Genomic DNA, 53,073 nt, shown 5'->3' with positions numbered 1-53,073 from the left:
GAAAGCGCACCGGCTCAGCAACCGCTTGCCGCTTGATCATGCTCTGCCCCCGCATACACCAGAATTGACATTAACTCCTGGACGATGCGTCAAAGTTCTTGCGACAGGCCTACGTCCGCGCCAAAGTTGTACCATTTCTTCTCATGCGATCGACCGTATCCGACCCATATGAGACATTCGACATACCTTCCGGGAAGTTAGTCATCGGCCGTCAACCAAATATGGAATTTATACTGAAAACATCCAACCCGTACACGTGGGTAGAAGCTGCCTATTATTGACGTTCGCCTATGAACGGGGCCGTAGGAAAGTCCCCCGGGCCCTCGTTGCCCCAGTAAAAAAAACTTCCAGCCATGACGCTACCGGAGTTTGAAACATAGCCTTCATACATCTGAAAAGGCGTTAATTCTCCCTGCTTGTACCGGCCGATATAAATTCGCAGGTCGGAAGGACAGTAAAGTCCGACGACGTTGCTGTAATCACCTGCATCCATTATCCCAGTGAGTCGCTTGCAACGCTGCGGGCTTGGCTCCTGCCGTAACGTCAGCGTACCGGGGGTATTATTGGAGATGAACCGCCAAGTGCCAGAAATGTTCCAGTGGATATTTGCCTCGGAAGGGCTACCCGGGCGCTCTGCAATGCCTTCACCTGCCGCCGCCGGTATTATGGTTTGGATCGCGGTGATCGAAATCACGACTATTACGCTCGATGCAAGCTTTCCCATAATTGTGTCTCCCTGGCCTCTGTTTTCAATATAGAAAAACGTGTCCGCTGACTGTCTTTGTCTGTCTTTGTTAGTCGCAAAAATGCGGTCTCGGTAGGGATAGTGCTTGACTAAGTCAAAATATATTTTGATGCATGTCAAAATACAGGGTTTCTCGGCTAGCGTCTCGCATCCCGATATGGATAGAAGTTGGCTGAGAGCAAGAGATCGAGACGGCGAACTGTCAGTGGCAGGTTGTGGCCGAACCCAGAACTTTCTGCAGCCGGACATGCTCTTCCAGAGAGCCAGATAAATGAACTGCCCTTCGAGAACTTCCTTTGACGTTGATTGCAGTGTCGTAACAGCTCGCTGACAATGATGCAGGCGCGCTATTACGCAGACGTCTCAAGGCGCGGATCACGTTGCGGCCCACAGGTCGGGCTTGCGGTCGTCAACCGACACATCGCGACTGCGGGGCCGTTCACGATGGGCGCGCGCTCCATGGATCGACCGGCAAACTCCGCCTGCGCAATGCCTTGCCGAAGGCCGCCACAAACGCTCCCCGATGCCTCATTGATGCAGAATCGGCGCTAAGGCCACAACGACACGACCTGAATACGATGGACGACCCAGAATCGCTTTCCCTGGCACTGCCCGACGGCACTAAGGTCTCCGCGCTCCTGCGGGTGCCGGAGGACGCGCGAGCCCTGTATGTCTTCGCGCACGGTGCCGGGGCGGGCATGCAGCACGTCGGCATGTCGTCATTGGCCGACGCGCTTGCGGCGACCAATGTCGCCACACTGCGCTACCAGTTTCCGTACATGGAGCGGGGCTCCAAGCGGGTGGACTCGCCGGCCGTGGCACATGCTGCCGTGCGGGCAGCCGTCGCAGAGGCCCGCCGGCGGCTGCCAGCCCTGCCGCTCTTCGCCGGCGGCAGGTCGTTCGGCGGCCGCATGACTTCCCAAGCCCAAGCTATCTCCCCGCTCGACGGCGTGCGTGGCCTCGCTTTCGTCGCGTTCCCGCTGCACCCGGCGGGCGAGCCCGGCGTCGAGCGGGCACGGCACCTGGCGGACGTGACGGTGCCGATTCTCTTCCTGCAGGGCACGCGCGACAAGCTGGCCGAGCTTCACCTGCTGAGGTCTCTCGTCGAGACGCTGGGGCCACGCGCCACGCTGCATGTGGTGGACGACGCAGATCATTCGTTCCACGTGCGCGCGTCCTCCGGCCGGACCGACGCGGAGGTCGTGCTCGAATTGGCACGGACGATGTCGGCGTGGTTCTTCGCCGCAGGAGAGTTCGTGCCTGTTACCTGAGCAAGCGCAGAAATGCTTGTAGCAGAGTCGGGACGGCGAGCCGGCGAATTCGCCGTGCTGCACTCGCCCGCTCAATCCCTTCGCTATTCGCAGATGGTCTGTCGCATAGCCACGATAAGCGACGCCTGTCGCGTCAGCGACGTTTTCCCAGTGCCGGGTGAGTGATTTTGTCAGATCCGCTTGCGGTGATCCGCCTCCGGAAATCGCGGAGGGCATCGGCTTTGATTTGGCCGGCGTCGATCCGTGAGTGACCGCTTAGGGATGCGGGCGGAACCAGACTGGCGGAGCGTCGAACGACCCGCATTGGCCGGTCACTGCCCGACACGGTCGCCCGAAACCGACCCACTCCGGTCAGACAACTTGCTCCAAACCGGTCAGTCAGCCAATTTCAAGTTTGCGAACTGGAATGCCAGTAAGCGGCCGTTGGCGACCTCACCCAATCGGCCACGAAGCGCCGTTCGCATCAAACGTCGCTCAGACGTTCAGGCGTCGGTTCCAGTCAGGAACCGGCCACTCGATTCCCAACAGTGAAGTGTTCCTTGTCGGCCATAGGAGACGCTCGGAGATAGAATCGGTGCGGCGACTCCAGGTTGGCTTGCTGCCATTCGCGACCCGGCGTCGGCGAATGGCACCTCTCACGTCAATGAACGGGTCTTCCCGTCGACCCAGTTCGGTCGTTCAACTTTCTAAAAGCCGCCCATTCAATTGCCGCGAAGAGCGCCATTGAATAAAGCGCGCTCCAGACGGAACCAGAAGACAGTGTCCCGTGCAATTTTCCGCCGGAGATCTCGTTGCAGAGATCATGCGCCGATAGGTGGTGGTATCCGAGCGTCCACGCCGTGCCGGGATAGAAGGCCTACCGCTGCACCAAGGCTAGTTTGACCCCTACCCCGACGAACGCAGCAGCAAAGCTCCGGCGCATCCACTTGAGAACTTCGGGGCGCGACAGAATGCGGTCACGGACCCTCGCCGCGAAGACGCCGTACGCCACGAACACGACGAACGTCATCGCCATGAAGACGAGCGATAGTTCCAGCATGCCAAGCGCAGGCTGATTTTCGCCGCGATCGATGAATTGCGGCAGGAACGCGAAGAAGAAGATCGAGAGTTTGGGGTTGAGAATATTCACGAGGATCGCGTGCAAGATCACATCCCGGTCGGTCTGGGCGGGGCTGTCGAACGTGATCTTCAACGGTCCTTTTTCCTCAAGGGTTTTCCAGGCAATGAAGAGCAGGTAGGCGACGCCCGCATATTTGATCGCCGAGAACGCGACAGCGCTTGCATGCAGAAGCGCTGCCAGACCGGTGATCGCCGCCGCCATGTGCGGCAGGATGCCGAGCGTGCAGCCCAATGCTGCGACGATTGCTGCACGCGCCCCACGCGACAAACCAGCGCCGACTGTGACGAGTGCGCCGGTTCCGGGTGAAGCTACGACGATCAGCGACGTGACCAGAAATTCGATGCTCATGGCCTCTGCGTCCTGGATGCGCAAAACCGGAGCATGCGTGTGACGCGCGTTGAAATGTCGCGATGAACACACGGTAAAAAGAACGATAGCAAGATCGTGCCTCCCGCCGGGGAAAGAGATTGAGCCTCGATTCTCGGCGTCGGCGGTCCGACGGTCTTGAACAAAATTGCAGGCGTCGGCGGTCAGCCGACTCCCCTGGCATACGCACCCGGTGTCATGCCAAAACTACGGACGAACAGCCGCGTCATATGGCTCTGATCGGAGAAACCGCTCTGCGCGGCAGCTTCGGCGAGCCGCGCGCCATGACGGATCAACTGGCGTGCGTGATGAATGCGGCGCTGCAGGAGGTAGGCGTGGGGCGTGAGGCCGGTCGCTTTCGCGAAACCGCGCAGGAACTGATAGCGGCTCAGTCCGGCTTCGCCTGCGAGCGCCGTGAGCGTCACCATCCCCGGGGGATCGTCATCGATCAGGGCTCGGGCCAAAGCGATTCCGGCTGGAATGCACCGGTGTGTGGCCGGTGCAGGCTGGAGCAAGCCAGCTAGCACGAGCAGCAAGGTCTCGTCTGCCCTGAGTCCGTTTGGGTCTGCAATCTTGCCAGTCATTGCCCGAAAAAGCTGACCGAATTGCGCCGCGATTCGTCGGTCACTGACTTTCGGTTGGCTGAACTCGCAAGTCGCTCCTTTGCGGCCTTCCGTAATGTCCGTGGCCAGTTCGGCAACGATCGCGGGGTCGAGATACAGCATTCGCCATGAGCGCCCGCCGTCGCCGATCGGTGCCCCGTCATGCACTTCACCAGGATTGACAGTGATTACGTCACCCGCACTGGCTTCGACGAGACCACGGCCGCTCGCCGATTTCTGTGCGCCGCGCTCGATCAGACCTACACCAAACTGCTCATGGGTGTGGCGGCCAAAGACGAGCGTGGTGTCCGCTTCCACAGCTTCGATGCCGCTTCTTTGGCAGGTCAACAGCCTGAAGCTCGTGCGTTGCATTTCCCTAATCACCTCCGGGTCTCGTCGCACTCACTCACATTGCCTGTGCGAGTCATTTCAGATGATGCATCCAATTGCCTGGACTGGGACCACGTCCATGTTTCGAATTTCGGGATTGTCAGCGATCCAGGCGCTGGAGTCGAATGTTTGTTCATGGCTGCACCGGGACCTTGGCGCCGCTGCGCGGCTCGACAACCCGCTTAGCCGGTCCTGCCCTTGCAATGCGCCATGTGAGTCACGCAATGTCGAACATGTAAAGTCTTGCAGGCGTGTCTGCCAGGACAACCCTGCGCTCCTCTTCAACCGGGAGCAGCGCGCGCAGAAGTCCGAGCGCGTGAGCAAATTCCTCGTCCGCTTCAAACTGCGTATGCGGCCAGTCGCTGCCCCACATAAGGCGATGCACGCCAAAGGCCGCTTTCAGAAAATGAAATGCGTCGTGCGCATCGTGGTCATCCAGGCGAAGCTGCCGTCGATTCCGGTACGCGGCCGATATCTTCACCCACACACGCTGCGTGTCAGCCAGTTGAAGAAGACGGCGAAAGCCTACGTCTTTTACACCGATATTCGGATCGGGCCTGCCGAAGTGATCGACGACGACATTCATGCCAGCGTCCAGAAGCGGCTCGACGACGCCCTGCAGCCGCGCAGCTTCGGCATGCACTTCGACATGCCATTTCAGATCGCGGACATGGGCGAGCGTTTGCGCGCTCACCCATCTGTCGAGCGGCTGATCGGCATGTCCGATCAGGTTCAGCCGAATCCCTGCAATGCCCGCATTGGCCATCTCCGCCAGCGTGTCGATCCGACAATCACGCTCGATCACCGCGACACCGCGTAGCCGCTGCGGCGCGCGGCGCAACGCATCGAGCAAATAGCTGCAATCGGTGCCGAGAAAGCTGGGCTGCACAAGCACGCCGTGCGATACCCCGTGCGTGTCCAGTTGGGCAAGGTATGCGTCGAGCGTGGCGTCATAGTTGGGCGCGTAGCGACGCTTTTGGGCGAGCGGCAGGCCGCGCTCGAATACATGAGCATGAGTATCGACAGATGCAATGTGGGCTGGACGATACACAGCCTCCCAGTGGCTCGCCGCTATCCCCGACTTCTCCATCATGGACGTTCCTTCATCACCAGTCTTGCGCGGTTACGGCGAGTGCCTCGCGCGTCAATGCCTTTGCGCGTGAGAAAGCGCGCCTGTGTGTTCGGGCTCGAGCGTGGCTTCGTCCAGCGTGCGGCCGCGTGTCTCGGGCAGCATCAGCACGGACAGCACGACAATTGAGTACGCGAGTCCCGCATCTATGCCGATCGCCGTTCCAAGCGACATGGTCGCGGACATATGCCCGACGAGCACCGGAAATCCCGCCGACACGACGCGACCGAAGTTGTAGCAAAACCCGACGCCCGTGCCACGCATCCCGCGCGGATACAGCTCGTTGAACAGCGCGCCCATGCTTGCCGGAATGCCTGCTGCAAAAAAGCCTAGCGGAAAACCGAAGAACAGCATCGCGGTATTGCCGAGCGGCAGAAACAGATAGGCGATCACCGTTATCACGCAACAGATCGCAAACGTGAGTATGGTCTTGCGGCGTCCGATTCGATCCAGCAGCTGCGCACTCACGAGGCACCCGCAAAAGAACGCGACGATCACGACGGCGAGGTAGCCGCCCGTACTCAAGACCGACAGATGGCGCTCGCTTTTCAGAAACGTCGGCAGCCAGGTCATCAGCGCGTAGTAGCCGCCATGCGCACCAACGCCGAGCAGTGCGCCGATCACCGTCATGCGCAGCACTTGCGGAGAAAAGATGCCGACGACAAGGCCAGGCGTCGGCTGCGGACGCGCCCGCGCATCGCGCGTTGCACGGGCCGGCGCGGCAGGCTCCTGCACGCTGCGTCGAACGTACAGAATCAGAAGCGCCGGAACGACGCCAATCCCGAACATCACACGCCACGCAGTATCCGCAGGCAGCAGCGAGAACATCAACGCATACAGCAGCACCGCTGCGCCCCAGCCGACCGCCCATGCGCTCTGCACGCTGCCCATCGCCTTGCCGCGATGCTCGTTGCGAATCGTCTCGGCCATCAGCACGGCGCCCGCCGCCCATTCTCCGCCGAAGCCAAATCCCTGTAGCGTCTTCAGCACGAGGAACTGTGGATAGTTCTGCGCGAACGCGCACAGGAACGTGAACACGGAAAAAAACGCGACGGTCCATTGCAGCGTCTTTACGCGCCCCAGCCGGTCCGACATCATGCCCGCGATCCAGCCACCCAGCGCCGACGCCACCAGCGTGACGCCGCTGACGAGCCCCGCTTGCGTGCGGCTGATCGACCACTCGGCGATGATCGCCGGAATCACGAGGCTGAACATCTGCACATCGAGCGAATCAAGCGCCCATCCGCCGAAGCACGCCCAGAACGTCCGGCGTTCATTGCCTGAAATCTGGCTGAACCACTTGAACATTGCTGTCTCCAAGGTCGTCGTTCCTGCGTGGGAACAACCTGTTTGTGAGGGCGCGCGATCGCTAGCGGATCTCGGCCTGATAGATGAATTCGCTGGCAGGCCCGCGTGAGCGGCGCCATTCGAGCGGCTGTCTGTCGTAGCCGTATGCAAGACGCTCGATGACGACGGCGGGCGTACCCGGCTCGATGCGTAACAGCCTTGCATGCAACGGGCCGATGGCTTCGACGGTCAGTGTTTCCGTGGCGGACGCCACGACCTGATTGCATTGCGTCTCGTACACCGGGTACAGCAGGTCACCGACTTCATTCAGGTCCATCTGCGCAAACGCCGCAAAACGGACGTAGGGCAGCCAGATTTCTTCAGCGAGCATCGGCACGTCGTCGATCAGCCGCAGGCGAGTCATCTGGATCACGCGCGCGCTACTCGAAATCTGCAAGGTCGCGGCGACGGCCGACGGCGCATCGACGACCTCGCGTCGCAAGATGCGGCTTTCTGGAATGCGTCGTTCGCCTTGCCGTGTCTGGAAGCGGAAGAAACGAAACAGGGAGCTGTCGAAGCTCGCGCGGCGCACGAACGTCCCTCTGCCCTGAAAGCGTTCCAGCAGGCCTTCCGCGACGAGCAGATCGACGGCCTTGCGGACCGTCCCGACCGCCACGTCGTAGCTTTGGGCGAGCGCCTGCTCGGTAGGGATCGCTTCACCCGGCCGCCAATGGCGGGCCGCGATCAGAGCGACCATTTCGTCGCGCAAACGCTGGTAACGGGGCAACCGGTCATCGGCAGGCATCGTAGTCTCCGTTCAATTCATATACATGATTCCATGATCATGGCCAACAGCGGATCAGTGATAACCCGAATGGCGCCTTTGGATATTGGCCTAACGGGTTTGTACCCATTGCCGAGAAAGCAGATTCACATAAACATATATATGAATTGTTAACCGGAGATTGACTGTGAGCCAAACCATGATTGCCGAGCAGGCTGTCGTGAAAAAGGTCGCCTGGCGGCTCATGCCGCTGTTGATCGTGATGTTCCTGATCGCCTTTATCGACCGGCAGAACGTCGGCTTTGCCAAGCTGCAGATGGTGCATGCGCTGGGAATGTCGGAAGCGTCATATGGTCTGGGCGCGTCGCTTTTCTTTATCGGATACCTGCTGTTCGAGGTGCCGAGCACGCTTGCGCTGCATCGTTTCGGCGCTCGCCTTTGGCTCGCACGCATCATGGCGACCTGGGGCGCTATTACCGTGGCGATGGCATTCACACATTCAACGGGACTCTTCTATGCGTTCCGGTTCGCACTGGGTGTCGCCGAAGCCGGCTTTTATCCGGGCGTGATCTTCTATTTGACGCTCTGGTTTCCGCAGAGTCATCGCACACGCATGCTCGGCTTCTTCACGCTCGGCAGCGCGCTCGCCAATATGCTCGGCTCGCTCGCGGGTGGCTTGCTGTTGTCGCTGGACGGCAATCTGGGTCTCGCCGGCTGGCAATGGGTATTCGTGGCAACCGGGATACCTGCTGTCCTCGTCGCACTCGTTGCGTTGCGCTTTCTGCCCGAGTCCGTCGAACGCGCGTCATTCCTGTCGAACGAAGAGAAAACGCTGATGCTCGCGGCGCTCCGACGCGAGGCGCCGGCGCAAGCGGCCGCCGGGCATCCGTGGCGGGCGCTCGTCGACAAACGTGTGCTGATGTTCGCGTGCGGCTACATGCTGATGTCCACGTCGCTCTACGGCGTGACGTACTGGCTGCCCACGCTGCTGAAAAGCGGCGGCGTCTCGCATTCGTCGCTCAATGGCCTGCTCAACATGATTCCGTGGATGCTCTCCGCGCTGCTCCTGCTGTGGCTGCCCGCGAAGCTGAAACGCGAGGGTGTGGTGCTCAGGGCGATGGCGATGGTTGCGGGCGTCGGCGTGATCGGCTTCGCGCTCAGTCTCGTGCTGCCGGGTCTGCCGCTGCAATTTGCCGCGCTCGTGCTGGGCGGCGCATGCATTCCCCTGCTCTATCCATGCTTCTGGTCGCTGCCCCCGCGATACTTCACGGGCGCCCGCGCTGCAGCCAGCATCGCGGCGATCAATTCCATTGGCAATCTCGGAGGCTTCTTCGCGCAGAACCTGATGCCTTACATAGGAAAGGTCGCGGGCAACGCAAGCGCTCCAATGCTGGTGCCCGTCGTCTGCCTGACGTTGCTCGGCCTGGGCATGTCGATCGCGTCGGCGCGAACCAAAGCCGGTGAGCGCGTGCGGATAGCGGCGCGGCAGTAACCATCTTGCGACGAACGTGCTGGAGATGGTGGCATGGGCGTGCGTCGCTCACAGGTCGACGGTCGGGTCAGCAACACGATAGAAAATTCCCAAAAAGGCCGAGAGGTGGCCACAGACAGTCATCCGCGAGCCTCCAGCGAACGACTGTGGTGAGTGTGACAAACCGTCACTCGATATAGCGGCGTTCGACGGTTTGTCGCGCGAACCGGCTCGAGGTTCGAATGCATGCAGCGGCTCCCCTTCGCATGCGGACACGCGGCAAACGCACGACTGAGATACTGCGGCATCATCCAGATGCGTGTCACGTCGACGCTTCGCTAAACTCGTCCAGCAAGAAATTGATGAAGGCGCGGGCCGCCGTCCGGGTCGCGCGGCCGAGGGGGAAATAGGCATGCACCTTGGTGCCGACCATCGACCAGTCGGTGAGGATCGGCACAAGCGTTCCGTCCTCGAGCTCCGAGCGACAGGCCCAGTATCCTATCGAAGTTATACCCAGACCAGCCTTCGCAGCTGCTACCGCGCCCTCGTTGTCGCTGAACGATATATTGGGTTCTATCGGCACATTGCTGGTTATCCCCTTGTGCGTGAACGTCCAGGCTGTACTGACAGTGGCCGCGGGTCCATAGACGATCCGGTGACCGATGAGCGCGTCCGGTGACATGGGTGTGCCGCATCGGGCGAGATATGCAGGCGAGGCGACGATCAGCCGTGCGTAGCTGGTGAGCAGACGCGCCGTCGCATTAGAGTCCGGCAGGGTTCCGATGCGGATGGCGACATCGACCGCGTCCCGGACAAGGTCCTGGCGACGGTCGTCGAGCACAACCTCGATGCGTAGCAGCGGATGACGGTCAGCAAAACGGGGAAGTCGGGGAATGATCTCCCGCACGCCGGCACTTGTCGGCATCCCAACGCGAAGCGTTCCACGAAGCTCGTCTTGCCGAACGCTTTGTTCGGCATCATCGAGCTGATCGAGCACGGCTTCGACACGGATCAGATATTCGGCGCCTGCCTCGGTCGGAATGACCGCGCGCGTCGTCCTCGCCAGTAGAAGCGTGCCCAACTCGGCCTCGATGTCAGCGACAGCGCGCGAGGCCTGCGATTGCGAGATTGAAAGTTCCCGCGCGGCGGCGGAAAAACTTTGCAGTCGAGCGATACGGCAGAAAATCCGCAACGCGTTGATGTCCATCATCTTCCTCCAGACGCCCTACGTTCGATCTATGCACATTGTGGATAAATCATAACCTCGTTTGATGGCTAGTGCATGGCGTGGTTGCCCTCTATATTGACACCATTGCAGCACGAAACCATCAATTCCGACAGACCGTCATCGTCCTGACTAGCGCGTCGGAGCATAGAGGATTGAACCATGAACAGCATCAATCACGATACAGCACCGAACCAGTTCGTCGAGGCCAACGGCATCCGCTTCGCCTACCGCCGGTTCGGCAAACAGGGTGGCGTGCCGCTTGTCTTCAATCAGCACTACACCGGCACCCTGGACCACTGGGATCCGGCAGTGACCGATGGTTTTGCAAAGGACCGCGAAGTGATCCTGTTCAACAACGCCGGCGTCAGCAGTTCTTCGGGCGAGACCCCGACGAGTTTCCAGGAGATGGGTGCCAATGCGATCGCCTTCATTCGCGCGCTGGGTCTGACCCAGGTTGACGTACTCGGCATTTCGATTGGCGGCTTCGTTGCGCAGGAGATCGCGCTGCAGGGCGGTGACCTTGTCCGCAAGATCATCCTCGTCGGCACCGGGCATCGTTCGCAGGACATGTCGGAAAGCCGCTCTGCGGAAATCTTCGCCGGCTCCTATGACCCGCCCGAACATCTGTGGCTTTCGGTCCATTTCGGACCGTCCGAAGCCAGCCAGAAGGCCGGCCTTGCCTTTCTCGAGCGCAAGCTGCGTCGTCAGGATCGCGATCCGCAAGTGAGCGAGCAAACCCTTGCCGCTCAAGGCGAGGCAATCGGCAAGTGGCATGTGCCGAACGATAGCGCGTTGGAGTATCTGAAATCGATCCGGCAGCCCGTGCTGGTCGTCCAAGGCAGCAACGACGTCATTATTCCGACGAGGCATTCGTTCACGCTCCAGCAGCATCTGCCGAATGCGCAGTTGATCGTCTATCCGGACTCCAATCACGGGTCGATCTATCAGTATCCGGAGACATTCGTCGCCAATGCGACGACCTTCCTGGACGCCTGAAACCAGCCGCCGACTCGTCAATCAGGCCAGCGGTACTCGACGCGACGGAGCGACAGATGGCTAAACCTCGCCAACTCCACCTCGGTGCATTCATGCGGCCAGCGGCCGTCCACACGGGCGCGTGGCGCTATCCGGGCGCTGACCCGCATGCGAATTTCAGCCTCGACCAGATGCGTCGCTCGATCCGGCGACTGGAAGAGGCGAAGTTCGATGCCTTCTTCATGGCCGACCACCTGGCGTTATTGAACATGCCAGTCGCGGCTCTCATGAGGAGCCACACGGTGACGTCATTCGAACCTTTCACGCTGCTCTCGGCACTGTCGGCAGTGACTGCGCGGATCGGGCTGATCGCGACAGCCTCGACAACGTTCGATGCGCCTTACCACATTGCCAGGCGATTCGCGTCGCTGGACCACATCAGCGGTGGTCGGGCTGGCTGGAATGTAGTGACGACGGCGAACCCCGACGCGGCCCTCAACTTCGGCTACGAATCCCAAATGGGCCATGACGATCGATACGAGCGAGCACGCGAATTTGTCGATGTCGTCACCGGCCTTTGGGACAGCTTCGCCGATGACGCCTTCGTAAGAGATACCGAAAGCGGGGTCTTCGTCGATCCCGCACGGATTCATGCGATCAGTCACAAGGGTCCTTCACTGAAAGTGCGCGGCCCGCTCAACATCGCTCGGCCTCCGCACCGTGGTCGCCTTCGTCGCCAGCCCTGCAGCGAGCTTCATTACGGGTGCAATTATTCCTGTCGACGGTGGCTATAGCGCGTAACGCAACACGAGCCACGCGAAGAAATTTCGCGGTTCGTGGCTCGGATAACTTTGAATCTTTATAACCGGTTACCAAAGGAGTCGGAAAATGAATGATTCGCCCGTAGTACTTGTGACGGGAGCGCTTTCTGGAATTGGTCGCGCAACAGCGATTGCGTTCGCTAAAGAGAAGGCTCGGCTCGTCATCTCGGGCCGTCGACTCGAAGAAGGCGGGAAGCTCGCAGAGCAACTGCGTTCGTCTGGTGCCGAAGTGGAATTTGTGCAGGCAGACGTGCGTTTCGAGGACCAGGTCCAGGGCCTGGTCGACCGCGTCACTTCGCGTTTTGGCCGCCTGGATATCGCGGTGAACAGCGCCGGTTTCGAGGGCGACCCGGCACCGATAGTTGAACAGAACGTCGATCAATACGCTTTCGTTTTCGATACCAATGTTCTCGGCACGTGGCTGGCGCTCAAGCACGAAATCCGCGCCATGGCCGCCCAGGGCGGCGGAAGCATTGTCAATGTATCGTCAACGATGGGTATTCGCGGCGCCCCCAGGAACGCACTTTATGTCGCCAGCAAACATGCAGTCGAGGGGTTGACGAAATCCGCTGCGCTCGAGACGGCCGCGTTCAATATTCGAGTCAACGCAGTTGCTCCCGGGCCCATTCAGACAGAAATGCTTGACCGTATAACAGGTTCCGAATCGGGCAAGGCCGCGATGCTCGCCACCGTTCCACTTAAACGCGCGGGAACGCCTGAAGAGATTGCGGACGCAATCATTTTTGTTGCGTCGGAAAAAGCGAGTTTTATGACGGGAGAAGTTCTTCGAGTCAACGGAGGGCGAACTGCTGCATGAGACTTAGGCACAGCCAACACGTGATTGCATGGCCTTGCGCCTCGTCTGCAGGCTAAATGTTTAAGATCGATTCAGGGGCAGAAAGTGGGTCCCCTGATCAGTCGCAACAGACAGCGCACGCTTCACGGCCTGATCTCCGCGGCCGCCGTCATGCAATGGCCGCTTTCGAGTGTCGTTCTGACATTCCGACATACTAGCCGAAGGACCGTAGTGGGTCGTAAGTACGCGTTCGCCGATGTGAGAGTCGCGTCTCTGGAGCCGGCTCGGGCGAACGACACGGTTAGCACCGTGCAGCCGCCCGATGAGGGTCGGTAGCTCAGCGTCCGCAGTGGCCGAAGTGCGGCAGCGGCCCGAGCGAAGCGGATGTCCGAAGCAATTCGGAAGCCGCCATATAGGTCTCGCCAGTCCGAAGGGCTGATGTGGGTCGGGCTGCGTCAGCCCGCTCTTCAATTTCATCGCCGGAAAGCGGCCAGTGGAATCTCGCGGCCCGGGAGCGGACAGTGGTCAGCGCGTATTTCCGACCCAATCCAGCCGGTCGCGCTATCAGCGGCTCAAGGGCAGGTAACGGGGCTACCCCGGTCATCCAATGGGCCTGTTCCGGAGATACCTGGGTCCCTTCCATGAACGACATATTCATGGCGGCTGCGCGGGAAACTGGAAGACGTGGCCGCGCGTCAGCTACTGCTTGAACCTGTTCTCTCACCGGCCGGGCTCACCTTTTCGAGGGTATATTCGCCGCGATGTGAGACAGGAGCCCACTCGCTTCATACATGCCCAGCCAAATGAAAGCGTGAGGCGGGATGCCATAGCCGAACCGCTGTCGCGACCGCCTCACCGACCCATGTGCGCCGCCACACCATGAGGCAGGGCTCACCAATGTCCATCTCCAGTTGCCGGCGGATCTGCGCGTCGGGTTTTTGCGCATAGATGCGAAATTCCGCGCGCTGGATCGGTGCCAGCCGCACCATGTAACGATTGGGCGTTTCCAACGAGAAATCCCGCTCCAGATAGTGCGGGAACACCTTTGGATTGACGTAGCGGTCTTCATACTGGATCGGCTCCCCGTCCTCCAGATGCACGATGGTGGAGTGGAACACCGGACCGCTGGCGAGATCGAGTTCGCTGATCGCCGTCTGCAGGTTGCTCGTCTCGAGTCCGATCACGCGCGCGGCGTGTCGATGGCCCCGCGACGCAATCTCATCGGCGATATTACGGATTTCGAGCACCGTGGACTCGTACTCGCGCGGCGCCACAAAGGTGCCCAAGCCCTGCACGCGCGTCAGGACGCGCTCGGTGGTCAATTCGCGCAAGGCGCGGGAGACTGTCATGCGAGCCACCCCGAATTCCTTGACGAGCATGGTCTCCGAAGGAATCGCGTCCCCCGGCTTCCACGTGCCATCCGCGATGCGCTCTATCACATAGCGCTTGATCTGCTCATATGCGGGCGCAAGCTTGCGCTGCGTCCGCGTCCGTCCTGCTTCTTCCACTGCCTGCACTGTAGAGTTCATGCGCGTCATCTTCCCAACATGATCTATTTCTTGCTGGCGCTGTGCCACACCTCGCTCGAGCCCACTCGAGTGCCTCAACTGCTCACTGCGCCAGGCATGGCGTCGTTGGCGGGCTGCGCGGTACTGCGCGCGGCGGGCTCCATCGCCGTGGCCGTCCACAGGACAGGCGCCGACCTCGCGGGCAACGGGTCGGGCACCGGCGGCGGATCGCGATCGGCGATCATGCGGAAGGCCAGCGTCATATCGTCGGCAAGCGGGCGGTCATCGCGATAGGTCGGCACAATGGCGCGAATTTGTGCGTGCAGCCCCTCGGTGTATGGCGCGCGCTCGGCCTTGACCGGCTGCAGGTCGTATGCCTGCACCGCCGCGAGCAGCTCAATGCCGAGGATGCGGCTGCTGTTTTCGAGCACCGCGAGCGCCTTGAGCGCAGCCGGCGTCGCGTGGCAGAGATGATCCTCCTGCAGCCCCGAGGTCACGCCTCCGTCGAGGCTTGCCGGCGCGGCCTCGCGCCGGTTCTGGGCAACCAGTGAGGCTGCCGTGTACTGCGCAATCATGAAGCCCGAGCGCGTGCCGCTTGCTTGCGCGAGGAAGGCGGGCAAGCCGCTCACCAGTGGATTCACGAGCCGGTCGAGACGGCGTTCGGCCATCGCGGCGACCTGAGCCAGCGCGGCGGCGAGACTGTCCATGGCGAGCGCGATCGAAGCGCCCACTGCATGTGCCTGCGAATACACCTGAGGCTCTTGCGGTGTACCCGCGACGATCGGATTGTCGGTCGTCGAGGCCAGCTCGCGATTCACCACTTCCGCCGTGGCGGCCAGTACGTCGCGCGCCGCGCCGTGAACGTGCGGAATCGTGCGCATGCTGAGCGGATCCTGCGTGCGACGTCCGATCGACGCCCCCAACAAGCCGCTACCGGCAAGCGCCGCCCGCATGCGCGCGCCCACCTGGGCAAGCCCGGGCGATACGCGAAACGCCAGCGATCCCGCGTCGAAGGCCGCCATCTGTCCGCCAAGATTTTCGAAGCTCATCGCGGACACCACGTCGGCCCAGTCTAGCAGCCGCTGCGCGCGCCGGAGTGCAAGTGCCGCGAGGCCGGTCACGCAGGGCGTGCCGTTCACGAGGCTCAAACCCTCTTTCGCTTCGAGCGACAGTGGTTCGAGTCCGAGCCGCCGCAGCGCCTCGGCGCCGCTCATGCGTTCGCCGCGCCACTTCACGTGCCCCGCACCCACGCAGACCAGCGCGATGTGCGCCATGTGGCTCAGGTAGCCGACGGAGCCAAAGGCGGGCACCTCGGGCAGGCAGTCCACTTCGAGCAGCGCGAGCAGACGCTCGACGACTTCAATACGCACGCCCGAGTGTCCATGCGCGTAGTTGTTGATGGCGGCCGCCATGATCGCGCGCGTCTCCTCGGCGCCGAGCGGCGCGCCAACGCCCACCGCGTGGCTCATCAGGATGTTGTGCGACAGATCGTGCTGCTCGGCTGGCGATACCACCACATCGCACAGCGCGCCCACGCCCGTATTCACGCCATAAGCGCGAATACCGCGCGCAACGATCTGATCGATGAGTTCGCGAGCGGCACGGATCCGTGCACGCGCGTGCGCGGAAAGCTCCAGCGTGGCGCCCGCCGCGACTGCGCAAACGTCGCGCCAGTCGAGAGGCTGCTCGGAACGGGTAACTGACATAGCGCGGCCTGCCGGTGGATTATTGGGTGTTGCGGTCTTCATGGCTCGACACGAATTGGCGGAAACGCTGCGATTTCAGATCGCCGAAGACCTCCTCGGGCGTGCCGTCCGAGTCCACCTGGCCCTGATGCAGAAACATCACGCGATTGGACACGTGCCTGGCGAATCCCATTTCGTGTGTCACCACGAGCATCGTGCGACCTTCGTCGGCCAGCGCGCGCATCACGCGCAGCACTTCGCCGACCAGTTCCGGGTCGAGCGCCGAGGTCGGCTCGTCGAACAACATTACCTTCGGATGCATGGCGAGCGCTCGTGCTATCGCCACGCGCTGCTGCTGGCCGCCCGAAAGGTGCGCCGGGTAGTGGCCGCGCTTGTCCGCGAGCCCTACCTTGGTGAGCAGCGCCTCGGCCTCCTCGACGGCCTCTGCGCGGCTGCGCTTTTGCACCCGCATCGGACCTTCGATCAGGTTCTCGATCACGGTCATGTGAGACCACAGGTTGAAGTTCTGGAACACCATACCGAGCTGCGAACGCACGCGGTCCACCTGGCGGCGGTCGTCCGGTTGCAGCTTGCCGTCGCGGCGGCGCTTCATTTTGAGCTCCTCGCCGCCGAGCGCGACCGAGCCATCGTCCGGAATCTCGAGCAGGTTCAGGCAGCGCAGGAAGGTGCTCTTGCCCGAGCCGCTCGCGCCGAGAATGGAAATCACATCGCCTTCGTGAGCGTCGAGCGAAATGCCCTTGAGGACATGATGGTCGCCGAAGGACTTGTGGATGTTTCTCACGGAAAGGGCGACCGGTGCAGCTGCATTCATAAGTTTCTCCGGATGGGGCGGCGGCTCACGAGGCTGCGCGATGGGTTTCGAGTTTCGCTGCGGGGCGGCGGACGACCGACGGCGCGGGGCGCAGATGGTGCGAGAGGCGGCGTTCGAGGAGTCCGAGGATCCGCACAACGAGGAAATTGAGGAACAGGTAGATCAGCGCGGCGCAGGTGAAGACCTCGGTCGTGCGATAGGTCTGCTGGATGATCTGCTGCGCGACGCCTGTCACTTCCCACACGGTGACGAGGCTCGCCAGCGCCGTCGACTTCACGAGCAACACGGCCTCCGTCGAATAGGCGGGCAGGCACTGGCGCAGCGCGATCGGCCCGATCACCCGACGCAGCAGCGCGAAGCCCGACAGACCGATCGCATAGCCCGCCTCGATCTGCCCCACTGGTACGGCCATCAGCCCGCCGCGGATGATTTCGGCGGTATAGCCCGCCGTGCACAGTGCCAGCGACAGCACGGCGCAGATGTATGGCTCGCGCAGCACCGGCCACAGGAAACTCTCGCGGATCACACCGAACTGGCCGAGTCCGTAGTACACGAGAAACATCTGGATCAGCAGCGGCGAGCCGCGAAACACCAGAATGTAGGCACGCGCGAAGCGGTTGGGCAGCCAGTGCGGCGACACGCGCATCGTCACGATCACGAGCGAGAGCAGGCCGCCCAGCACCAGCGATGCGAAGAACAGGCCCAGCGTGATCGGGACAGCCGCGATCAACTGGCGCATCGTGTCGAGAAGGAAGTCGAAATCGATATGCATGATGGGGCGCCGTGGGTCAGTTACGTGCGAAATTGCGCTTGAAGGACCGTGCGACGATCGCTTCCGCGCGGCCGAAAACGCGGTTCGACATGCCCGTCATCACGAGATAGAGAGCCCCGCCCACCACGAAGAAGAGGAAGTACTGGTGTGTGGAACCGGCGGCCACCTGGCTTGCGCGCAGCAGTTCGACCAGTCCGGTGACGGAAATCAGCGCGGAATCCTTGAGGCTCAGCTGCCAGACGTTTCCGATGCCAGGGAGCGCGAATCGCAGTACCTGGGGAATCAGGATGCGGCGCGCCATGGTGAGCGTAGGCATGCCGATCGCCCGCGCCGCTTCCAGTTCGCCGCGCGAGACGGCCAATACCGCAGCGCGATACACCTCGGCCTGGTAAGCGCCGGAAATCATCCCTACCGCGAACGCACCGATTGCAAAAGGCGGCACGCCGATGAAGCCGTCCGCGCCGAACCACTGGCCGATCGACGAAACCAGCGTCGAGCCGCCGAAGTAGAACAGATAGATGACGAGCAACTCAGGCACGCCGCGAAAGACGGTGGTGTAGCAGTCGCCGAACACGCGCGCCGTGCGATAGCGCGAGAGCTTCGCGGCGGCGATGAGCGCGCCGAATACGGCACCGATCGCGAGCGCAGCGAGCGTCAGCACAACAGTCATGAGCGCACCGAGCAATAGCACGCCGGCCCAGCCATCAGGACCAAATCCAAGCATTTCGAACAGAGACATTTTCCTACCCCACGCAAGGCTTGCGAACGGGGCCGCGCGCCCTCAACCAGGTGCTGCGCGGCGCGCGGCCAGTCGGTTGGCGCCGCTCAGGGCGTCACGTCGGTCTTGAACCACTTCTGCGAGAGCTTCTTCACCGTGCCGTCGGCGAGCGCGGCAGCAATCGCCGTGTCGAATTTCGCCTTGAGGTCGGCGTCCTGCTTGCGGAAAGCGAGCCCTTCGCCCGGCCCCCAGATCGGGCCGCCGATCTTCGGGCCGACCGTCACTGTGGAGGACGCTTCCTTCTTGTCGGCATTGGCGGCGTAGTAGGTCACGTCGTCAAACGAGGCGTCGATGCGGCCGTTGGCCAGATCGAGATCGCGCTCCGGCGAAGTCTTGTACACGCGAATCGACGCGACATCCTTGAAGTTCTCGTTGATGAAGCGTGTATAGACCGTGCCGGACTGGATGCCGATCGTCTTGCCCTTGAAGGCGGTGCGCAGCGCGTCCACAGCGGGGGCTTGGGACCGCGCGTCGTTTTCTAGCTTCAACGGGGGGGCGCTGGCGGCCGTCTTCGGCACGATTTTCGTGTCGGTCACAGCGAAGGTCGCCGGCGTCGCCGCATAGGGCTTCGAGAATGCAATGATCTTCTCGCGTTCGGGCGTGATCGAGATCGCGTCCATCAGCACATCGAACTTGCCGGCCTGAAGGCCCGGAATCATGCCGTCCCAGTCCTGCGCCACGAGATTGCACTGCAGCTGCGCGCGAGCACACAGGTTCGCGACCAGCTCAGGCTCGAAACCGCCCAGCTTGCCGCCCGGCAGCGTCAGGTTCCAGGGCGCGTAGCCGCCTTCGAGCGCGATCGTCACCGTCTTCCATTCCTTTGCTTGCGCGGCACTGCCGCAGAGCACGGCGGCACCGACTGCAGCACCGATCAATCCCTTCGCCAACCTGCTGTACTTCGCGTGCATCTCGACTCTCCTGTGATTGCGGAACCTCTGGAATGAGCGCGCGACTCTCTTCGCATCGCATCTTGTCTAGTCAGGATGCTGAAAAAAAACCTGGATGCAAGCTGAATTCCAAAAAACCCGATCTTACCTGGGGTATGCCCCGAGTCGACAATCAGGCACACCGATCGCGCTGACAGATGGATCTGCGGAGCCATTGATGACCTCAGTGCTCCATGGCACGGGTCTTGTCGCGCATCGGTGACCCTCTGAAGTTGGAGCTTCCGGAACATCTTTGCTTCCGGGACACTCCGCTTCCTGCAAAGTGGGACGCGCCAGGTTTAGTAATGAACAAGGAATGGTTCGCGGTCACATTGCCTAGACAACATCGTTTGTTCAATGGCCGCCACTTCGACCGCGAGGACACCGTCCTATGCGTTCGCGTACGTGCACCGGTGGCTTCACACTGACACGTGGACAGACAGTTCTTTCCAAGGACCTAAACCGGGGTAAGGCCAACTACATCGAAAGAAATAGTGTCCGCTGCTGCTGCGGCATTGCGCTCAGCCGTTCAGATCGCGCATTGCTCCGCTGTGTTGTTGCCTGCTCATGATTTGATGCACAAGGTTCAAATTTTCACGAAAAACGGTCAGGGCGCGCGGGAGCCCCTGACTTGGCGTCCGCGCTGGAAAGCCACGTACACGATGGCAGGAAGCGCGGGTATTCACGAAATTAGTTGAAGCTAATAACAATTTTGGTTGTGTGCCGTGAACCAGCTTTCCCAGATATGTGAGACCTAATCAAGTTGGATAATCTTTCTGATTTACTGCCTTTCATCCGTGCCCCGGTGGCCGAAGCAGGTTGCCGGGGAAGAGACTCGACTCTCATCCCGCGATAGTTCCGCTTATCACCGCGATTCGCCGGCCCAGGCCCGCCCCACGCGGCCCCGGCTGATCGCCTCGCCCGCCGGAAAAGCAAGTGCGCCCCACTGCCGCCCGTCGCGCCGTCCGGCCTTCCGGGGCAGCTAAGGAGCAGTGCGGACATCCTGACCGGCGTCTCAAAGAAGGTAGTTCTTTGGATTTGTCCAACGCCTGCCCGCATGCGCTGACGGGTGCTTGCGAGCCCGCGGACATGGGCAGGGGTCGAACAAACCTTAAGACAAGCGCGCGTCGCGCATCGGGCGGGTTTCGAAGTGGACCGGCCGTTCGAATGACCGCTGTACGGCTCAGGCGAGCGGCAGAAAGTGGCCGCCTTGAGGCACTTCCACTGTCAATTTGCTCGCCGGAAACCGGCCACTGAGCGGGGGGCGGACGAGACCTCGGCCATACAAACTGGAAAGACGCCTCGACCGGCGGCTCCTGGCCGGCGGGCGCCAGATGCCGTGTGCCGAAGGCGACCCCTTTGCTGACATGGGGCACTCAGAGGAGAATTCTCGGTGAAATCTGTTACGAGGCGCAAGCTATGACTAACTTCCAGCCTGACGGCTGGCATACCGTCACACCCCGAATCATCGTACGGGATCCGGAAAACCTAGTAGCCTTCCTTAAGCAGGTCTTTCAGGCACGGGGTGAATTTCGAACCGGATTACCTGCCGAGATCAGAATTGGCGACTCCGTGCTGATGGTCAGCGGTGGGGATGGCCTGCGTGACCCAGCCACGGCATTTCTCTACGTCTATGTGGAGGACGCTGATTCAACCTACAGGCGTGCGATCGCGGCGAATGCGGTCGCAATTGAGGAACCAACCGACATGCCGTACGGCGACCGGCGAGCCATGGTGATAGATGAATGGGGTAATACCTGGCAAATTGCAACACATAAACATGATCTGTCCGTCGCCGAGATCCGCTCAAGGTTGGGGCAATGACAGCTAGCGGACACTGCTCCCATGTCCCCAGACTGTGATCGGCAGCACGCGACCCTTCGCTGACCTTGGCCGAAACCACCGCGATGGCCGCTTTCCGGGTTGGAGCGGACCCGCTGAATGCAGGGACGTCCCACCGCTTCACTGGCCCTCCACCGCGATCATGACGCTGCGCGCCGCTGCATGTCGCTTGGCGATCAGCGGCCGATAGCCGGGATCGTTGTACCAATCCTTAATCGCCTGCATGCTCGGAAATTCGACAACTACGACGCGGCTTGGCCGTTGCCCTTCGAGCATTTCATGTGTGCCAGCTTTGGTGAGATAGCGTCCGCCATGCCTTTCGCGGTTTTAGATGAGGTGACGAACGTCACCACGTGGGCGGCGCAAAATCGCGACAAGTTTGCCGAGGCTACATCGGCCGCCATCGGCATGGACGTTGATGCAGTGCGTGTCGCAATCGATCGCAGCGACTTGACCGTGGGGCCTGTCACGCGCGCGATTGCCGCTCAGTTGCAGGAAACCGCCGATGTCTTCCTGAAGCTCGGTTTCATTCCGAAGCCGATCGTGGTCCGTGACGCCGTCTGGCCGATCGCCGGCTGACCCCAGTGGTAAGGTGGCCGCCTTCGGCTATCGCTTGTCAAACTGTCTTGCGGGCGATCCAACGCGGCGTCGAATCGGTTCGCGACTTCTACCGTGCGACAAAGAGGCTAAACCGGGCTGTTAGGCCAGTCGCAGCAACTTTGTCACACAGTCGCACAACTGTGGCAGCAGTCGCATTTTCTCTCGCGGCCTACGGAAATGTCGCCAACGGAGCCCATTACAATGGGTGATATTCAAAAAAACCAATGCGACCCGCCATGCATCTTCCCTCGAGCCGTCGAACCCGGCAGCGAACAGCCCGATCCGCCTGGATCGCCGTGTGCGCCGCGCTTCTTTTGTTGCCACCACCCATCCTTGCCCAAGACCAAAAGCCCGGTATAGCCTTTTCCACGATCGAACCGGGCGCCCCCCTGCCCGCGGGCTGGAAGAACCTGCCGGTCGTGCACGGCAAGCCCCTCACGCAATACACACTCGTTCACGACGACCACGGCACCGTGCTCCAGGCGGACGCGAACCGCTCTGCATCAGCGCTGATGCACGAAGGTGATATCGACCTTGCTCGCACACCCGTCGTGGCATGGCGCTGGAAAGCGGATCGACCGATCGAGGGTGCCGATAACCGCGTCGCATCGAAGGAAGACGCGCCAACGCGGCTGGTGTTCGTGTTCGACGGCGACAAGAGCAAGCTGTCGATGTTCGATCGGGCGAAGATGAGCGTGGCCAAGCAACTGGGTGGCCAGGATCTGCCCTATGCCACGTTGATGTATATCTGGTCGACCAACGCCGCGCCGGGTACCGTCATTGCCAACCCTCACACGGACCGCGTCCAGATGATCGTGGTCTCCGGTCAGCCTGGCGATGCGGGTCAGTGGCAAAGCCTGCGCCGCAATATCGTGGAGGACTATCAGCGGGTCTTTCACGAAGCGCCGGGACGAATCACCGGCTACGGGCTGCTGACCGATACCGACAATACCGGCACCACGACGCGCGCCTGGTACGGGGACGTTCAGTTCCTCCCCGGGCCTTGATAACCGGGCGCGTCGAACTGACCGAGCCGGTCGAAAACCGGCTCAGAGTAGTCGCACTACGATCGATGCAAGCACGGTCTGAATCAAGCCCGACCCCTTCGCGGTTGCCTCATGGGAACAGGGTGCGAGTCATGCCAACCTGAGCGAGCACGCATGCGGAACTCCGACAAGCCAGCAGCAGCCGGACACCGAGTCGCAGTCTGGACGCCGACGCTCAGCGGATCGTTGCTCGCGCTTGTGTTCTGGTGGCAGTCACTGACGCCAACCCTGATTCCACGGTCGTGGGGAACGCAGACTGCGGTCGGCGCGACCTGTCTGGCCATCGGCTACGCGATCGGCACCCTGGCCGGCTGCGGCGGGCATCGGCTGCTGGCGCGGTGGGGATTTTTTCCCGGCAGCGCAATGCGCCGGCGTAGCGGGATCGCCGTGGCGGCGGCCTGGCTCATTGCGCTATTCGTCGGCTCGACGCTATGGCTCGGCTGGCAGAACGAGCAACGCAGTTTCATGGGGATGACGTCCATCACCTGGTTGGATGGGGTGCTGGCGAGCGTGCTTTCGCTGGTTGCCGCACTGCTACTGCTGATCCTCGCGCGGCTAATGGCCCGTGGCATCGCGGCGCTGCAGCGCGTTATCCAGCGGTATGTCCCATCGATCGTGGCGGTGCCGGCAACGGCACTGCTCATCGTCGTAATCGGCATGGCGCTCGTTCGTGGAGTGGCGGCCCCCACCGTCACCGGCGGCGTCGACCTCGTCCACTGGCGCGAGAACGAGCGAACGACCGAGGGAACCGTGGCGCCCACGTCGCCAGCGGTGTCCGGCAGCAGCAAATCGTTCGTCGCGTGGGCCAGTCTGGGACGCATGGGGCGCGACTTCGTGGCAACAGCGACGAGCATGCAACAGCTCGCGAAGTTCCACGGGACTGATGCGACGCTGGTCGATCCGGTGAGGGTCTACGTAGGAGTGCGTTCCGCGGACTCCCTGGAGCAGCGTGCGGAGATCGCGGTCCGCGAGCTCGAACGCGCGGGCGGGTTCGAGCGCAAAGTGCTGGTCGTGTGGATACCCACCGGCACGGGCTGGATAGTGCCCAAGGCCGCTGCTTCGCTCGAACAACTGCACCGTGGCGACACCGCCATCGTGGCGATCCAATACTCGTTCCTGCCGAGCCGCTACGCTATCTTCATGGACTCTGGGCTCGCCGAGGAGGCAGGTATGACGCTCTTCAAGGCAGTTCGCGCCCGCTGGTCGATGCTCCCGCCGCAACGGCGGCCGAAGCTCGTTCTGTTCGGCAAGAGCCTCGGCGCCGCGGGTGTGGAAGCGCCTTTCGTGGCAGCAGACGCCTCTGTCTCGGTGGCCAACATGGTGGCCGCGACCGATGGCGTGCTGATCGCCGGCGCCACACAAAGCAATCCTATCCATTCGCAACTCACTCGCGAGCGCGATCGTGGCTCGCCGTTCTGGCAGCCGATTTTCAATGAGGGGCGCACCGTCCGGTTCTTGAACCGCGATCCGCGGCAGGTGGCATTGGATGCCGACTGGCCGGCTCCGCGAATCGTGTACCTGCAGCATCCGTCCGATCCGGCCGTGTTCTGGAGTGTCAGCGCGTTCTGGTGGCCGCCGCAATGGCTGGCCGCGCCGCGCGGCTTCGACGTGCCTCGCGCCATGCAATGGTTTCCGATCGTGTCGGGCGTGCAGGCGGTCGGCGATCAGATTCACCAGCTCGGCGTGCCGCCTGGCTTTGGCCACAACTACTCTTCGCAGGACTACGTCGACGGCTGGGCCAGTGTGCTGCCTCCGGAGGGCTGGACCAACGCCGATACCGAACGACTGGCCCGATTCCTCGACGGGATTGCCGGCGACGATTCAGAGCCGTGAGCGAGCCACACCAAAGCGCTCCGCTCGCGCACCGCCAGAACCCGGACTAACGCCACGCCTTGGTGAACTCGCCGATGACGCGCGTGAGATGCGCCTGCATCGTCGTGCGCGCGGCGCTCGCATCTCGCGCCATGACGGCCGAAAAGATGCGCTGATGGTCATCCTGTGAAGCGGCCCGCAACGCGGGAGTATGGAAATGCTCCTCGATCTTCTTCCACATCGGGTCGGCGCGGGAGTTGTCCCACATCGCGGCCACCACGAGCCGGAGCATTTCGTTGCCGGTCGCTCGCGCGATCGCCAGATGGAAATCGCGGTCGGCGGCCTCGTTCGCGGCCTTGTCGTCCATGTTTTCGCGCATCGCGCGCAACGCGGCGAAGATCCGGTCGAGGTCCGCATCTTTGCGTTCGGTAGCGGCCAACGCCGCGATCCCGCTTTCGATCACCGCCCGCGCGCGCAGCGTCTCGATCGGGCCCAGCCCGCGCGGCAGTTTGAACATCGCGGAGCGCGCCTGCGGCGCCTCGGCCACATAAATGCCCGAGCCGACCCGGACCTCGACCACGCCCTGCACTTCCAGCGCGATGATCGCCTCCCTCACCTGCGTGCGGCTCACGCCAAAACGCTCCGCCAGCGTCCGCTCGGAAGGCAGACGCGCACGCGGCCCGACGTCGCCGGCGACGATCAGATCGTGGATCTGCTTCGCCAGCCCGACATAGGAACGGTCGGTCGCGTCCTCATCGACGGAGCGGCCGCCTGGCGTGTGCGAAAGATCGGCCATTCAGGATTCCCGAAAGCTACGAGGCCGCCAGCAGGCGGCTCGAGTTCGTAAAAATGGTACACCAATTGCCCGGTCCGGCCGCACCGGCGCGGCACTGCCCTTCCCGGCCGTCAAACCGACGCAGCAGGGCTTTCAGGCTTCTCGACCAGCCTGCCACGCCGTGGTAAACCACTATCGCGCGCGGATTGGTATGCCAGTACTGTCAGACGTGACTACGTTCGCGCCGGCCCTTCGATTTGCTTCGAGGCGGCGCCTTTGAAGAAGTCGATGCGCTGCTTCGACGAGTCCGAGTCAGTCCCGCTGCAGCACATTCCGCAAGATTCCCTGCTTCACGCACAGATTTCGGCGACGCTCCACGACCGCCATGTGCGCCGGCAACCGGTAAGTTCAATCCAACAAATTGGAGACGACATGCTTTCAGGAATCCAAGTGCTTCGAGCGGCGGCGGCCGCGTCATTGGCGCTGTGCGCAAGCGCGGCTTTCGCGCAGGCTTCGATCGTTTCCGGGCCGTCCAGCGATCCCACATGCATGGTCCCGTGGAAGACCGACACGAAGTTCATCAAGTATCCGAAGAAGAACGGACCCTATCGGATCGCACTCGTCAACGGCTATATCGCGAACACCTGGCGGATCCAGATGATCAAGACGGCCAAGGCCTATGCGGCACAACCGGCCGTCGCCGCCAAAATCAAGGAATTCAAGGTCGTCTCGACCGGCGAGGACGTGCCGGCGCAGATCTCGGCCGTCAACAACTTTATCGATGCCGGCTATGACGCGGTCATCGTGGACGCGCAGAATCCCACCTCGTTCGGCCCCGCGATCCGCCGCGCGAAGAATGCCGGCGTCGTGCTGATCGCGTTCGACAACATCCTCGACAGCGAAGACGCGATCAACGTCAACGTCGATCAGTACGGGCTCGGCGTGCTGTGGGCCAAGTGGCTCGCGGACCACCTGTCGAGCGGCGGCAAGGTGCTCGAGGTTCGCGGGGTGGCGGGTACCTCGGTCGACACGGACCGGCACAACGGTTTCATGAAAACCCTGGACGACACCGGCAAGAAGTGGAACGTCGTCCAGGTCTACGGCAAGTGGGATGACGGGGTCGCGCAAAAGGCCACCGCCGACGCGATTGCCGTGCAGGGTCATTTCGACGGCATTTCGGCGCAAGGCGGCGACACCGGCGTCGTGCGCGCGATGATCGATGCGAAACATCCGTTCGTGCCTTTCGGCGGCGAGACCGAGAACGGCTTTCGCAAGTTCTGCGCGCAGTATGGCAGCCAGGGCCTGAAGTGCACGTCGGCGGGCACCGGTCCCGCGCAGGTGGCCGTGGCGATCAAGACGGCGCTCGCCGCGCTGGACGGCCAGACGATCCCGGTCTCGATCAAGCTGCCGCTCGACGTCACCGACGATTCGAAGCTGAAGTCGGGCGTCAACTACTTCCCGAACGACTCCGACAACTTTTTCGTCGGCAACTCGTTTCCGTCTTGCGGCATCAATTTCTCCGCGCAGGAAATCATGAAGCAGAGCCAGGGTAACCAGTGATCGGATGACGGCCGCGATGTGACGGGAGACGAAGCATGCTGGAGGAGGCAAAGCAGCCGTTCTTTCAGATGTCTGGCGTGTCGAAAAGCTACGGCGGCGCGGTCGCGCTGGATCACGCCGAGCTCACGGTGCGCCGGGCCCGCATTCACGCGATCCTCGGCGAGAACGGCGCGGGTAAGTCCACGTTGCTGAAGGTGATGTCCGGCGTCGTGCAGCCGGACGAGGGCACGATGCACTTCGATGGCCGCGAGGTCTCGTTCGCGTCGCCGGCCGAGGCGAACGCGGCCGGCATCGTCTGCGTGTATCAGGAGCTGTCGCTGATCCCCGACCTGAGCGTGGCGGACAACATCTTCGCCTCGAACCCGCCGCGACGTTTCGGCATGATCGACCGCCGCACGCAGCGCCGCCAGGCCGAGGAGGCCCTCGCGCGGGCGGGCGCCGCCGACATCAATCCGCTCGCGAAAGTCCGCGACCTGCCGCTGTCGCGCCAGCAGATGGTCGAGCTTGCGAAAGGGCTGGCCCACGCGCCGCGCATCCTGATCCTCGACGAAGCCACCTCGGCGCTGACCGCCGCCGACGTCGCGCGCGTGATCGAGGTGCTCAAGCGCCTGCGCGAAGAAGGGCTCGCGCTGCTGTTCATCTCGCATCGGATGCACGAGGTGAAGGCGCTCGCGGACGAATGCACGGTCTACCGGAACGGCCGTCACGTGATGAGCTTCGAGGCGGGCACGCGCTCCGACAATGAGGTCGTCGAAATGATGATTGGCCGGAAGTACCAGCATGCTTTCCCGGCCAAACCCGCGCCCAAACCCGCGGCCAACCCCGCGGACGACCACCGCGCCGCCCCGGCTCTCGCCTGTCGCGATCTCACGTGGAGCGACACGCTGCAAGGCATCAGCTTTTCGTTGCAGCCCGGTGAAATCCTCGGACTGGGCGGCCTCGACGGACAAGGCCAGCGCGAACTCCTGCTCGCGCTGTTCGGTGTGTTGCGCGGTTGCGCGGGCGAGATCGAAATCGACGGCAAAGCGGTGTCGATCGGCAGCCCGATGGCCGCGCGTGCCAACGGAATCGGCATGGCGCTGATACCGGAAGACCGCAAGACCGAAGGCCTGATGCTGCCGATGTCGGTACGCGAGAACCTGTCGTTTGCCGCGCTCGATCGCATGTCCAGCGTCGGCGTAATCGATCGCGACCGTCAGCAGTCGCTGGTCGACCGGGCGGTGGAGCTGCTGGCGATCAAGTCGTTCGGCCTCGACGCGCCCGTGGGCTCGCTGTCCGGCGGCAACCAGCAGAAGGTGGTGATCGCGAAGTGGCTGATCCGCCAGCCGAGGATCCTGCTGCTCAGCGACCCGACGCGCGGTATCGACGTCGGCACCAAGCAGGAGCTGTATCAGCTGCTGAGGCGCCTCGCCGACGAAGGCGCCGCGGTTCTGTTCTATTCGACCGACTATGACGAGCTGATCGGCTGCTGCGATCGCGTGCTCGTGCTGTACGAAGGCAGGATCAAGAAGGAACTCGCCGGCCCGGCGATCACCGAGCAGAACCTGATTGCCAGTGCGCTCGACCTGCCGGTCGGACAGATTTCGCCTTCCACGGGAGTCGCGCCATGAGCGGGCTGCGTTACTGGTATGCGGAGAATCGCGGGGCGGTGTTCGCGTTCGGCCTGTTCGTGCTGATGTTCGCCATCTACCTGTTCAACTATCCGTCGACGTTGTCGGCCAACGTGTTTCAGACCGCGGCGAACAAGGCGGTGCTGCTCGCGCTCGTCTCGATGGGACAAGCGCTCGTCGTGCTGACGGCCGGCATCGACCTGTCGATCGGCATGACGCTGGTGCTGACGAATTGCATCGGCTCGTGGATCGTCACCGGCGATGCGCTGCACAGCGCGCTCGGCATCGCCGGCGTGCTCGCGGCGGGCGCGCTGTGCGGCGCGCTGAACGGCGTGATCATCATTTTCGGCCGGCTGCAGCCGATCGTGACGACGATCGCCACCGGCGCGGTCTACTACGGACTGGCCCTGCTGCTGCGCCCCGTGCCCGGCGGCTCGATCAACGAGGACCTCGCCGACGCGCTGACCGGCAAGGTCGCCGGTGTGCTGCCGGCGAGCTTGCTGATTCTGCTCGCGGCGACAGTGATCGTCTGGATTCCTTTCAAGCGCTCGGCGGTCGGACGCGCGGCATACGCGACCGGCTCGTCCGAACCCGCGGCGTTTCTGTCCGGCATGCCGATCCGCCGCGCGAAGTTCGCGAGCTATACGCTGGCCGGCCTGCTCGCCGCAATCGGCGGGTTGTTTCTGACCTTCTTCACCGACACCGGCGAAGCGAGCCTCGGCAGCGCCAACTCGTACACGCTGTTTTCGATCGCCGCGGTGGTGATAGGCGGCGTGTCGCTGCTCGGCGGCAAGGGCAGCGCGATCGGCGCGATCTTCGGCGCATTCGCGTTCCGCTCGATCGGCGACCTGCTGTTCGTGTTCAACGTCGATGCGCTGTGGCAGCCGCTATTTCAGGGCGTGATTCTTCTGCTGGCCGTCGCGATCGGCGCGTGCGGGCTGTTCAGGGTACGCAACCGTCTGGAGTGGTTTCAATGAGCCACGCTTCGGCAACCGGCCGGACCACCTTCGTGTCGAGGCTCACGCGCAGAATCGACAAGCCGATCGTGATCGCGTTCGCGTGCATCGTCGCGCTGCTGCTCGTCGGCGGGATGTTTTCGCGCAGCTTCACGTCGCCGGAGTACATCCTGCTGCAACTGAAGGTCGGCGCGTTCCTCGGCATCATCGCGACCGGCCTGATGATGGTGATCCTGCTCGGCCACATCGACCTGTCGCTGCCGTGGACCATCACCGTCGGCGCGATGATGGCGTGCGCGGTCGCGGGGCACGGCGAACTCGGACGAATCCTCGCAATACCGGTCGGGATTGGTTGCGGCGTGCTGATCGGCATCGTCAACGGCATCCTCGTCGCGCTGCTGCGCATTCCGTCGATGATCGCCACGCTCGCGACCAATGCGGTCGCGCAGGGCATCATGATCGTCTATACCGGCGGATCGTCACCGCAAGATTCCGCCCCCGAAGTGATGCGCTGGCTCGCGGCGGGCTGGCTCGTGCCGGGCGTGCCCAATGCCGTCGCGCTGTGGGTGGTGATCGGCGGTGCCACAGTGTTCCTGCTGACGCGTACGACCTTCGGCCGCACGCTGTACGCGATCGGCAATACCGAGCGCGCGGCGTATCTGTCCGGCATCGATACGCGGCTCGTCACCGTGGCCGCCTTCGCGGTGTGCAGCGGTTTCGCGGCGTTCGGTGGCGTCTTGCTCGCCGGTTATGCGTCGAAGGCAGCGCAGTCGATGGGCGATGCCTATCTGTTACCGGCGATCGCGGCAGTCGTGCTCGGCGGCACGTCGATTCTGGGTGGGCGAGGCTCATACCTCGGCACGGTGGCCGGCGCGATCCTGATCACGCTGCTGCAGTCGATCCTTTCGGTCGCGCAGATGCCGGAGGCCGGGCGTCAGATCATCTACGGCGTGGTGATAGCGGCGATGTTGCTGCTGTATGGCCGCAGCAAGCGGGAAACGTAAGAAATCAGCGCCGGTGCAGACTGATGACGTTCTTTTTGGCGTCTCGTCGCGCAAACGCGAAGGGAGTGCGACCTGCCCGCTTGGCTTCATACATTGCCGCGTCGGCGGCGTCCAGCAATTCTTCGATCGAATCCACGCCGTCCGGGTAAGTGGCGATGCCAATACTCACGCCGATCGAAAAACAGCCATTCGACTCGTCCGCTCCGACCTGACTCACGCTAGCAGCCAACCGCGTCGCCAGTTCGCGCAACTGTTCATCGTCGTCGAAATCGAACGACACCATCACGAATTCGTCGCCGCCGATTCTCACGAGCAGATCCCCTTCACGCGTCGCCGTTAGAAGTGCGCGTGCCAATGCCCTCAGGACGGCATCGCCGGCCGTATGACCGAGCGTGTCATTGACGGCCTTGAATCCGTCCATGTCCAGATAGAGCAACGCGATCCGCCGGGGAAGCACTTGCGATTCCGCAGCGAGCGCATCGAGGGTGGAAAGCAATTGCCGGCGATTCGGAAGTCCGGTCAACGCGTCCCTCGTTGCGCGTCGGTTGATGACATCCGTGTAAGCGTGGACCAGCGCGAACGCGCGTCGCTGAACGAAAAGGCTGTAGACGAGCAGACAGCAAACGAGGACCGCAATGAACGCAAGCGCCGTGGCCGCGAGCACGACCCGTCTGTCGACATCCTGCACCGCAACACGGCGGACCTCGCGCCAGTTCTGCAGGAGGACGCCCAGGTCGCCGCGCAGCGCGTCCATATAGCGCTTGCCTTCGTTCGTTTGCACGAGTGCCAGCGCAGCTTCGCGGTTGCCGTTGCGCGCGAGATCGAGCGTGCGGCCGATCTCCATCACCTTGTCGTTCTTCGCGCGCTCGATGCGACCGACCAGCGCTGTCGACCGCGGATCGGTAGCGACCAGTTGGTGCAGTCGCAGCACTGCGTCGTCGAGATCGCGCACGGCGAATCGGTACGGTTGCAGGTAGTTGTCGTCGCCTGTCAGCAGGTAGCCGCGTTGCCCCGTCTCGAGATTCTCCAGATCGTGCAGGACGCGATTGCCGGCTTCCAGCACAGCGACCGAGGTGTCGTCCTGCGTCCGGTCGGCGAGGATGATCGTCGCGTCATATATGAAGAATGCGGCCGAAAGCAGAAGCGCTGCAGCGATGAACGCATACAACGCCACAAACCGATTCCTGTCGATCGCCGCAGCGCGGAAAAGACGCCTGGGCATGGAGACCTCACTTGCCGGGAGCTATCGCAGCGACCGGTCGTTCGCTCGCGGCGATCGACGAGCGTGTCGCCCGGGCGGGGCGGGTTGAAGGTACGACATTGTATCGTCAGCCTGCGGGAGTCCTGATAGTCGCCCTCGATTGCGGGACATCCTTCGCACCCGCCCGCCGCCAGACGAGTCGACGCAAAGGAACGGTTCGTGCGAGTGCAACGGCATCTCCCGTTCCGGTTGCTCAGCAGAATGCACTCTCCCCCCGACCGGCGCACCGCGTCCCGCACCGCACAAGGCAGCAGGCCCGCTGCGTCGTCGCAGCCTGCCCGCTCGTGGGCGGCCGATCTCGGGCCTGGGCTGGCAAGTCTCGGTTGCGATAACGATCCCAGTGGTATCGCCACCTATTCGCTCGCGGGCGCGTGGTACGGCTACGACCTGCTGTGGACCTGCGTGCTGTCGTATCCGTCGATGGTTGCGCTGCAACTCGTGTCGGCGCGGGTCGCCGCCGTCACCGGACACGGCCTGACGGCGAACATGCGCGCGCACTATGCGCCCGTGTTCTTCTATTTCGCGGTGGCGCGGTTCGTAATAGCGAACACGCTGAACATTGCCGTCGACGTGATGGCGATGGCTGCGGTCGTGCAACGCTTCACTCATGGGCCGCTCTGGCTGCTGGCCCTCGCATGCGGTTGCGCATCGATCGCGTTGCAGTGGTTCATTCCGTATGCGCGCTACGCACAGGTGCTCAAATGGTTGATGCTGCCGATGTTCGCGTATGTCGGCGTGCTGCTGATCGTCGAGGTGCCGTGGCACACGGTCGTGCTGCGCTCGCTCGTGCCGCACGTCGAGTGGAAAGAAGATTTCGTGACGATGCTGATGGCCGTGCTCGGTACGACGATGAGCCCGTATCTGCTTTTTTCTCAGGCCGAGCAGGAAGCCGAGGAACAACATCGACAACACGAACGGCATGCCGCTCGGGACGAGCGACGCTCGTCAGAGGAGCTTCGCCGGTTGCGCACGCAGACCTTGAAGCGCACCGCGCTATCGAGCGTGGCCGCCTTGTGCATGATGATTGCGGCTGCGGCGACGCTGCATGGTTCACAGGTGCGGCCTGGCGAGCCCCCGGAACTTTCGCGGGCGCTCGAGCCGCTCTTGAATGGCTACGCCGGCCCCCTGCTTGGGCTTGCGCTGATCGGCTCGGCGCTGCTCGCCTTACCTGCGCTTGCGGGTTCCGCCGCGCTGGCGGTCGCGAGTTCGTTCGACTGGCGCCACGGCAAACCACGTGAACGGCGCATTGCCGTTTTGCTCGTTGCGCTCGCGGGGTTTGGGACGCTGCTTGGTCTCGCGCTCGGCCTACTGCACGTCGATCCCGTCACCGCGCTGTACTGGAGCGCCGTCGTCAACGGTATGACGATTACGCCCGTGCTGGTGCTTCTGGTGCTGTTGAGCGCGAAACGCGAAGCAGTCGGCGACCTCGTCGCGCACTGGTCGTTACGCGCGCTCTGCTGGCTCGCGACCCTGATCACCGCCGTGGTCGTGGCCGCGCACTTCGTGCTCGAAGTGGCAGAGCGGCTGGCCTGATGATCCAATCACGCCCGATTTGCATCCGGGCCGCGCGGGCTACCTCACGCTGCCAAGATGTTCAGCGAGGCGAGCGAACATCGCGTCGCAGCGGTTCAGTTGTTCGATCGTGATGAACTCGTCCGGCTTGTGGCCCTGATCCATGCTGCCGGGTCCACAGACCACGGTCGGAATGCCCGCCTGTGTGAACAGGCCGCCTTCCGTGCCGAAGGCCACCGTTCCGTATTCGTTCGATCCGCTCAACATCGCGAGCAGGCGTGCCGCGTCGCTATCGGGCGAAGTCGCCAGTCCGGGATAGGCATTCAGCATCTGCACACGGACATCGGTATCGGGCTGCACCGCGCGCATCTTCGGCAGTAATTCGGCTGCCGCGTAGCTTTGCAGTTTGTCCGCCACCACGTTGGGATCGAAGCCCGGCACGCCGCGCACTTCGAAATCGAACTCGCATTCGGCGGGAACGATATTCAGCGCGCGTCCGCCTTTGATGACACCTGTTTGCACCGTCGAGAACGGTGGATCGAAACGCGCGTCGTGATGTTCCGGCTGCGCGAGTTCGTCGCCGATCTGTTCGAGCCGGTTGATCAGCCGGGCCGCGTATTGAATCGCGTTGACACCGTGCGGCGCGTACGCGGAATGACATGCCGCGCCCTTCACGTGACAGCGCATCGCCAGCTTGCTCTTGTGGCCGAGCACAGGCTTCAGTTCGGTCGGCTCGCCGATCAGACACATGCGCGGCTTATGCACACGCTTTTCGAGTTCGGCCAGCATCGGCCGCACGCCGAGACAGCCCACTTCCTCGTCATATGAAAACGCCACATGCACCGGCACTTCGAGCTTCAGCTTCAGCAAAGCGGGCAGCGCCGCCAGCACGGACGCGAGGTAGCCCTTCATGTCGGCGGTGCCGCGTCCGTACAGGCGCCCTTCTTTCTCCGTGAGACGAAACGGGTCGACGGTCCATGCCTGACCGTCGACGGGCACCACATCGGTATGCCCGGACAGCACGATGCCACCACGGTCGCGCGGACCGATGGTGGCGAACAGGTTAGCCTTGGTGCGCTCGGCGTTATGGAATAGCTCGCTTTCCACCCCTAGATCCGCGAGGTATTGCTGCACGAAGCCGATCAGCTCCAGATTGGAGTCGCGGCTGACGGTCGCAAAACCAATCAGCCGTTCGAGCAACGCGCGGCTCGACAGCTCACTCATCGCCGGGCACTCCGTAGCTCGGCGCCGCGGTCGGATTCAACGCGCGCGCGATGTAGTCCTGCATCTGCGGCCGATACGCTTGCCACAGCGCGTCGAGTTTGCCGATCGGATCGTCATCCGCCCAATCGACACGCAGATCGACGACCGGCCAGACCGCCGTATCGACGATCTTCAGCGCCGCCGAATGCACGGGCCCGGCTTCCCCGCCGGCCTCGACAGCCGCATGCATCGCGCGCAGCAAGCGATCGGCGAGCGCGCCTTGGGCGCTCTCGAACGCTTTCACCATCGCGTCGATCACCGGCTGGCCGGCGAGCAGATTACCCGCTGCCACGCACTGATCGCCCGCGACCGCGTGATGCACGCCGAGTGCTTCCTTGCCGGTGAACATCGCGGTTCGACCCTCGCTGTCGACCACCGTCACCTGCCGGTATTCGCTCCATTCACTCGCGCCTAGTGCCCGTTCGAGCGCGGCATCCGCCGCGATACGCTCGCTTTCCAGCAGATCGAGAATCTGCGGCCCGAGCGCGGGCAACGTCACGTTCTGCGTCGCCACCACACCGACGCCCGCGCGCGCCCACGGACACCTCGCACCCACTGCAATGCTTGACGAACTGATCGCGATACCGAGCTGACCGGTCTTGCCACAACGTCCGACGATGGAGAATGTCATGGGTCGTTCCTTACGCCTGAGCGGGCTTCCAGTTGTCCGGGATCACGGCGATCACGTCGATTTCCATCAGCCATTGCGGCTGGCCGAGCGCGCTGACGCAGAGCCCGGTCGAAATCGGATACACGCCCTTCAGCCACTTGCCGACTTCCTGATACACCGGCTCGCGATAACGCGGATCGATGATGTAGGTCGTCGTCTTGACGATATGCGACATGTCGCTGCCCGCTTCCTCGAGAAGCTGCTTGACGTTCTTCATCGCCTGCTCGGCTTGCGCGCGCGGATCGCCGAGACCGATCAGGTTGCCGTCGAAATCGGTACCGACCTGGCCGCGCACGTAGACCGTATTGCCCGCGCGAACCGCCTGGCAAAGATCGTTGTCGAGCGTCTGGTTCGGGTACGTATCCTTCGTATTGAACATGCGGATCCGAGTATGCGTAGGCATCAGTTCACTCCCACTTCTTTGGTCTTGGGTGCGTGCGATTCGTCGCACGCGGTATCGGTCGTATTCGCGTCACGCGTGCCGCGCGCGTCCTGCCGACGCTGCGCCGCGTCGTGATACGCGAGGTATTTGCGCTGCGTGACGATGTGATCGGCGATGTGCTTCGCGTCGTGCCACACGCCCCAGATGAACGACGACGCGCGCCGCGACAACCACGGCAAGCCGAGGAAATACACGCCGGGCTCCTTCGATACGCCGCGCTGGTGCTGCGGCTTGCCCTTGTCGTCGAACGCGTTCACGTGCAGCCAGCTGAAGTCGACCGCATAGCCGGTGGCCCAGATGATCGTGCTCACACCCGCCTTCTTCAGATCGAGGTCCGGCAGCGGCTGCGTCACGCACTCCGGGTCTGGCGGAATCACGCGTGCGTCGGGGTCTTCCGGCAGGTCGACGCCGTTGCGCTCAACGTAATCGTCGGCGGCGGCGAGTAGCGACATCAGGTTATCGTCGCCGCGCTTCAGATTGGCGGCGAGGTCCGGTTCGAAAGTCACGACGCCATTCGCGAACGATTTCGTCGTGCCGACGAGCATCATGCCCTGATGCGCGAGCCGGCGAAAATCGATGGTCTGGCCGCCGTATGCGCCGCTGACCGCGATGGTCACGTGCTCGCGTCCCGGCACGGCGACTTCCTTGTCCCATTCGCCGAGTACACCCAGCCACCAGCAGAAATCGCGACCGCGATAGGCGCGCGGTGGACGGTCATGCGCACCGACAGATAGATAGACCTTGCGGCCCGCGCGTTGCAGTTCGTCCGCGATCTGCACGCCGGACGACCCCGCGCCAACCACGAGCACCGCGCCTTCGGGCAGTTGCGCCGGGTTCCGGTAATGGGCCGAATGAAGCTGCGTGAGATCGCCGTCCGGCGGCGCGATGGGGGGAATCACGGGACGCTGGAACGGCCCCGTCGCGACGACCACGCGACTGGCTTCGATGGTGCCGTCGGAGGTGACGATCGAAAATCCCGCCCGGCCCTTCAGACGCTCGACGCTGGTGACTTCGACCCCGGTGCGAATCGGCGCATTGAACTTGCGCGCATAGGCCTCGAAGTACTCGGCGACCTGATCCTTGCCGGCGAACCCGTCGGGATCGAGTCCTTCGAACTCCATATTAGGGAAGCGGTCGTGCCAGGCGGGACCATTGGCGACCAGCGAATCCCAGCGGCAGGTACGCCAGCGCTCGGCGATGCGGTCGCGTTCCAGCACGAGATGCGGCACGCCGAGCTTGCTCAGGTGTTCGCTGATTGCCACGCCTGCCTGACCCGCGCCTATGACCAGCGTGTCGATCGACAATTTTTCAGCCGCCATAGCCTGCTCCTTCTGAAAAGCGGTCTGGATTAGGTTCTCTCTCTTCCATGACGCATGACGCGCTGCGCCGTCGAGACGCAGTGACGCTTGCTGTGTTTGCGTTCAAACCAGCACCGGACTACGGCGCGTCACAGCACGTCCCGTCTCGGTCGGACAAAATGTACGCCGCGCTGCAAACAACAAAAACTATATTTTAAAAATGCTTTGCATCGTTTTTCGCTATGCAAGCGACAATTGGCGAGCGACAATCGGTTCGACCGATCACGGAGCAACTGATGGACGGCAACTCGATACGCTACTCGTTGCGTCAGCTCAGGTATTTCGTCGTCACGGCCGAGACGCTTTCGTTTACCGCCGCGGCAAAGCGCCTGCACATTTCGCAGCCGTCCATCTCGACGGCGCTCGCGGATCTGGAGGAATCGTTCGGCGTTCAGTTGTTCATCCGCCATCACGCGAGCGGGCTGTCCCTCACGCAACCGGGCCGCGATCTGCTGGGGCACGCTCGCAATCTGCTTCAGAACGCCGAAGAATTGCAGCTGACCGCGAAGGAAATCGACGGCGGCATGTCGGGCTCCATCTCGCTGGGCTGCATGGTGTCGCTGGCGCCGCCATTGATGCCCGGCATCATCAGCCGCTTCGTGCAGGATTATTCGGCGATCACCTTCCGTACCACGGAAGCGCATCAGGACACGCTCCTGAGCGGCCTGCACGATGGCTCGCTCGATATCGCGCTGACTTACAGCCTCGATATCACCGACGGAATCGCGTTTACCCCGCTGCTTTCGCTGCCACCGTATGTCATCCTGCCTAAAACACATCGGCTGGCACGTGCACGCAAGGTGTCGCTGGCCGACCTGCTGCCCGAGCCCTATGTGATGCTGGACCTGCCGCATAGCCGCGAGTACTTCTCCGCGCTGTTCGATGCGGTCGGCAGCCGCCCTACTGCCGCTTTCCGCTCGTCACAGCCTGAAGTGGTGCGTGGCATGGTCGCCAACGGCTTGGGTTACAGCATACTCAACTTCCCGCTGAAGTCGACCCGAACGGTCGACGGCGAAGACTTCGTGATTAAACATTTCAAGGAAAGCGTCAATGCGACGACGCTTGGCATTGCACTATCGGGCGCCGTCAAGCCGCGTGAGGTCGTCAAACGCTTCTCGGCATTCTGTGAAACGTATATTCGGCGTCTCCACATTATTGGTTAGCAGCCCGGAAAGCGTGACCGCATAGGCTTGACCTATGCACTGCATGTAAAAACAATATTTTACCTAGCAATTTGGATTGTTAGATTGGTGCTCATCGGATGCACACACTGATGGGAGGCCCCTATGCAAGCCATTCTTCAGTCGACGGACACTGAACTCGACATCGTTCGCGCGCTGCGCGAGAACTGCGAGCGTCCGTTCGAGGATGCACACGCAATGCCGCCGGCCGTCTATACGTCGGAGGCGTTTCTCGCGCTCGAACAGCGCGACGTGTTTCGCAACGAGTGGTTGTGCGTGGGCCGCGCGAGCGCGCTGGCCAAGAGCGGCGATTACCTGACCGCGCAGATCGACGACCAGCCGGTGTTCGTGCTGCGCGATGCGAGCGGTGCGTTGCGCGCATTCTCGAACGTTTGCCTGCACCGGATGTCGGTATTGCTCGAAGGGCGCGGCAACGTACGCCGGATCGTGTGCCCGTATCACGCATGGAACTACACGCTCGACGGTTCGCTCGCCGGCGCGCCGATGATGGATCAGCAGCCGGGCTTCTGCAAGGAGCAATACAGGCTGCCTGCGTTGCGCTGCGAAACGTGGCAAGGCTGGATCTACGTCACGCTCAACGAGCACGCGAGCGCGGTGGAATCACATTTGTCCGGACTGACGAAGCTGATCGAGCCGTACGGCATGAGCGAATACGTCGAGACCTTCCACGAAGAGCATGTGTGGGACACCAACTGGAAGATCCTCGCCGAAAATTTCATGGAGAGCTACCACTTGCCGATGCTGCATCGCGCAACGGTCGGACCGCACTCGAAGCTCGAAGAAATGGAATGTCCGCCGGGTTTGCCTGCGTTCAACTATCACTGGATCACCAAGGAAGCGTCGCTGCCGATCGGCAACGCGCATCCCGCCAACACGCGTCTGCAGGGTCATTGGCGCCGCACCACCGCGCTGCTGGCGATCTACCCGACCCACCTGATCACGCTGACGCCGGGCTACTTCTGGTATCTGATCCTGCAGCCGCGAGGCGTCGGCCGCGTGCATATCCGCTTTGGCGGTGGCCTCGCACCGGAATTCGTCGACGATCCGCGCGCCGCCGAATACATGGCCACGCTGAAGACGCTGCTCGACGAAGTGAACGCCGAGGACCGGCGCGGCGTCGAGGCGGTGTTTCGCGGCGTGCACGCGCCACTCGCGAAGCCCGGCCATCTGAGCCCGCTGGAACGGCCGAATTACGACTTCGCCCGCTATCTGGCGGCACACGTGGGCGCGCTGTGAAATCGCCGCCTCACGTGGACCGCCCACACTCTGCCGAGTTGCCCATGTCAAGCCAACCCTTTATTTCGTTCGACGGCGTCAGCAAGTCATACGACGGCGTGCATAGCGTCGTCGAGGGACTCGATCTCGACGTCGCGCACGGTGAATTCGTTTCGCTGCTCGGTCCGTCCGGTTCCGGCAAGACCACGACACTGATGATGCTGGCAGGCTTCGAATCGCCGACGCGGGGCGAAATCCGCCTCGCCGGCAAGCGTCTGGACGACAAGCCGCCGCATCGGCGCGATATCGGCATGGTGTTTCAGAACTATGCGCTGTTCCCGCACATGACGATCGCCGAGAACGTCGCGTTTCCGCTGTCGGTGCGCAAGGTCAGCCGCAGCGAACAGAAAACGCGCGTGATGCGCGCGCTCGACATGGTGGAGTTGTCGCATCTGGCGGGGCGGCGTCCGTCGCAACTGTCGGGTGGCCAGCAGCAGCGCGTCGCGCTGGCCCGCGCGCTGGTGTTCGAGCCGAGCGTGGTGCTGATGGACGAGCCGCTCGGCGCGCTCGACAAGCGCCTGCGGGAAACCATGCAATACGAAATCATGCGGCTGCATCGCGAACTGTCGCTGACGATCGTCTACGTCACCCACGACCAGAACGAAGCATTGACGATGTCGGACCGCGTCGCGGTCTTTTCCGACGGACGCATCCAGCAGGCCGCCGCACCGACCGAACTCTACGAAAACGCGGCGAATGCGTTCGTCGCCAATTTCGTCGGCGAGAACAATGGACTGACCGGCCGCGTCGATTCCGGCGGCGGGGAATGGGCCGCGATGCAGCTCGCCGACGGCAGCACCGTGTGCGGACGCCCGGGCGCCGGGCTCGCGTCCGGCGACACGGCGATGCTGGCGCTGCGTCCCGAGCGCGCGCACATCGCCGCGACGCCGGACGCCGTGCAGGAAGCGACCCAACAGAACATGAACGTGGTACACGCGCTGGTCGAGGAACTCGTCTACTGCGGCGATCATCATCGCGTGCATCTGAAGCTCGGCCATGGCGAAAGCATGGTCGTCAAGGTGCCGAACACACAGCACCACGATCTGCCCGCACTCGGCCGCCAGACCGCCGTGACCTGGCGACGCGACGACTGCAAGGTGCTGCCCGCCATGGCGGCCGCGCCGCAATCCGCCGCCGGGTCCGGCGGCGCCGACTATTCAGCTGTTGCCGTTCCCTCGTCCGCCTCGCCACTTATCGCAGGAGCCAACTAGAAATGAAGACCACCTTCTCGACCTTCCGGACCACCTTCGCGGCGTGCGCGCTCGGGGTGTTTGCCACAGCCACGGTCCACGCGGCCGATACGATTTCCGTCGTCACCTTTGGCGGTGCGTATGAAGCTGCCGCGAAAAAGGCATGGTTCGAACCGTTCACCGCGAAGACCGGCAATCAGTTCTCCTCCGAGTCCTACGATGGCGGCCTCGCCAAGCTGCAGGCCATGGAGCAATCGAAGAACCCGACCTGGGATCTGATCGACCTCGAAACCAACGACGCGATCACCGCATGCGACGAAGGCCTGATCGCCAAGTTCGACAAGAAAGCGCTCGGCAACACCAGCGACTTCCTGCCGGGCTCGATCAGTGATTGCGCGGTCAGCGCAATGGTGTGGTCCACCGTCTATGCGTATGACACCAGCAAGCTGAAATCCGCGCCGACCACCATCAACGATTTCTTCGACCTGAACAAGTACCCCGGCAAGCGCGGCATGCGCAAGTCGCCGAAGGTCGCGATGGAATGGGCGTTGATCGCCGATGGCGTGGCGCCCAAGGATGTGTACAAGGTACTCTCCACGCCTGCCGGCGTCGACCGCGCGTTCAAGAAGCTCGACACGATCAAGTCGAGCATCGTCTGGTGGGAGGCGGGCGCGCAGGCGCCGCAGCTGCTCGCCGACGGCGCGGTCGTGATGACGCAGGCGTACAACGGCCGCATCGACGACGCCGTGCACAAGGACAAGAAACCCTTCAAGATCGTCTGGGATGCGCAGGTGTACGACTACGAATGGTGGGCCGTGGTCAACGGCGCGAAGCACGCCGACGCGGCGCAGAAGTTCATCGTCGCTTCCTCGACGCCGCAGGCCTATGCGGACCTGTCGAAGTACATCGCGTACGCGCCGCCGCGTAAGGACGCCATTCCGCTGATCGACAAGGCGCGTCTGAACGATCTGCCGACCGCACCGGAGAACTTCAAGCGTCCGCTGCAAATCAACGCGACGTTCTGGGCCGACAACGCCGACGCGATCAACAAGCGGTTCCAGAACTGGCTGACGCAGTAACGCCGGATCGAACGAACGTCACCCGAGAGATCGAGCACGATGAACACGCCGCTGCCATCCACCGCCCCTTTCGGCCGCGGCCCGCAGGCCGCGAACCGCGAGTCGTTTCGCGCCGCGCGCCGCAAGGCCGCGATGCGCGCGTTGCTGCTGGCTTTGCCGTTGCTGATCTTTCTGCTGGTGACGTTCGTTGCACCGATCGCGAGCCTGCTCGCGCGCAGCGTGCGAAACCCCGAAGTGCGAACCGGCATGCCGCAGTTGAGCGCGGCGTTGGCCGGATGGGACGGCGCGGGCCTACCCGGCGAACCGGCCTTTGCCGCACTCGCGCACGACCTGAAGGACGCCAGCGAGTCCGGCCAGCTCGGCAATATCGCGCGGCGCATGAACTTCTATCAGCCGGAATTCCGCAGCCTGCTCTTCAAGACCGCGCGTGCCACCCGTTCGGAAGCGCCCGCGCAATGGAAACCCGCGCTGATCGAGCTGGACGAGCGCTGGAACGCACAGGAAACCTGGCGGCTCCTGAAGCGCGCGTCGATCTCCCCCACGCCCGACTATTTGCTCAACGCCGTCGACGCGCAGGTCGCGCCCGATGGTTCGGTGACGTCCGTCGCCGCGGACAGTGCGATCTTCCGCGCGGCCTTCGGACGCACCGTCACGATCAGCGCGACGGTCACGCTGCTGTGCCTGGTGCTCGGCTACCCCGTGGCCTATCTGCTCGCCACGCTGCCGGAGAACCAGAGCAACCGGCTGATTCTGTTCGTGATCGTGCCGTTCTGGACCTCGCTGCTGGTGCGCACCACCGCGTGGTACGTGCTTCTGCAACCGGGTGGCGTAATCAACAGCGCGTTGCTGCGCTTTGGGCTCATCGATCATCCGCTGCCGCTTATTTTCAATCGCACGGGCGTGTTGATCGGCATGACGCATATCCTGCTGCCCTACATGATCCTCGCGATCTTTTCGGTGATGAAGAGTGTCCCGCCCGTCTACATGCGCGCGGCGAAATCGCTCGGCGCGCATCCGGCCGTGGCCTTCGCGCGCGTGTATGTTCCGCAGACGCTGCCGGGTGTCGGCGCGGGATGTTTTCTCGTGTTCGTGCTCGCGCTCGGCTATTACATCACCCCCGCCCTGCTAGGCGGCGCCGGCGACGAGATGATCAGCCAGCTGATCGCGTCGCAGACCAACGAGCAGCTGAACTGGGGCCTTGCGGGCGCGCTGTCGTGCTATCTGATCGCATTTACAGCGGTGTTCTATTTCATCTTCAACCGGCTGGTCGGCATCGACCGCTTGCGCTTCGGCTGACGCGCCGCGGAACTGACGCTGATTCGCGTCGCTTACCCGGATAGTTCATCAACAGGCAGACTCAGATGAAAGACGCACGAACCCGGCTACTGTCGGAACGCATCGCGGGCGCGGGACTACGCGTGCATTGCGCGCTGATTTTCTTTTTCCTCGTCGCGCCGATCCTCGCGATCGTGCCGCTGTCGTTCAACTCCGGCTCGTTCTTCTCGTACCCGATGCAGGGCTTCTCGCTGCGCTGGTACGCGCAGGCGCTGAGTTCGCCGGACTGGCAACGCGCGTTCGCGAACAGCATCGGCATTGGCGCGGCGTCGACGCTGATCGCGACGGTGCTCGGCACGCTGGCCGCGCTCGGCTTGAGCCGCGCGCAGTTTCCTTACCGCTCGATCATCATGCCGATCATCGTGTCGCCGATGATCGTGCCTATCGTGGTCGTCGCGGCGGGTTTTTATCTGGTCTTCTCGCCGCTCGGGCTGGTCAATTCGTATCTCGGCGTCGTGCTTGCCCATGCCGCGCTCGGCACACCGTTCGTGGTGATCACCGTGACGGCCTCGCTGCTGTCGTTCGATCAAAGCCTGCTGCGCGCCGCCTCGGGCCTGGGCGCGCAGCCGTGGGTCGCGTTTCGCCGCGTCACGCTGCCGCTGATCACGCCCGCCGTCGCAACGGGCAGCGTGTTCGCGTTCGCGACATCGTTCGACGAAGTGATCGTCATTCTGTTCATTGGCGGCCCCGAGCAGCGCACCGTGCCGCGGCAGATGTGGAGCGGCATCCGTGACCAGATCGACCCGTCGATCCTTGCCGTGGCCACACTGCTGATGGCGTTCGCGATCGCCCTCTTCGCCTGCATGAACTGGTTGCGCAAGCGCGCGGCGGCGGCTAGCCGCTCGTTTGCCTGAGCCGGCTCTGATGCCGGCGTGACGCGATCGATCCGCGCGTGCGGCGCGGAGCCCGGCGACGACAAATCGACCTGGTCGCCTCTGGTTAGTAGGGGTGCGGCGAAGCCGGAATGCGGGGTCGCGTAAAAACTAGACAGTTAGTTGCGATATCTTAATGAAGACGTTGAACGGCAGCGACCGTGGCGATATGCTTCGGATCGCCCATCCACCACGCTCGACGACCGACGCACCCGAAGGAAACGACACCATGCGATTGCGACGCATCACCGCACGACGCTCTCCGGTACATGGCATGGGACTGTTCGCGCTACAGCCGATCGCGCCAGGCGAACGGGTCATCGAATACAAGGGCGAATTGACTAGCTGGCGGCGCGCCGCCGCCCGTCAGCGAGCCGAGGCGGGTCATACGTTCGTGTTCGGTCTGTCCGACGGCCGAGTAATCGACGGCAGCCGGGGCGGCAACAGCGCCCGCTTCCTGAACCATGCGTGCGCCCCCAACTGCGAAGCGATCGAGAATGGCGAGCGTGTGTTCATTCATGCGCTCGCCGCTATTGCACCCGGCGAAGAGCTTTTCATCGACTACGGTCTGTCGGTCGATGGCGCGATCACCGACGAAATCCGCATCCAGTACGTCTGTCATTGCGGCGCTGCGGCCTGCCGTCACTCCATGCTCGGCAACGATACCGAGCCAGCGTAATCCGGCTGCCGCGCAGGCGGTCCGGTGAGCGATACCTGCGGCTTCAGATACCGGAACAGGCACGCGCTTCGATATCCGGGCACGGTCTGACGCCCGACGATCGGTTCCGGCGCGATGCCGGCCCATTGCGCCGCGAGATCCCGCCCCATCGCCGGTCGGTGCGAATCGTGGATCCGCATCGTCGTTTCGGCGGCTTCGATGCACTCGGCCCGACCGCAACGAGGCCAAACGACGCCTATCATGCAGATTACCGCCCGGTGACGCACGCCTGACAGGATGGGCGGCGCTCACGCACCGAACGTGTTCGACAGTCGACCAGATCGGGAGGTCACATGTCATCGCTACACGCAAACGATCTGCTCCGTACGAAGGAAGGGGTCCGTCTGCATGGCCCGGAGCTGGACTGCTGGCGCCGCTGGGGGCCCTTATCTGAGCGACCGGCAGTGGGGCACGGTTCGCGAAGACTACAGCGACTACGGAACCGCCTGGGACTATTTCCCCCACGATCACGCGCGCAGCCGCATGTACCGCTGGGGCGAGGACGGCATTGCCGGATTCGGCAACGACCCGCTCGACTGGTGCGTGTCGCTCGCGCTCTGGAACGGGCGCGACCGCATCCTGAAGGAGCGGCTGTTCGGCTTGACCAATGCGCAAGGCAATCACGGCGAGGACGTGAAAGAGCTTTACTTTTACGTCGACGGCACGCCGACGCATTCGTACATGAAGATGCTGTACAAGTACCCGCACGATGCGTACCCGTATCAGGATCTGATCGACGAAAACGGACGGCGCGGCGCCGATCAGCCCGGATACGAAATCCTCGATACGGGCGTGTTCGACAACGACCGTTATTTCGACGTCTGGGTCGAGTACGCGAAGCACACACCGGACGACATCGTGATGCGCGTCACCGTCGAGAATCGCGCGGATGAGCACGCGACCCTGCATGCGCTGCCGCTCTTCTGGGCGCGCAACCGCTGGGCGTGGTCAGGCAAGCCCGGCAAGCCGTCGCTCAGGCTCGAGCCGGATTCCGCCGAAGGCGAGCGCGTGATCGCGCACAATCCCGCGCTCGGTACGATGATCGTCACGGCCTCGGCGCCGCAGCCGATCGAATGGCTCTTCTGCGAAAACGAGACCAACGTGCGGCGCATTTTCGGCATCGCCCGCGAAGGCCCGTTCAAGGATGGCTTCAACGATTACCTCGTCGATCGCGACGAGCAGGCGATCCGCCGCGACGCGGGCACCCGCGTCGCCGCGCATGTGGCGCTGCCGCTCGCGCCGCACGAGCGCGCGGTGCTGTATCTGCGTTGGCGTTCTGCCGCGCAGCCGGGAATCGGACGCGACGACGTGCCGCTCGACTTCGAAGCACTGTTCGCGCGCCGGATCGCGGAGGCCGACGAGTTCTACGCGGCGCTCCAGCACGACATCGGCGATGCCGATGCGCGGCTCGTGCAACGCCAGGCCCTCGCCGGCATGCTCTGGACGAAGCAGTATTACCAGTTCGACGTGACGCGCTGGCATGACGGCGACCCCGGTCAGCCGAAGCCGCCGAAAGGACGCCGGCACGGGCGCAACGCCGACTGGCGGCATATGTGCAACGGCGACGTCGTCTCGATGCCAGACAAGTGGGAGTACCCGTGGTACGCGTCGTGGGATCTCGCGTTTCATGCCGCCGCGTTCGCGATGATGGATCCCGACTTCGCGAAGAAGCAGTTGCTGTTGCTCGTGAAGGAACGCTACATGCATCCGAACGGGCAGTTGCCCGCCTACGAATGGGCATTCGGCGACGCGAATCCGCCCGTTCATGCATGGGCCACATGGCGCGTGTACGAACTCGACCGCGAAATCACAGGCGTCGGCGACCACCAGTTTCTCGAAGTGATGTTCCACAAGCTGCTGCTGAATTTTTCGTGGTGGGTCAACCGCAAGGACGCTGAGGATCGCAACATCTTCCAGGGCGGCTTTCTCGGGCTCGACAACGTCGGCATCTTCGACCGCTCTTCCCCGCTGCCGACCGGCGGCCGCATCGACCAGGCCGACGGCACCGCCTGGATGGCCTCGTACGCGCTCGACCTGATGCAGATCGGACTCGAGCTCGCGATGACCAACGACTCGTACGTCGAAATCGCGGTGAAGTTCTTCGAACACTTCCTGTATATCGCGGAAGCCGTCGGTTGCAGCGAGGGTTGCAGGACCGGGCTATGGGATGGCCACGACGAATTCTTCTATGACGTGCTGCATCTTCCGGACGGAACCCGTGTGCCGATGCGCGTTCGCTCGATCGTCGGCCTGATTCCGCTGTTCGCCGTGCATGTGCTCGAAGACCGGATCTACGGCCACCTGCCGGGCCTGCGAGAGCGGCTCGCGTGGTTTCTCGATCACCGGCCGAATCTGGCCAAACTCGTGTCGCGCTGGACCGAACCCGGCAAGGGCAACACTACCCTGCTGTCGCTGTTGCGCGGATACCGGATGACGGCACTGTTGCGCCGCGCGCTCGACGAAGACGAATTTCTGTCCCAGCACGGCGTGCGCGCGCTGTCGCGTGTGCATCGCGACGCACCGTACGAGTTCGATCATGGCGGCGCGCATGTGTGCATCGAGTACCAGCCGGCCGAATCGGATTCGCGCGTATTCGGCGGCAATTCGAACTGGCGCGGCCCCGTGTGGATGCCCGTCAACTATCTGCTGATCGAATCGCTGTATGAATTCCATCGCTACTACGGTGACGAGTTCCGCATCGAATATCCGACGGGATCGGGCAACCGGTGCTCGCTCAGCGAGATCGCCGACGGTCTCGCGCGGCGTGTCACCACGCTGTTTCTGAAGGACGAGCACGGCATGCGGCCCGTGATGGCCGCTTATCCGCAGTTGCAGGCCGACCCGCGTTCGTCCGATCTCGTGCTGTTCCACGAGTACTTTCACGGCGACGACGGACGCGGTGTCGGCGCTTCGCATCAGACGGGCTGGAGCGGTCTGGTCGCGCTGCTGCTTCAGCCACGCCTGATGAAGCTGGCCCACGTGGCGTCCGATGTCACGAGCGAAAGCGCGCGTGCGGCCGCGCCGGCAGCCGAACACGCGCTCCCCACGATGGCGCGATAGACGACCCGTCGGCGTGATTGATCGACTGCAGTCTGGCAGGCGGCCGTGCCGTGCGCTGCCGACCACGCACGATTCAATCCAGTTTGATGCTGCTCGTTTAACACTTGGCACCTGGCGCGATCTCACGCGCGTCTTAGGCGCTCATGCAGCCGCTGTCGATGCGGAGTGGGCTACCTCGCCCCCACCGGGCAAGCTTTGGTAGCAGCGACTGCAGGGACAACCCATTGCGAGGCTCGCCCTCAGGAAGGAGAACGTCATGTCGTTTGACGTGGGGAACCTGTTTGCGTCAACCATCCTCGGGGATGGCCACTCTTGCGCATGGGTCGCCCGCCTTCACACGACACCGATCCAGTGAATACGTGAATGGCTTTGCAGGAAGGTGCATCAAACATCGGCTCGAGGGTCGAGAGGAGCAATGGAATGAACGCAAGCGAAATACAGAAACTAGGTCATGCGCTGGATGCCGGCTGGCTGATGGCATTGTGGTTGGCGATTCATGGTGGTGACCCGCCGCCGCAAGAGCAGGTGATCGAAGTAAACGAGTCACTGGACTTAGCGGCACTGACGATGGTCGCGCGCCTCGGCGAGCTGTATCCCGAAGCGGGCAAGAACCCGGGTGCGGCGCTGTCCAACCTCGCGAAACTCGGCTTCAGGGTGACGGTCACCATGGCTGACGATAGCAAGGTCGAACTGCATGGACCCGATGACGTCAAGACCTTGATGGCCACCATGTCGGCCGCATGTTCGAGCCAGCAAGGACCCTACAAGAAGATCTGCGTCTGGAACCAGTATCTTGGCCAGGTTTGCAAGATCCTTTACCAAACGCATTGGTCCTAGGCCGCCGCGCTGCCTTTGAGGGGCCGCCTGCCCTGCGTGCAAAGCCGGCGCATGATCTCGAACGCGCCGCGCTACTCAAGCCACGAGGAGTAGAGTCGGTCCCTCACGCATGCAGAAATCCTCTCGCTTCGCGCGCAGCAAAAAATTCTCCGACCAGCCCGTATTAACTCCGTACGCGTGGCTTAGGATTGCCCTTGCCGCGGGAGCGATTATTGCTGCGGCCCAGGTATCGCCGGGTGCTCCGACGAGGAGACGACAATGATGACGAAGGCTTCAGGGCTGCGATCAGCGCTGGCATGTGTACTGGCGATCGGACTTGCCGGGTGCGGAGGTGGTGGCGATTCGGCCGGCACCAACGTCGATGCCTCGAAATCATCGGCAAAGACTTTGGCCGCCGCCTCGAACCCGGCGGCGAACGACAATGCGGCCTCTTCCCGAATCGTGAAGCTCCAGCGCTACCAGATCGACCCGACGAAGGTGTTCGTCGCGGGTATCTCGTCTGGCGGTTTCGCGGCAGTGCAGATGCACGTGGCCCACTCTTCGACGTTCAAGGGTGCCGCGGTTTACGCCGGCGGGGTGTACTGGTGTGCAGGCACCGGAGGCGCCGCGACAGCTTTGACAAACTGTGGCGGCTTGACGCTGCCGACTAACCAGGCGTCGTACAACAGCACGCGGACGACATCAGAGGCGTACCTGGACACGCAGTCGTCCCTAGGAACCATCGACCGGGCGACGAATCTGCGTGGACAGCCGGTCTACCTGTGGTCCGGCACGCAAGACGAGGTCGTCAATCCGCTCGAGATGGCCGACCTCGACGCCGAGTACCTGCGTTATGGCGCCAACGTTCGTTTTGACAATGCGTTTCCCGCCGAGCACGGTTGGGAATCGCCTGACGGCGAGCTTGCATGCGGCACGCTCGGCAGTCCCTACATGATCCGCTGCCTCGCCAATGGCGCAGCCTACGATTCGGTAGAAACGTGGCTGACGATGTTCGTCGGCCGATTGAAACCGCGCAACAACGGCAAGCTGTCGGGCACGCTGTATTCATTCGATCAAACGGAATTCGGGGCGTCCCCCAACCTGTCGATGAGTTCGACGGGCAGCGTCTTCGTTCCCAAAGCCTGCGCGCAAGGCGACAGGTGCGGCTTCGTGCTCGCTCTGCACGGCTGTCTGCAGCAGGCGTCGCTGATCGGAAACCGCTGGGTCGCCGAGGCCGGTATCAACGAGTGGGCCGACACGAACAAACTCGTGGTGGTGTATCCCGACACGATCGCGTCGTCCGCGCCGGGACCGACCAACCCCAATGCATGCTTCGACTGGTGGGGCTACTCCAATCAATACGACCCGAACTACGCACTCAAGAGCGGCTTGCAGATGTCGGTGCTCTACGCGATGGTGCAGCGCGTGACCGGCCGGCCGTAGTTCGAGTCTGATGCTGCATGGATCGTTTCGACCTGGCGTTTATCGCTCCCACATGACCGGGTCAAAAAAAATTCACATGGAGGTCTCCGGTTTCGGAAACTCATGCCGATAAGACCGCTCATAGGTCCACCGCGAATTGAGGTTCCCCATGCCATTTGATTTTGTCGCCAGCCCCTCACCCCGCTTGAAACGGACGGTCGTGATACTGGTTGGATGTGTCGGCGTATTTGCCAGTCTGTCGATCTGGGGCCGGGTACCCGCCGATGCACTTGCCGACGCGGATCGACAGGTCGCTCACTACGGCCCCGCACTCACGGGCAACGCTTGTCCTGTCGAGGGAGCGGTGTCGCGGGACCCTCACGGCAATTTCGTGATGTGTTGGAAAGAGGTCTGGACCAAGCCGTAGACCTGATCAGGTCAAGCCATTCAAGCTGACCTGATCAGAAGTCGGATAGCCCAAACGGGTCGTTGGCCGCGATCGCCCGAAATGCCGGTGTGGCCAGACGGGGGAACGCGACCGAACGCCTAAGCATGACGATAAGCCCGTCTTACATGGCCGGAAGACCCAGCATCTCACGCGCTTGCGCAGCAGTTGCCACCGGCCGGCCATAGTCGCCACACAACGAGGCCACCCGTTCAACCAGTTGCGCATTGCTCTTCGCCAGCGTGTCCTTGTCCCACCGCACGTTGTCTTCGAGACCGGTGCGGCAGTGCCCGCCCATCTCGAGCGTCCAATGATTGACTTCCAACTGATGCCGTCCGATACCCGCAGCGGTCCATGTTGCATCCGGCAAGATCGCCTTCAGTTGCTGGACCTCGAACTCGAGAATCTCGCGTCGAGCAGGCAGTGCATTCTTTACGCCCATCACGAACTGAACATGCACGGGTGACTTCAGCAGCCCTTGCTGGACGAGATCCGCCGTGCTGTACAGCATCGCCAGATCGAAGATCTCGATCTCCGGTTTGACATCGTAGTCGAGCATCGTTTTCGCAAGCGCTCGCACGAAGTCCGGCGGATTCTCATAGACCGTAGTCGGAAAATTGACCGAACCCGTTGCGAGCGATGCCATATCCGGGCGCAGGTCGAGCATCGCGCCGCGTTGCTCGAACGAACGGCCACGGCCGCCCGTCGAAAACTGGATGATGATGTCGGGGCAGTGCTTGCGGATGCCGTCCTGGAGAGCGGCGAAACTCGACCGGTCGGAACTCGAGTTCTCCTGTTCGTCACGCACGTGCAGATGAACGAGGGTCGCTCCGGCTTCGTACGCTTCGTGCGTGCTTTCAACCTGCTCGGGGATCGTGACCGGCACCGCCGGATTGTCCTTCTTGCGGGGAACTGAGCCGGTGATCGCAACGGAGATGATGCACGGTTCGCTCATGACTAACACTCCGGTTCCAGATTTTCGTCTCACCAATAAGGCGAGCGCTGATGATCGCGTGCGTGGCGAAATCCCCGCACACCCTGATTTCCAAGTCTAGTTCAAAAGCGCGACTGAAATCGACGCGCAAAACCGGACGCCCGAGGTGTGCACCGCATCGCGCATGCGCCGCAAGGCTCGCGCTGCGCCGAGCGCATCCGTCAGGTCGGTCCCTTCAGCCTTTGACGCGTTCGGATCGCGGATCGTATGGCGCCTTCAGATGCACGGTTGCGCTCACTTGTTCGCCCGCCACGTCGATCGTGTAACGGCCTTCCGTGAGCCACGCGGCATCGGCGACACCGTCGGCACGGCTCACGAAACCCATTGCGACCGGACATCGCAAGGTATGCCCGAACGCGGCAGAGGTTACCGCCCCCACCGGCTTGCCGTCGCGCAGGATCGCTTCGCCACCCCATAGCATCAGCTGTTCGGCGCCGTCGGCCGTCAGGGTCACGACACGCCGTCGCAGCGGCGCGTCGCGCAGTCGCAGCAGCGCGTTGCGACCGCGGAAAGCGATGTCCTTGTCGAGCTTGCAGGCGAACCCGAGGCCTGCCTCGAACGGATTGCAGTCCGGCGAAAGCTCGCGGCCCCATGCCCGATAGCCCTTCTCGATCCGCAGCGATTCGATCGCGTAGTAACCGGCGTTGACGAGGCCGAGCGGCTTGCCGGCCCCGTGCAAGGTCTCATAGACGCCGACCGCGAATTCGACCGGCACGTACAACTCCCAGCCCAACTCGCCCACGTAGGTGAGGCGCGTTGCCCGCACGGTCGCATAGCCGATATCGACTTCGCGGCTCTGGCCGAACGGGAACGCCCCGTTGCTCCAGTCCGCCTTCGACACGCTTTGCAACAGCGCGCGAGCGTGGGGCCCCATCACCGCGAGCACCGCGTACTGGCTCGTGACATCGACCAGCACGCAGTGGCGCTCGGGCCCGATCGCCTTCTCCAGATAGTCGAGGTCGCGCGTTGCCTGCGCCGAGCCCGTCACGACCAGGTACTGGTCGTCGGCGAGGCGGGTCAGCGTCAGGTCGGATTCGTAGCCGCCGCGCTCGTTCAGCACGCCGGTGTAGACGGTGGTGCCGGCCGGCACGGCGACGTCGTTCGCTACGATGCCTTGCAGCACCGCTTCGGCGTCGCGCCCCTTGACCAGCAGTTTCGCGAACGAACTCATGTCGAAGAGCGCGACGCGCTCGCGACACGCGCGATGCTCGGCGCCGCTCCACGGCAACCAGTTCTGCTGGCCGAACGCGTAGTCGATGCGCGCTTGCCCAGGGCTCGGGGCGAAAAAGTTGGCGCGCTCCCAGCCCATCTTGCTGCCGAAGCACGCGCCGTCGTCGCGCAGCAGCGCATACAGAGGCGAGCGCCGGAACGGCCGCGCCGTATCGAGCTCGCGGTTGGGCCACGGCATCGCGTAGTGCAGGCCGAGCGTTTCCTTCACACGATCGTGCAGCCACGTGTCGTTGCCGTT

At 62.9% G+C, this 53,073-nt stretch carries 45 protein-coding genes and 2 pseudogenes (1 of these 47 cut by a window edge); 25 read left to right on the top strand and 22 right to left on the bottom strand.

Going from position 1 to position 53,073, the window contains the following annotated elements; genetic code table 11:
* Nucleotides 1-274: 274 nt before the first annotated feature.
* A complete protein-coding gene (locus EVC45_RS17400; protein WP_129959173.1) occupies nucleotides 275-724 on the bottom strand; it encodes a hypothetical protein in 450 nt (149 codons plus the stop codon).
* A 599-nt stretch (nucleotides 725-1,323) separates the two neighbouring features.
* On the opposite strand from EVC45_RS17400, the gene EVC45_RS17395 reads away from it, so the two are divergent.
* A complete protein-coding gene (locus EVC45_RS17395) occupies nucleotides 1,324-2,016 on the top strand; it encodes an alpha/beta family hydrolase (RefSeq protein ID WP_129959172.1) in 693 nt (230 codons plus the stop codon).
* Nucleotides 2,017-2,872: 856 nt separating this feature from the next.
* Here the strand turns inward: EVC45_RS17395 and EVC45_RS17390 are convergent.
* The 5 genes from EVC45_RS17390 to EVC45_RS17370 form a co-directional block, all read right to left on the bottom strand.
* Nucleotides 2,873-3,484 carry a LysE family translocator gene (locus tag EVC45_RS17390; RefSeq protein WP_129959171.1) on the bottom strand — a complete coding sequence of 204 codons (612 nt, stop codon included), beginning with the start codon at nucleotides 3,482-3,484 and terminating at the stop codon, nucleotides 2,873-2,875.
* A 182-nt stretch (nucleotides 3,485-3,666) separates the two neighbouring features.
* A complete protein-coding gene (locus EVC45_RS17385; protein WP_129959170.1) occupies nucleotides 3,667-4,476 on the bottom strand; it encodes an AraC family transcriptional regulator in 810 nt (269 codons plus the stop codon).
* Nucleotides 4,477-4,711: 235 nt separating this feature from the next.
* The gene (locus EVC45_RS17380; RefSeq protein WP_129959169.1) at nucleotides 4,712-5,587 is read right to left on the bottom strand and encodes an amidohydrolase; all 876 of its coding nucleotides are present in this window, start codon (nucleotides 5,585-5,587) and stop codon (nucleotides 4,712-4,714) included.
* 51 nt (nucleotides 5,588-5,638) lie between these two features.
* Nucleotides 5,639-6,931, bottom strand: a complete 1,293-nt coding sequence (locus tag EVC45_RS17375) for an MFS transporter (protein ID WP_129959168.1) — start codon at nucleotides 6,929-6,931, stop codon at nucleotides 5,639-5,641.
* 61 nt (nucleotides 6,932-6,992) lie between these two features.
* Nucleotides 6,993-7,715, bottom strand: coding sequence for a GntR family transcriptional regulator (locus tag EVC45_RS17370; protein ID WP_129959167.1), 723 nt, complete (start codon nucleotides 7,713-7,715; stop codon nucleotides 6,993-6,995).
* Nucleotides 7,716-7,893: 178 nt separating this feature from the next.
* Here EVC45_RS17370 and EVC45_RS17365 point away from each other — a divergent pair, with 178 nt between their 5' ends.
* Nucleotides 7,894-9,186 carry an MFS transporter gene (locus EVC45_RS17365; RefSeq protein WP_373683027.1) on the top strand — a complete coding sequence of 431 codons (1,293 nt, stop codon included), beginning with the start codon at nucleotides 7,894-7,896 and terminating at the stop codon, nucleotides 9,184-9,186.
* Between the two features lie 301 nt (nucleotides 9,187-9,487).
* Here the strand turns inward: EVC45_RS17365 and EVC45_RS17360 are convergent, their stop codons facing one another.
* A complete protein-coding gene (locus EVC45_RS17360) occupies nucleotides 9,488-10,375 on the bottom strand; it encodes a LysR family transcriptional regulator (RefSeq protein ID WP_129959165.1) in 888 nt (295 codons plus the stop codon).
* 177 nt (nucleotides 10,376-10,552) lie between these two features.
* On the opposite strand from EVC45_RS17360, the gene EVC45_RS17355 reads away from it, so the two are divergent.
* The 4 genes and pseudogenes from EVC45_RS17355 (at nucleotide 10,553) to EVC45_RS17340 (ending at nucleotide 13,006) form a co-directional block, all read left to right on the top strand.
* The gene (locus EVC45_RS17355) at nucleotides 10,553-11,389 is read left to right on the top strand and encodes an alpha/beta fold hydrolase (protein WP_129959164.1); all 837 of its coding nucleotides are present in this window, start codon (nucleotides 10,553-10,555) and stop codon (nucleotides 11,387-11,389) included.
* A gap of 56 nt (nucleotides 11,390-11,445) precedes the next feature.
* A pseudogene (locus EVC45_RS17350) lies at nucleotides 11,446-12,081 on the top strand (NtaA/DmoA family FMN-dependent monooxygenase); the annotation flags it as partial.
* Between the two features lie 7 nt (nucleotides 12,082-12,088).
* On the top strand, nucleotides 12,089-12,169 hold the full coding sequence (locus tag EVC45_RS17345; RefSeq protein WP_248295164.1) for an SDR family oxidoreductase: 81 nt from the start codon (nucleotides 12,089-12,091) through the stop codon (nucleotides 12,167-12,169).
* A gap of 87 nt (nucleotides 12,170-12,256) precedes the next feature.
* Nucleotides 12,257-13,006, top strand: a complete 750-nt coding sequence (locus tag EVC45_RS17340) for an SDR family NAD(P)-dependent oxidoreductase (RefSeq protein ID WP_129959163.1) — start codon at nucleotides 12,257-12,259, stop codon at nucleotides 13,004-13,006.
* A 764-nt stretch (nucleotides 13,007-13,770) separates the two neighbouring features.
* Here EVC45_RS17340 and hutC read toward each other — a convergent pair.
* The 6 genes from hutC to EVC45_RS17310 all read right to left on the bottom strand — a co-directional run bounded on the left by hutC (nucleotide 13,771) and on the right by EVC45_RS17310 (nucleotide 19,468).
* On the bottom strand, nucleotides 13,771-14,514 hold the full coding sequence (gene hutC, locus EVC45_RS17335) for a histidine utilization repressor (RefSeq protein WP_373683026.1): 744 nt from the start codon (nucleotides 14,512-14,514) through the stop codon (nucleotides 13,771-13,773).
* 74 nt (nucleotides 14,515-14,588) lie between these two features.
* Nucleotides 14,589-16,199, bottom strand: coding sequence for a histidine ammonia-lyase (gene hutH / locus EVC45_RS17330; protein ID WP_129959162.1), 1,611 nt, complete (start codon nucleotides 16,197-16,199; stop codon nucleotides 14,589-14,591).
* A 19-nt stretch (nucleotides 16,200-16,218) separates the two neighbouring features.
* Entirely contained in the window at nucleotides 16,219-17,010 is a 792-nt protein-coding gene (locus EVC45_RS17325; protein WP_129959161.1) for an ABC transporter ATP-binding protein, read from the bottom strand.
* A 25-nt stretch (nucleotides 17,011-17,035) separates the two neighbouring features.
* Nucleotides 17,036-17,782: an ABC transporter permease gene (locus tag EVC45_RS17320; RefSeq protein WP_129959160.1), complete on the bottom strand. Its 747-nt coding sequence runs from the start codon at nucleotides 17,780-17,782 to the stop codon at nucleotides 17,036-17,038.
* A 16-nt stretch (nucleotides 17,783-17,798) separates the two neighbouring features.
* Nucleotides 17,799-18,521, bottom strand: a complete 723-nt coding sequence (locus EVC45_RS17315; protein WP_129959159.1) for an ABC transporter permease — start codon at nucleotides 18,519-18,521, stop codon at nucleotides 17,799-17,801.
* 86 nt (nucleotides 18,522-18,607) lie between these two features.
* Entirely contained in the window at nucleotides 18,608-19,468 is an 861-nt protein-coding gene (locus EVC45_RS17310; RefSeq protein WP_129959158.1) for a transporter substrate-binding domain-containing protein, read from the bottom strand.
* 1,437 nt (nucleotides 19,469-20,905) lie between these two features.
* On the opposite strand from EVC45_RS17310, the gene EVC45_RS17305 reads away from it, so the two are divergent.
* Nucleotides 20,906-21,310 carry a VOC family protein gene (locus tag EVC45_RS17305; RefSeq protein ID WP_129959157.1) on the top strand — a complete coding sequence of 135 codons (405 nt, stop codon included), beginning with the start codon at nucleotides 20,906-20,908 and terminating at the stop codon, nucleotides 21,308-21,310.
* Between the two features lie 138 nt (nucleotides 21,311-21,448).
* Here EVC45_RS17305 and EVC45_RS47925 read toward each other — a convergent pair whose 3' ends face one another.
* Nucleotides 21,449-21,604: a DUF1330 domain-containing protein gene (locus EVC45_RS47925; protein WP_129959156.1), complete on the bottom strand. Its 156-nt coding sequence runs from the start codon at nucleotides 21,602-21,604 to the stop codon at nucleotides 21,449-21,451.
* 3 nt (nucleotides 21,605-21,607) lie between these two features.
* Here EVC45_RS47925 and EVC45_RS47920 point away from each other — a divergent pair, with 3 nt between their 5' ends.
* From EVC45_RS47920 to EVC45_RS17285, 3 genes are all read left to right on the top strand, one after another.
* On the top strand, nucleotides 21,608-21,907 hold the full coding sequence (locus tag EVC45_RS47920; RefSeq protein ID WP_129959155.1) for a hypothetical protein: 300 nt from the start codon (nucleotides 21,608-21,610) through the stop codon (nucleotides 21,905-21,907).
* 257 nt (nucleotides 21,908-22,164) lie between these two features.
* Nucleotides 22,165-22,935 carry a DUF3047 domain-containing protein gene (locus EVC45_RS17290; protein ID WP_129959154.1) on the top strand — a complete coding sequence of 257 codons (771 nt, stop codon included), beginning with the start codon at nucleotides 22,165-22,167 and terminating at the stop codon, nucleotides 22,933-22,935.
* A 153-nt stretch (nucleotides 22,936-23,088) separates the two neighbouring features.
* Entirely contained in the window at nucleotides 23,089-24,807 is a 1,719-nt protein-coding gene (locus EVC45_RS17285; RefSeq protein ID WP_129959153.1) for an alpha/beta-hydrolase family protein, read from the top strand.
* 46 nt (nucleotides 24,808-24,853) lie between these two features.
* On the opposite strand, the gene EVC45_RS17280 is transcribed toward EVC45_RS17285, so the two are convergent.
* Nucleotides 24,854-25,582, bottom strand: a complete 729-nt coding sequence (locus EVC45_RS17280) for a FadR/GntR family transcriptional regulator (RefSeq protein ID WP_129959152.1) — start codon at nucleotides 25,580-25,582, stop codon at nucleotides 24,854-24,856.
* A gap of 411 nt (nucleotides 25,583-25,993) precedes the next feature.
* On the opposite strand from EVC45_RS17280, the gene EVC45_RS17275 reads away from it, so the two are divergent.
* Genes EVC45_RS17275 through EVC45_RS17260 form a run of 4 tightly spaced genes read left to right on the top strand, consistent with a single transcriptional unit; the run spans nucleotide 25,994 to nucleotide 30,691 of the window.
* A complete protein-coding gene (locus tag EVC45_RS17275; protein WP_129959151.1) occupies nucleotides 25,994-27,121 on the top strand; it encodes a sugar ABC transporter substrate-binding protein in 1,128 nt (375 codons plus the stop codon).
* A 35-nt stretch (nucleotides 27,122-27,156) separates the two neighbouring features.
* Nucleotides 27,157-28,731 (top strand): sugar ABC transporter ATP-binding protein, encoded by a 1,575-nt coding sequence (locus tag EVC45_RS17270; protein ID WP_129959150.1) that lies wholly within the window; start codon nucleotides 27,157-27,159, stop codon nucleotides 28,729-28,731.
* Nucleotides 28,728-29,708, top strand: a complete 981-nt coding sequence (locus EVC45_RS17265; RefSeq protein ID WP_129959149.1) for an ABC transporter permease — start codon at nucleotides 28,728-28,730, stop codon at nucleotides 29,706-29,708. The genes EVC45_RS17270 and EVC45_RS17265 overlap by 4 nt, the downstream gene beginning before the upstream one ends.
* Complete coding sequence (locus EVC45_RS17260; protein WP_129959148.1) at nucleotides 29,705-30,691, top strand: ABC transporter permease; 987 nt, start codon at nucleotides 29,705-29,707, stop codon at nucleotides 30,689-30,691. The genes EVC45_RS17265 and EVC45_RS17260 overlap by 4 nt, the downstream gene beginning before the upstream one ends.
* Before the next feature lie 4 nt (nucleotides 30,692-30,695).
* On the opposite strand, the gene EVC45_RS17255 is transcribed toward EVC45_RS17260, so the two are convergent.
* Entirely contained in the window at nucleotides 30,696-31,913 is a 1,218-nt protein-coding gene (locus tag EVC45_RS17255; RefSeq protein WP_129959147.1) for a diguanylate cyclase domain-containing protein, read from the bottom strand.
* A 240-nt stretch (nucleotides 31,914-32,153) separates the two neighbouring features.
* On the opposite strand from EVC45_RS17255, the gene EVC45_RS17250 reads away from it, so the two are divergent.
* Nucleotides 32,154-33,485: an NRAMP family divalent metal transporter gene (locus tag EVC45_RS17250; RefSeq protein WP_129959146.1), complete on the top strand. Its 1,332-nt coding sequence runs from the start codon at nucleotides 32,154-32,156 to the stop codon at nucleotides 33,483-33,485.
* Between the two features lie 39 nt (nucleotides 33,486-33,524).
* On the opposite strand, the gene argE is transcribed toward EVC45_RS17250, so the two are convergent.
* Genes argE through EVC45_RS17230 form a run of 4 tightly spaced genes read right to left on the bottom strand, consistent with a single transcriptional unit; the run spans nucleotide 33,525 to nucleotide 37,158 of the window.
* The gene (gene argE, locus EVC45_RS17245; protein WP_129959145.1) at nucleotides 33,525-34,688 is read right to left on the bottom strand and encodes an acetylornithine deacetylase; all 1,164 of its coding nucleotides are present in this window, start codon (nucleotides 34,686-34,688) and stop codon (nucleotides 33,525-33,527) included.
* Nucleotides 34,681-35,358: a DUF1028 domain-containing protein gene (locus tag EVC45_RS17240; RefSeq protein ID WP_129959144.1), complete on the bottom strand. Its 678-nt coding sequence runs from the start codon at nucleotides 35,356-35,358 to the stop codon at nucleotides 34,681-34,683. Before EVC45_RS17240 ends, argE begins: the two co-directional genes overlap by 8 nt.
* A gap of 10 nt (nucleotides 35,359-35,368) precedes the next feature.
* Entirely contained in the window at nucleotides 35,369-35,800 is a 432-nt protein-coding gene (locus EVC45_RS17235) for a RidA family protein (protein ID WP_129959143.1), read from the bottom strand.
* Nucleotides 35,800-37,158 (bottom strand): NAD(P)/FAD-dependent oxidoreductase, encoded by a 1,359-nt coding sequence (locus EVC45_RS17230; RefSeq protein WP_129959142.1) that lies wholly within the window; start codon nucleotides 37,156-37,158, stop codon nucleotides 35,800-35,802. The genes EVC45_RS17235 and EVC45_RS17230 overlap by 1 nt, the downstream gene beginning before the upstream one ends.
* Before the next feature lie 275 nt (nucleotides 37,159-37,433).
* Between EVC45_RS17230 and EVC45_RS17225 the strand changes: the two genes are divergently transcribed.
* The 10 genes and pseudogenes from EVC45_RS17225 (at nucleotide 37,434) to EVC45_RS17180 (ending at nucleotide 50,187) form a co-directional block, all read left to right on the top strand.
* Nucleotides 37,434-38,360 carry a LysR family transcriptional regulator gene (locus tag EVC45_RS17225; RefSeq protein ID WP_129959141.1) on the top strand — a complete coding sequence of 309 codons (927 nt, stop codon included), beginning with the start codon at nucleotides 37,434-37,436 and terminating at the stop codon, nucleotides 38,358-38,360.
* A 123-nt stretch (nucleotides 38,361-38,483) separates the two neighbouring features.
* On the top strand, nucleotides 38,484-39,635 hold the full coding sequence (locus EVC45_RS17220) for an SRPBCC family protein (RefSeq protein ID WP_211193429.1): 1,152 nt from the start codon (nucleotides 38,484-38,486) through the stop codon (nucleotides 39,633-39,635).
* A 44-nt stretch (nucleotides 39,636-39,679) separates the two neighbouring features.
* A complete protein-coding gene (locus EVC45_RS17215) occupies nucleotides 39,680-40,885 on the top strand; it encodes an ABC transporter ATP-binding protein (RefSeq protein ID WP_129959140.1) in 1,206 nt (401 codons plus the stop codon).
* Nucleotides 40,886-40,887: 2 nt separating this feature from the next.
* On the top strand, nucleotides 40,888-41,943 hold the full coding sequence (locus EVC45_RS17210; protein ID WP_129959139.1) for an ABC transporter substrate-binding protein: 1,056 nt from the start codon (nucleotides 40,888-40,890) through the stop codon (nucleotides 41,941-41,943).
* 39 nt (nucleotides 41,944-41,982) lie between these two features.
* Complete coding sequence (locus tag EVC45_RS17205; RefSeq protein WP_129959138.1) at nucleotides 41,983-43,239, top strand: ABC transporter permease; 1,257 nt, start codon at nucleotides 41,983-41,985, stop codon at nucleotides 43,237-43,239.
* 65 nt (nucleotides 43,240-43,304) lie between these two features.
* Nucleotides 43,305-44,132, top strand: a complete 828-nt coding sequence (locus EVC45_RS17200; RefSeq protein WP_129959137.1) for an ABC transporter permease — start codon at nucleotides 43,305-43,307, stop codon at nucleotides 44,130-44,132.
* Nucleotides 44,133-44,379: 247 nt separating this feature from the next.
* Complete coding sequence (locus EVC45_RS17195) at nucleotides 44,380-44,829, top strand: SET domain-containing protein (protein WP_129959136.1); 450 nt, start codon at nucleotides 44,380-44,382, stop codon at nucleotides 44,827-44,829.
* Between the two features lie 332 nt (nucleotides 44,830-45,161).
* Nucleotides 45,162-47,928, top strand: a pseudogene (locus EVC45_RS17190) (glucosidase).
* Nucleotides 47,929-48,348: 420 nt separating this feature from the next.
* Nucleotides 48,349-48,765 (top strand): hypothetical protein, encoded by a 417-nt coding sequence (locus EVC45_RS17185; protein ID WP_129959135.1) that lies wholly within the window; start codon nucleotides 48,349-48,351, stop codon nucleotides 48,763-48,765.
* 258 nt (nucleotides 48,766-49,023) lie between these two features.
* Nucleotides 49,024-50,187: a prolyl oligopeptidase family serine peptidase gene (locus EVC45_RS17180; RefSeq protein WP_129959134.1), complete on the top strand. Its 1,164-nt coding sequence runs from the start codon at nucleotides 49,024-49,026 to the stop codon at nucleotides 50,185-50,187.
* 548 nt (nucleotides 50,188-50,735) lie between these two features.
* On the opposite strand, the gene EVC45_RS17170 is transcribed toward EVC45_RS17180, so the two are convergent.
* On the bottom strand, nucleotides 50,736-51,566 hold the full coding sequence (locus EVC45_RS17170; RefSeq protein WP_129959132.1) for a 3-keto-5-aminohexanoate cleavage protein: 831 nt from the start codon (nucleotides 51,564-51,566) through the stop codon (nucleotides 50,736-50,738).
* A 214-nt stretch (nucleotides 51,567-51,780) separates the two neighbouring features.
* Nucleotides 51,781-53,073, bottom strand: partial view of an FAD-dependent oxidoreductase gene (locus EVC45_RS17165; protein ID WP_129959131.1) — the 3' portion only. 1,188 nt of this gene lie beyond the right edge of the window; only the last 1,293 of its 2,481 coding nucleotides appear in the window; its start codon lies beyond the right edge, outside the window; it ends in the stop codon at nucleotides 51,781-51,783.

This window comes from Paraburkholderia sp. UYCP14C, from assembly GCF_004197395.1.
GTDB lineage: Bacteria > Pseudomonadota > Gammaproteobacteria > Burkholderiales > Burkholderiaceae > Paraburkholderia.
The sequence above is the reverse complement of the archived record's forward strand: the minus strand, read 5'-3'. Positions and strand labels throughout refer to the sequence as shown.

Bases quoted from the DNA above. Each gene is read 5' to 3' on its own strand.
- EVC45_RS17400 (WP_129959173.1), bottom strand. From the start codon at position 724: ATGGGAAAGCTTGCATCGAGCGTAATAGTCGTGATTTCGATCACCGCG.
- EVC45_RS17395 (WP_129959172.1), top strand. From the start codon at position 1,324: ATGGACGACCCAGAATCGCTTTCCCTGGCACTGCCCGACGGCACTAAG.
- EVC45_RS17390 (WP_129959171.1), bottom strand. From the start codon at position 3,484: ATGAGCATCGAATTTCTGGTCACGTCGCTGATCGTCGTAGCTTCACCC.
- EVC45_RS17385 (WP_129959170.1), bottom strand. From the start codon at position 4,476: ATGCAACGCACGAGCTTCAGGCTGTTGACCTGCCAAAGAAGCGGCATC.
- EVC45_RS17380 (WP_129959169.1), bottom strand. From the start codon at position 5,587: ATGATGGAGAAGTCGGGGATAGCGGCGAGCCACTGGGAGGCTGTGTAT.
- EVC45_RS17375 (WP_129959168.1), bottom strand. From the start codon at position 6,931: ATGTTCAAGTGGTTCAGCCAGATTTCAGGCAATGAACGCCGGACGTTC.
- EVC45_RS17370 (WP_129959167.1), bottom strand. From the start codon at position 7,715: ATGCCTGCCGATGACCGGTTGCCCCGTTACCAGCGTTTGCGCGACGAA.
- EVC45_RS17365 (WP_373683027.1), top strand. From the start codon at position 7,894: ATGATTGCCGAGCAGGCTGTCGTGAAAAAGGTCGCCTGGCGGCTCATG.
- EVC45_RS17360 (WP_129959165.1), bottom strand. From the start codon at position 10,375: ATGATGGACATCAACGCGTTGCGGATTTTCTGCCGTATCGCTCGACTG.
- EVC45_RS17355 (WP_129959164.1), top strand. From the start codon at position 10,553: ATGAACAGCATCAATCACGATACAGCACCGAACCAGTTCGTCGAGGCC.
- EVC45_RS17340 (WP_129959163.1), top strand. From the start codon at position 12,257: ATGAATGATTCGCCCGTAGTACTTGTGACGGGAGCGCTTTCTGGAATT.
- hutC (WP_373683026.1), bottom strand. From the start codon at position 14,514: ATGAACTCTACAGTGCAGGCAGTGGAAGAAGCAGGACGGACGCGGACG.
- hutH (WP_129959162.1), bottom strand. From the start codon at position 16,199: ATGTCAGTTACCCGTTCCGAGCAGCCTCTCGACTGGCGCGACGTTTGC.
- EVC45_RS17325 (WP_129959161.1), bottom strand. From the start codon at position 17,010: ATGAATGCAGCTGCACCGGTCGCCCTTTCCGTGAGAAACATCCACAAG.
- EVC45_RS17320 (WP_129959160.1), bottom strand. From the start codon at position 17,782: ATGCATATCGATTTCGACTTCCTTCTCGACACGATGCGCCAGTTGATC.
- EVC45_RS17315 (WP_129959159.1), bottom strand. From the start codon at position 18,521: ATGTCTCTGTTCGAAATGCTTGGATTTGGTCCTGATGGCTGGGCCGGC.
- EVC45_RS17310 (WP_129959158.1), bottom strand. From the start codon at position 19,468: ATGCACGCGAAGTACAGCAGGTTGGCGAAGGGATTGATCGGTGCTGCA.
- EVC45_RS17305 (WP_129959157.1), top strand. From the start codon at position 20,906: ATGACTAACTTCCAGCCTGACGGCTGGCATACCGTCACACCCCGAATC.
- EVC45_RS47925 (WP_129959156.1), bottom strand. From the start codon at position 21,604: ATGCTCGAAGGGCAACGGCCAAGCCGCGTCGTAGTTGTCGAATTTCCG.
- EVC45_RS47920 (WP_129959155.1), top strand. From the start codon at position 21,608: ATGTGTGCCAGCTTTGGTGAGATAGCGTCCGCCATGCCTTTCGCGGTT.
- EVC45_RS17290 (WP_129959154.1), top strand. From the start codon at position 22,165: ATGCATCTTCCCTCGAGCCGTCGAACCCGGCAGCGAACAGCCCGATCC.
- EVC45_RS17285 (WP_129959153.1), top strand. From the start codon at position 23,089: ATGCGGAACTCCGACAAGCCAGCAGCAGCCGGACACCGAGTCGCAGTC.
- EVC45_RS17280 (WP_129959152.1), bottom strand. From the start codon at position 25,582: ATGGCCGATCTTTCGCACACGCCAGGCGGCCGCTCCGTCGATGAGGAC.
- EVC45_RS17275 (WP_129959151.1), top strand. From the start codon at position 25,994: ATGCTTTCAGGAATCCAAGTGCTTCGAGCGGCGGCGGCCGCGTCATTG.
- EVC45_RS17270 (WP_129959150.1), top strand. From the start codon at position 27,157: ATGCTGGAGGAGGCAAAGCAGCCGTTCTTTCAGATGTCTGGCGTGTCG.
- EVC45_RS17265 (WP_129959149.1), top strand. From the start codon at position 28,728: ATGAGCGGGCTGCGTTACTGGTATGCGGAGAATCGCGGGGCGGTGTTC.
- EVC45_RS17260 (WP_129959148.1), top strand. From the start codon at position 29,705: ATGAGCCACGCTTCGGCAACCGGCCGGACCACCTTCGTGTCGAGGCTC.
- EVC45_RS17255 (WP_129959147.1), bottom strand. From the start codon at position 31,913: ATGCCCAGGCGTCTTTTCCGCGCTGCGGCGATCGACAGGAATCGGTTT.
- EVC45_RS17250 (WP_129959146.1), top strand. From the start codon at position 32,154: ATGCACTCTCCCCCCGACCGGCGCACCGCGTCCCGCACCGCACAAGGC.
- argE (WP_129959145.1), bottom strand. From the start codon at position 34,688: ATGAGTGAGCTGTCGAGCCGCGCGTTGCTCGAACGGCTGATTGGTTTT.
- EVC45_RS17240 (WP_129959144.1), bottom strand. From the start codon at position 35,358: ATGACATTCTCCATCGTCGGACGTTGTGGCAAGACCGGTCAGCTCGGT.
- EVC45_RS17235 (WP_129959143.1), bottom strand. From the start codon at position 35,800: ATGCCTACGCATACTCGGATCCGCATGTTCAATACGAAGGATACGTAC.
- EVC45_RS17230 (WP_129959142.1), bottom strand. From the start codon at position 37,158: ATGGCGGCTGAAAAATTGTCGATCGACACGCTGGTCATAGGCGCGGGT.
- EVC45_RS17225 (WP_129959141.1), top strand. From the start codon at position 37,434: ATGGACGGCAACTCGATACGCTACTCGTTGCGTCAGCTCAGGTATTTC.
- EVC45_RS17220 (WP_211193429.1), top strand. From the start codon at position 38,484: ATGCAAGCCATTCTTCAGTCGACGGACACTGAACTCGACATCGTTCGC.
- EVC45_RS17215 (WP_129959140.1), top strand. From the start codon at position 39,680: ATGTCAAGCCAACCCTTTATTTCGTTCGACGGCGTCAGCAAGTCATAC.
- EVC45_RS17210 (WP_129959139.1), top strand. From the start codon at position 40,888: ATGAAGACCACCTTCTCGACCTTCCGGACCACCTTCGCGGCGTGCGCG.
- EVC45_RS17205 (WP_129959138.1), top strand. From the start codon at position 41,983: ATGAACACGCCGCTGCCATCCACCGCCCCTTTCGGCCGCGGCCCGCAG.
- EVC45_RS17200 (WP_129959137.1), top strand. From the start codon at position 43,305: ATGAAAGACGCACGAACCCGGCTACTGTCGGAACGCATCGCGGGCGCG.
- EVC45_RS17195 (WP_129959136.1), top strand. From the start codon at position 44,380: ATGCGATTGCGACGCATCACCGCACGACGCTCTCCGGTACATGGCATG.
- EVC45_RS17185 (WP_129959135.1), top strand. From the start codon at position 48,349: ATGAACGCAAGCGAAATACAGAAACTAGGTCATGCGCTGGATGCCGGC.
- EVC45_RS17180 (WP_129959134.1), top strand. From the start codon at position 49,024: ATGATGACGAAGGCTTCAGGGCTGCGATCAGCGCTGGCATGTGTACTG.
- EVC45_RS17170 (WP_129959132.1), bottom strand. From the start codon at position 51,566: ATGAGCGAACCGTGCATCATCTCCGTTGCGATCACCGGCTCAGTTCCC.